The sequence below is a fragment of the Streptomyces malachitofuscus genome (assembly GCF_055571035.1).
In genome coordinates, this window is the sequence record NZ_JBVIGA010000010.1 from 1 (window position 1) to 56680 (window position 56680).

The following is a 56680-nucleotide window of genomic DNA, read 5'->3' on the forward strand; positions in this document are numbered from 1 at the left end:
GTGGGGGGTGCGGGGACAGGGGGGGGGGGGGGGGGTGCTTCGCTTGTCTTCCCCCTCCCTCTTCCCGTGTTTGGGTGGGGTCAGTGGCGCCCCACCCCCCCCCTCCCCCCCCCCCCCCACCCCCTCCCCCCCCCCCCCCCCCCCCCCCCCCCCCCCGCGGCCTGGAACAACGCTTGAAGTGCTGAGAGAGCCTTGCGTGCTACTCCGGCTTCACGGCCTCGGAGTGCTTGTCCTTCCACGTGCCGCCCTCGACCTGGTAGGCGGTCATCATGGTGTTCGTGGTGTCGCCGAACTCGTCGAAGGAGACGGGGCCGGTCACGCCGTCGAACTTGACGTCGGCCATGGCCTCGAGGACCTGCTCGCGGCTGGGCAGCTTGTTGTCGTTCTTCTCGTAGGCGATCTTGACGGCCTGGATGATGGACCAGGTGGCGTCGTAGGTGCCGCCGCCGTAGGCCTCGTAGTCCTCCTCGTAACCCGCCTTCTCGTAGTCCGCGATGAACTTCTTGGCGGAGTCGAGCTTCTCCGTCGGCGCACCGACGGAGGTGGCGAGGTCACCCTGGGCCTTCTTGTTCAGCTTGATGAAGTCGGCGCTGAAGATGCCGTCGCCGCCCATGAGGGGGATCTTGGCGCCGGCGTCCTTGATCTGCTGGCTCAGCGGACCTGCGGCCGGGTATTCACCGCCGTAGTAGACGGCCTTGGCGTTGGACTTCTTGACCTTGGTGGCCACGGCGTTGAAGTCGCGCTCCTCGGGGTTCACGTGGTCGGTGCCCACGATCTTGCCACCGAGCTTGGTGAAGGTGTCCTTGAAGGAGGCAGCGAGGCCGGCGCCGTACGTCTTCTGGTCGTCGATCAGGTAGACGTCCTTGATCTTCGCCGTGTTGAAGAGGAAGTTCGCGGCGAAGGCACCCTGGATGGCGTCGGTGGTGGCCGTACGGAAGAAGGTCTTGAACGGACGCTTCTTGTCGCCGCTCTTCCAGTTGTCGCCCTGGGTCAGCTCGGTGCCGGTGTTGGCAGGCGACACCTGCACCAGGTTGGCGTCGTTGAACGGCTTCTGCATCGACTGCGAGACGCTGGAGTTCAGCGGGCCGACGACGCCGAGAACGTCCTTGTCATTGATGAAGGAAACGGCGTTCTGCTGGCCGACCGAAGGCTGGGCCTGGTCGTCCTTGGCGTCGAGCTTGAAGGTGATGCCGTCGACCACCTTCTGAGCGTTCGCGTTCTTGACCGCGAGGTCGGCGGAGTTCCTGATACCCAGGCCAAGGGCCGAGAGGTCGCCGGTGAGCGGAGCGTCGAGACCGATGACGACGGTGGCGTTCTCACCGTCGCCACCGCCCTTGCTGTCGTCGCGCGAACCACAGGCAGTGAGGGTGAGTGCCCCCGCCGTCAGCGCGGCGGTGATGGCGATGAGCGAACGTTGACGCACGATCCAGTCCTTTCACCTGACAGCCGCTTCCCGGTGGAAGCGGCCGAGTCGAGCGCTGGGCCGACGTGACAATCGGGCTCCGCGGTGACTGGCCGTGACTCTAAGCGGGTGACGGGAACGTGGAGGAGAGTCTGGCCAAGGCTGTGACTCTCTTGTTATGACACGACGTATTGCAGAGCGGTACTGAGTGGGGGGAACAGAGGAATTCTCGCCGGTTTGCCCTGTCCGCATGGTGAGAAACCGCAGGACCTGGCGCGATGCGTTCAGGTGTATCAAGGGTTTTGGTGATTACCTGAAAACGTTGCTGCAGGCGACCTGTGGGGCACGAGGTGTGTCAGCGCCCGAAGCCTGAAGCCGTGGGCCTGCATTGCGTGCATATTACGTAGAGTTACGAACGGGAAAGACGGTGCGGCGCGCCCAGGCGCTTCTCGTGTTCCGTCTCCTGAGATCCGAAAGTCCTGCATACGGCCGGAGAATCCGGATTGCCGCGACCGGAGGGCCGGCCCTGTGGTGGGCTCGACTGTGAATCGTGAGTTCCGTTTCGGCTCCGGGGGGCTTTGGCCTGCATATTCAGGCGGGCAAAGGGCTATCGCCACGGCCGTTCGCTCGGTCCGCCGCCGTGATACCGATCGGCGCAGCCCTCCCGTACCTGACGGTCGATCACCTTCTGGGCCGCCGGCGTTCCTTGACGCTGTTGCACGGGCCGTGCTGCGGCCACGGCCTCGAGCAGGATGTTGTACTGGCCGTTGGACATCCCCATCTTCTGATAGTCGCCGTAATCGCGCCCGGCCAGCGCCTCACGGGACCAGTACGTCACGAGCTGTACACAGATCTCCTCGGGGGAGGTGGCGAGGGGGACGGGGGAGCTTGCGGCGGGTCTCGAGGCGGACGGCGATCCGGCGCCGGGCCCCTGGCAGCCGGCCGACGACGCGACGGTGCACAGCAGCGCGGCGGCGAGCAGCGGCGCGGCACCGCCACGGCGTGTGACGGTGCCGCGCGCCGCGCGCGGCCGAGGCGGGCGCTCCGGCCCCGTCCGTCGAGTGGACCCTCCCTGTCTCATGGTGTGAACGGTAAAGTTCCCGTCGGCCGACGGCAACGGTGTACGCGTCGGCCGCGGTGGCGGGCACGACGTGTGACACGCCGTCAGTTCCCTGGCCGCGTACGCCGAGGGCTCAGCCCGCCGCCCGCTCCGCGTCGCCGGGCGTCACGTCCCGCAGCAGACAGGTCAGCCGCGCGGTGCACACCCGCTTGTCCGCCTCGTCGGTGATGACGATCTCGTACGTCGCCGTGGACCGCCCCCGGTGCACCGGCGTCGCGACCCCGGTGACCAGACCGGAGCGGACACCGCGGTGGTGTGTGCAGTTGAGGTCGACGCCGACCGCGATCTTGGTGCTGCCGCCGTGCAGCATCGAGCCCACCGACCCCAGCGTCTCGGCCAGCACGGCAGAGGCGCCGCCGTGCAGCAGCCCGTACGGCTGGGTGTTGCCCTCCACCGGCATCGTCCCCACGACCCGCTCCGCCGAGGCTTCGAGGATCTGCACGCCCATCCGCGTGCCCAGATGGCCCGCCGAGAACAGCGCCGGCAGGTCCACACCGAGCGCGGCGTACTCGTCGATGACCTCCTGCGGGAACTTCACCTGCTGCTGCTCGCCCATGGGCCCGGCTCCATTCGTGCTGCGTCGTACGGCTGTCTGCTGAGCGAACGCTCAGTCGGTCGCCGATTGTTCCAGACGCACCACCACGGACTTGCTGGCCGGGGTGTTACTGGTGTCCGCGGTGGCGTCCAGCGGCACCAGGACGTTCGTCTCCGGGTAGTACGCGGCGGCACAGCCCCGCGCCGTCGGATAGTGCACGACCCGGAAACCGGGCGCCCTGCGCTCCACGCCGTCCTTCCACTCGCCGACGAGATCGACGTAGCTGCCGTCCACCAGGCGAAGCTCCCGCGCGTCCTCCGGGTTGACCAACACCACCCGGCGGCCGTTCCTGATTCCCCGGTAACGGTCGTCGAGGCCGTAGATCGTGGTGTTGTACTGGTCGTGCGAGCGCAGCGTCTGCAACAGCAGCCGGCCCTCGGGCAACTCGGGGAACTCCACCGGCGCCGCGGTGAAGTTGGCCTTGCCGGTGGCGGTGGGGAAACGCCGCTCGTCGCGCGGGGCGTGCGGCAGCGCGAAGCCTCCCGGGCGCGCCACGCGCGCGTTGAAGTCCTCGAAGCCGGGGACCACCCGCGCGATGCGGTCGCGGATCGTCGCGTAGTCCTTCTCGAACCCCTCCCAGGGCACGGTGCTGCTCCCGCCGAGGACCCGGCGGGCCAGCCGGCAGACGATCGCCGGCTCGGACAGCAGATGCGGGCTCGCCGGTTCCAGACGGCCGCGCGAGGCGTGCACCATCCCCATGGAGTCCTCGACGGTCACGAACTGCTCGCCGCCGTCCTGGACATCGCGCTCCGTGCGGCCGAGCGTCGGCAGGATCAGGGCCCGCGCACCGGTGACGGTGTGCGAGCGGTTCAGCTTGGTCGACACATGCACCGTCAGCCGGGCGCGGCGCATCGCCGCCTCGGTGACCTCCGTGTCGGGGGAGGCGGAGACGAAGTTGCCGCCCATGGCGAAGAAGACCTTCGCCCTCCCGTCGCGCAGCGCGCGGATGGCCCGCACCACGTCGTAGCCGTGCTCACGCGGCGGTGCGAAACCGAACTCCTCCTCCAGGGCGTCCAGGAACGCCGGCGCGGGCCGTTCGAAGATGCCCATGGTGCGGTCGCCCTGCACATTGGAGTGACCGCGCACCGGGCACACGCCCGCGCCCGGGCGGCCGATGTTGCCGCGCAGCAGAAGGAAGTTGACGACCTCCCGGATCATCGGCACGGAGTGCTTGTGCTGTGTGAGGCCCATCGCCCAGCAGACGATGACGCGCTTCGACTCGAGGACCATCCGCAGACACTGCTCGATGTCCCCGCGCGTGAGACCGGTCGCGGTGAGCGTCCCGTCCCAGTCGGCGGCGCGCGCCGCCTCGGCGAACTCCTCGAAGCCGTGCGTGTGCTCGCGCACGAACTCCTCGTCGACCGCACCCGGCGTGTCGAGGATCAGCCGGTTGAGGAGCCGGAAGAGGGCCTGGTCGCCGCCGATGCGGATCTGCAGGAACAGATCGGTCAGGGCGGCGCCGGTGGTGAGTCCCTTCGGCGTCTGCGGATTCTTGAAGCGCTCCAGCCCCGCCTCGGGCAGCGGATTGACGCTGACGATCCGCGCGCCGTTCGCCTTCGCCTTCTCCAGGGCGGACAGCATGCGCGGATGGTTGGTGCCCGGGTTCTGGCCGGCGACGATGATCAGGTCGGCCTGGTGGAGGTCCTCCAGCAGCACGCTGCCCTTGCCCACGCCGATGGTCTCGGACAGGGCCGAGCCGGACGACTCGTGGCACATGTTCGAGCAGTCGGGAAGGTTGTTGGTGCCCAGCTGCCGCGCGAACAGCTGGTAGAGGAAGGCGGCCTCGTTGCTGGTGCGTCCCGAGGTGTAGAAGACAGCCTCGTCGGCGGAGGAGAGGGCGGCGATCTCCTCGGCGACGATGTCGAAGGCACGTTCCCAGGTGACTGGCTCGTAGTGCTCACCGCCCTCGGGCAGATACATGGGGTGCGTCAGCCGCCCCTGCTGCCCCAGCCAGTAGCCGCTGCGGCCGGCCAGATCGGCCACCGGGTGCGCGGCGAAGAACTCCGGGGTGACCCGTCGCAGGGTCGCCTCCTCGGCCACCGCCTTCGCACCGTTCTCACAGAACTCCGCGCGGTGCCGGTGGTCGCCCTCCGGCCAGGCACAGCCGGGACAGTCGAAGCCGTCCTTCTGGTTGACACTGAGCAGCGTCAGCGCCGTGCGCTTCACACCCATCTGCTGCTGCGCCACCCGCAGGGTGTGCCCGATCGCCGGCAGCCCGGCGGCCGCCCGCTTCGGCCCGGCGACCTGCGGCGCGTCCTGAACCGGATCACCCTTGGGCGGCTTCGTTGCCATAGCGCACTCCTGTTCACGCACACGTGTGAGGTACGTCTCCGATCCTCCCACGGCCTCCCGAACAGCCCGTCCGGCGCTTGAGAACGCGGCCCGCAGGGCCGACGGGGCCCGGGGCGCAGCCGCAGGGACGGGACGGGAAGGGGCTGAGGGGGCGAATCCATGCGGCGGCACAGCGGACGGAACCGAGTGTCAGTGGCACGTGGCAGGATCGGACACGTGGCAGAGACAGCATCGAAGAAGACCGGCCAGACCCCTGGCGCCCGCCCGCGACTGATGCTCATGGACGGGCACTCGCTCGCGTACCGCGCGTTCTTCGCGCTGCCCGCGGAGAACTTCACCACCGCGACCGGCCAGCCGACGAACGCGATCTACGGCTTCGCGTCGATGCTGGCCAACACGCTGCGTGACGAGGCGCCCACGCACTTCGCGGTCGCCTTCGACGTGTCCCGCAAGACATGGCGGTCGGAGGAGTTCACCGAGTACAAGGCGAACCGCTCCAAGACCCCTGACGAGTTCAAGGGGCAGGTCGAGCTGATCGGCGAGCTGCTCGACGCGATGCACGCCGAGCGCTTCGCCGTCGAGGGCTACGAGGCGGACGACGTCATCGCCACCCTCGCCACCCAGGCCGAGGCCGAGGGCTTCGAGGTGCTGATCGTCACCGGCGACCGGGACTCCTTCCAGCTGGTGTCCGAGCACACCACGGTGCTGTACCCGACGAAGGGCGTCTCCGAGCTGACCCGGTTCACCCCGGAGAAGGTCTTCGAGAAGTACGGCCTGACGCCGGCCCAGTACCCCGACTTCGCGGCGCTGCGCGGCGACCCGTCCGACAACCTCCCCGGCATCCCGGGCGTCGGAGAGAAGACGGCCGCGAAGTGGATCAACCAGTTCGGTTCCTTCGCCGAGCTCGTCGAGCGTGTCGACGAGGTCAAGGGCAAGGCGGGGCAGAATCTGCGCGACCATCTGGAAGCGGTCAAGCTCAACCGCCGGCTCACCGAGCTGGAGCGCCGGGTCGAGCTGCCCAAGGCTGTCTCCCACTTGGAGCGGACCGCCTACGACCGCAAGGCCGTGGCGATGATCCTGGACACCCTGGAGATCAGGAACCCCTCTCTGCGCGAGCGTCTGTTCGCCGTCGACCCGGGCGCGGAGGAGGCCGAAACCACCCCGGTCGTCACGGACGGTGTGGAGCTCGACGGCACCGTGCTGGGCGCGGGCGAGCTGGCCGGCTGGCTCACCGAGCACGGCGCGGGCCCCCTCGGGGTCGCCACCGTCGACACATGGGCGCTCGGCACCGGTTCGGTCGCCGAGGTCGCTCTGGCCGCGGCCGCCGGGCCCGCCGCCTGGTTCGACCCGGCCGAGCTGGACGAGACCGACGAGCGGGCGTTCGCCGCCTGGCTCGCCGACAAGGACAAGCCCAAGGTGTTCCACAACGCCAAGGGCGCGATGCGCGTCTTCGCCGAGCACGGCTGGACCATCGAGGGCGTCACCATGGACACCGCGCTCGCCGCGTACCTGGTGAAGCCGGGCCGCCGCTCCTTCGACCTCGACGCGCTGTCCCTCGAGTACCTGCACCGTGAGCTGGCACCCGCCGCCGCGCCCGACGGCCAGCTCGCCTTCGGCGCGGACGACGGGGCCGAGGCCGAGGCGCTGATGGTGCAGGCCCGCACCGTCGTCGACCTGGGGGAGGCCTTCGAGGGCCGCCTGGCCGAGGTGGGGGCGGCGGACCTGCTCCGCGACATGGAACTCCCCACCTCCGCTCTGCTGGCCCGCATGGAGCGGCACGGCATCGCGGCCGACCGGGCCCACCTGGAAGCCATGGAGCAGATGTTCGCGGGCGCCGTCCAGCAGGCGGTGAAGGAGGCGCACGCGGCGGCGGGGCACGAGTTCAACCTCGGCTCGCCCAAACAGCTCCAGGAGGTCCTCTTCGGTGAGCTGGCCCTGCCCAGGACCAAGAAGACGAAGACCGGCTACACCACCGACGCCGACGCCCTGGCCTGGCTGGCGGGACAGACGGACAACGAACTGCCGGTGATCATGCTCCGCCATCGCGAGCAGGCGAAGCTGCGGGTCACCGTCGAGGGCCTGATCAAGACGATCGCCGCGGACGGCCGGATCCACACCACGTTCAACCAGACGGTCGCAGCGACCGGCCGTCTGTCCTCCACGGACCCCAATCTCCAGAACATCCCGGTGCGCACGGACGAGGGCCGTGCGATCCGCCGCGGGTTCGTCGTCGGCGAGGGCTTCGAGGCGCTCCTCACCGCGGACTACAGCCAGATCGAACTGCGCGTGATGGCCCACCTCTCCGAGGACGCCGGTCTGACCGAGGCGTTCACCTCCGGCGAGGACCTGCACACCACGGCGGCCGCCCAGGTCTTCTCGGTCGAGCAGTCCGCGGTCGACGCGGAGATGCGCCGCAAGATCAAGGCCATGTCGTACGGCCTGGCGTACGGACTGTCGGCCTTCGGCCTCTCCCAGCAGCTGAACATCGAGGCGGCCGAGGCTCGCGCCCTGATGGACGCCTACTTCGAGCGGTTCGGCGGGGTGCGGGACTATCTGCAGCGGGTCGTCGCCGAGGCCCGGGCCACCGGCTACACGGCGACGCTGTTCGGCCGCCGCCGCTATCTGCCCGACCTCAACAGCGACAACCGCCAGCGCCGGGAGGCGGCGGAGCGCATGGCGCTCAACGCGCCGATCCAGGGCACGGCGGCGGACATCGTCAAGATCGCCATGCTGAACGTGGACCGCGCGCTGCGCGAGGCGGACCTGCGCTCCCGCATGCTCCTCCAGGTCCACGACGAAATCGTCCTGGAACTCGCCCCCGGCGAGCGCTCCGCCGTGGAGGAACTGGTCCGCCGCGAGATGGCGTCCGCGGTCCGCCTCCGCGTCCCCCTGGGCGTGTCGGTGGGCGTGGGCCCGGACTGGGAGTCGGCGGCGCACTGAGCGGACCGAGGCCCTCGGACCATGCCGTCAGTCGAGGTCGGACAGGTCGAGGACGAAGCGGTGGCGCACGTCGTTGCGCCCGAGCCGATCGAGGGCCTCGTTCACCCGCGCCGAAGGCAGCAGCTCGATGTCCGCGGTGACACCGTGTTCGGCGCAGAAGTCCAGCATGGCGGCGGTGGCGGGCAGACCACCGCTGCCTGCCGAGCTGAGCTTCTTGCGCCCCACGAGCAGGTCCAGGGTCTCCACGGTGACGGGACCGAGGTGCCCCAGCTGGCTGAGTGTGCCGTCCATGGCGACGAGCCGCAGAAAGGGGCCGAGGTCGTGCGGGGCCGAGACGGTGTCGATGACGATGTCGAAGCGGTCGCGCGCCGCGGCCATCTGCTCCGGGTCGGTGGAGACGATGAATTCACCGGCCCCGAGACGGCGGGCGTCGTCGGCCTTCTCCGGTGAGCGGCTGACGACGGAGGTGTCGGCGCCGCGTGCGACGGCGAGTTTGACCGCGAGGTGGCCCAGTCCGCCCAGCCCCGCGACGGCGACCCGGGTTCCCGGGCCCGCACCGAGGGCCTCCAGCGGTTCCCAGACGGTGATGCCCGCGCAGAGCAGGGGAGCGGCGGCGGCCGGGTCCAGCCCGGCCGGGAGAGGATGGGCGAACCGGTCGCGGACCACGTACTCCCGGGAGAAGCCGCCCAGGGTGGTCGACCCGTCGTGCCGGTCGGTGCCGTCGTAGGTCAGTGTCGGGTGGGCGTGGCAGAAGTTCTCCTGTCCGGCCCGGCACATGGCGCACTCGCCGCACGAGTCGACGATGTTGCCCACCGCGACCGGGTCGCCGACGGCGAAGCGCGTGACGGCCGTACCGGTCTCGGTCACCACGCCCGTGAACTCGTGCCCCGGCACCAGGGCCGTGGCCCTGGCGCCGTCGCGGGCGCCGACGGCGTGCAGGTCGGTGTGGCACACCCCGCAGTAGTCCACCCGGATCGCGAGATCGTCCGGACGCAGCTCGCGCCGCTCCAGGGGAGCCCGGCGCAACGTCCTCGATGGTCCCTGTGCCATCCAGCCAACGGTGGTCCTCATCGAGATCTCCTCAGACAGACTGTTCGGTCTATTGCACCGTAGGCTCATGGGTGACGACAAAGCAAACCGACTGTTCTGTTGTGCTGCTGCTAGGCTGACGGCATGGCCGACCTTCCCCTGACCTCGCGCGGAGCGGCGACGTACCGGCGCATCGTCGACGTGGCGATCAAGGAATTCGCCGAGTACGGGATCGCCGGGGCGCGCGTCGAGCGGATCGTCGCCGGGGCGCGCACCAACAAGGCGCAGCTGTACGCCTATTTCGGCAGCAAGGACGGGCTGTTCGACGCCATCTTCTTCGGCTCGCTCGACCGCATCGTGAACGTCGTCCCGATCGACGCCGCCGACCTCGCGGACTGGGCCGTACGCCTCTACGACGAGTATCTGCGCCGCCCCGACCTGATCCGGCTGGCCACCTGGGCCCGCCTCGAGCGACGTCCCACCGGCCATCTCGTCGACGACGCCGACCGCCGTGACGACCGCAAACTGCGTGCCATCGCCGAGGCGCAGGCCGCGGGCCTGGTCCGTCAAGGGGACCCGTTCGACCTGATGGCCATGGTCATCGCCATGTCCATGGCCTGGTCACCGGTCAGCAACGTCTACGCGGCGACCGCCGAGGAACCTCCCGAAACCCACGCCCGCCGCCGCACCCTGCTGCGCGAGAGCGTCCACCGGGCCATGTCCCCGACGACGCCCTGACCGACGCGGCCGGCCGGGGGCAGGGGACCCGCCCCTTGCGACCGTGCCGGCGTTCTTTGCGGGGCCCGCGACGGGCGTGCTCTGCTCCGGGAGGGCGTCCGCGCGGCCTTGCGCCCGACCGTGGTCCGACCGGTGCGAGGGGGCAGGGCAGCGGGTGCGCCCCCCGGCGCCGCGCCCGCGCGTGCCGGGGCGATTGGTGTCGTGCACTGCTCCGGGAGGGGCGTCTGTCGGGCCGTGTCACCGACCGCGCTCCGACCGTTGCGGGGGCCCGGCGGGACGGGCGCGTCACCCCCGCGGCCCGCCCCGCGGCCTGGGCGCCGGGCGTGACCGTCCGGCTCCCCCCGGGCCCCGCCCGCCTCCCGGCCGGTCCTTCACCCGCGTGGCCCTCGCGGGAGGGCCGGTGTGCGGCTCTCCCGACAGGATGCGACGCATGGGTATACGCATGCTTCACCGCACAGCGGCACCCCCGCGGGCCGACGCCGACGGACCCACCCTCGAGACGTTTCCGCCGGTTCCGGTCTTCGCGGCCGCCGCAAGTACCGCCCGCATCCCGGTCACCCTCGCGACAGCCCTGCGGAACGCCACCGCGGACCTCGGACGTCGCATCACCGACGGCAGATGGCGCACCGGGCGCACCGCCGGCGCCGTACTCCCCGGCGAGCAGCCACCGTGGCGGCTGTGGGCCGAACTGGCCCGCGCCTACCTCACCCTCGTGGTCACCTGGCTGCCCCGTCCCCGCCCCGTCCGCACCGTCACCGTGTTCGTCGCGGCGAGCGAGACCCTCAGCGTGCGGCCGTACGGCTCTCCGGCCGTGTACCGGAGTCTGCAGAGCCCGCCGTGGCCGGGGCCGGACGCCACACCCTGACGGCCACCGCGTACAGCGGCAGCGCCAGAACGAGCCCCGCGCCCGCACCGAAGCACACCGTCGGGATCAGTTCCCAGGGCTTCGCGGTCGACCCCCAGTAGGCCCACCACCGTGAGGCCCGCTGCACCGCCCCCGCCGCCGCACACCCGCCGAGCAGCGCCACCGCCCACCACCGGTCGCCGGCCGGGAGCACGGGCACCCCCGCGGAGCCGGCCGCCGCCGGTGCCGTACGGCGCAGCGCCCGTGCCACGAACAGCCCGATCACGACCGCCGCCACCGCCGAACCGCCGTACTGCAGGTACCAGTACAGCGGCGAGCCCGCGATCTCCTCGCCCAGCACGGGGAACACCCGCATCCCCCACCGGTCGAGATGCGTGAACGCGTCCCACACGACGTGCGTCGACGCGCCCAGCACGGCCGAGACGTACCAGCGCGCCACCAGCGACGCCCCCGTGCGCGCACGGGGCGCTCCGCACCGCAGAAGTGCCGCCGTCCGGCCCTGCCGGCGCCGCGGCAACAGCGCCACCAGCGGTTCGCGCACCAGCAGCCACAGACCCACCAGCGCCCAGGCGATGAGCACATCGACCGTGAACACGCCCCAGAAGGCGTGCGTCACGTCGCCGAACCGCATCGCCCCCGACAGGACACTCGCCGCGTAATAGGTCATGTCGGGAGCGAAGCTCCCCGCGACCAGCACGGCGGGGACCAGGGCGCCCCGGCCGCTCCCGTCGGTGCGTATCGCCGGCAGGACCGCCGCGGCATGGCTGAGCGTGAACGGCAACTGGACTCCTCGCGGCAGGCTTTGGCCGGGCGCTCGGGGCCCGTTGATCGGAAGGCCCCAGTATGCCCGGACACCCGTCCCGGCCCTTGCCGCACCATCAACGTGGCCAATGGGTGAATATCGGGCACGAACGGGTGTCCGGGCAAAGGAAGTTGTCGTAGGGTCGCGAGGGTCGTCACGCCGGAACGTCCGCGAAGGGCAACCGGCGGGGCGGGCGGAACGTCACAACAGGGCGGGCACAACACACGTTGACGGGCGTCACAGCGCCCACGGGAGGGGTTCACTCTATGGCGGCGCATTTCGGCAGGAGGCTGCGCAAGGGAGCGGCAACCACCGCCGTGGCCGCGGCAGCGGTGGCGGCCCTGTCCGCATCCCAGGCCCCGGGCGTGACGGTCGACGGCCAGGGCAGACAGACCACCGCCGACACCACGCCCTCGCCCGAGGAGGCCGCCGCCGACAGCGCGACCGGCAATTCGCCGTACTACACGGACCTGCCGCCCCTCAACAGCCCCAACCCCTCCCCGAGTGCCGGAACGGGCCCGGGTGACCGGACCGCCTCGGAGGCCGGCATACCCGCGACGGTCCTCGACGCCTACAAGAAGGCCGAGGCCGCGCTGCGCGAGAAGAAGCCGGGCTGCCATCTGCCCTGGCAACTCCTCGCCGCCATCGGCAAGGTGGAGTCCGGTCAGGCCCGCGGCGGACGCGTCTCCGCCGACGGCACCACGCTCTCCCCGATCCTCGGCCCGCAGCTGGACGGCAACGGCTTCGCCCTCATCAAGGACACCGACGACGGTGCCTACGACGGCAACAGCACCTACGACCAGGCCGTCGGCCCCATGCAGTTCATCCCCTCCACCTGGGCGTGGGCGGGCCGGGACGGCAACGGCGACGGGCGCGAGGACCCCAACAACATCTACGACGCCGCACTCTCCGCCGGCCACTACCTGTGCCGCAACGGGTGGGACCTGTCCGACCGGGGGGACCTGAGGAAGGCCATCCTCAGCTACAACAACTCGACGGACTATCTGAACACCGTCCTGCGGTGGCTGGAGTACTACCGCAAGGGCACCCACGAGATCCCGGACGGCACCGGCTCGCTGCCCGTGGACCGCAGCGACGACGACACCGTGCGCCCCACCCCGTCGTCCTCGGCCACTCCGCCCGCGCCGAAGCCGGGCACCAAGCCGGGCAACAAGCCCGGCACCAAGCCGGGCGGCTCCCGCCCGAGCCCCGGGCCCGGCACCCCCGGCAGCGGCAGCCCGACCACGCCGCCGCCCACCACGCCCCCTCCGACCACCACCCCTCCGACGCCCACCGACACGGTGGACCACCTGGAGGACGCCGGCACCGGAGCGCTCACGGCGATGGCGGGCGACGCGTTCACCAAGAAGATCAGCACCCGCGCCGAGACGGACGCCGGCAAGGCCGTGGCCAAGGTGCGGATCCGCTTCACCATCCTCGGCGACACCGGCACCACCTTCGCCGGCGGCGAGACCGTGGCCACCGTCGTCACCGGCTCGTCGGGCGTCGCCGTGGCACCCGCGCTCCAGGCCGGTGAGACGCCCGGCTCGTTCACCGTCCGTGCCGTCGTCGTGGGCCGCGTCGTTCCCGGTGTCGGCTACCAGGCCAAGGTCACCGAGCGCGCCGCCGACACGCTCGTCCGCACCGGCGACGCGGCGCTGACCTGCACCCCCGGCGGCACGTTCGCCACAGCGGTCGAGGTGAAGGCCACGTACGGCGGTGCCGCCGCCGACAAGGTCGCCGCCACCGCCACGCTCATCACGTCGGCCGACAACCCGGCCGAGAACGACAAGGGCCCCTACTTCAAGGACGCCGACGGCAAGGCCGTCCGCACGCTGAGCGGCCTGAAGACGGACACGGACGGCCTGCTGAAGCTGCCGCAGCTGTACGCGGACGACACCACCGGCACCTTCCTGCTCCGCATCACCACCGCGGGCGGGGCGGCCCTCACCGTCGAGCTGACCGTGGCGGCGGCCGAGACGCCGTCCCCGAGCCCGTCGACGAGCAGCCCCACCGCCTGACAACACCCACGGGCGAAGGCGCCCCTCCCGTACGACGGAGGGGCGCCTTCGCTCACCGCGTGAGCCGCGCCTTGGTGTGCCGGGTCGGCTCGGCGGTGGCCGGATCCTCCGGCCACGGGTGCTTGGGGTAGCGCCCGCGCAGTTCGGCCCGTACGCCCCTGTAACCCTCCCGCCAGAAGGACGCGAGGTCGGCGGTCACGGCGGCCGGCCGCCCGGCCGGGGACAGCAGATGCACCACAAGCGGCACTCCGGCCGCCCGGGGCGACTCCTGCAGCCCGAACATCTCCTGGAGCTTCACCGCCAGCACCGGCTGCTCCGGGTCGGAGTAGTCGATCCGGATCCGGGACCCGCTGGGCACGGTGATCCGCTCGGGCGCGAGCTCGTCGAGCCGCGCGGCCTGCCCGGAGGCCCAGGGCAGCAGCCGCCCGAGCGCCTCGCCGGCGTCGATCCGCGCGAGGTCGGCCCGCCGCCGGGCCCGGCTCAGCTCCGGCTCCAGCCACTCCTCCACACGCGCGTGCAGCGCCTCGTCGGACACCTCGGGCCACGGCGCGCCGAGCCGCGCGTGCAGGAACGCCAACCGCTGCCGCAGCACGACAGCCCCGGCGGGCCACCGCAACAGCCCGAACCCCTCCCGGCGCAGCCCGTCCAGCAGCGCGGCCCGTACGAGCGAGGGATCGGCACCGGTGTGCGGCCGTACGGCCAGCTCCACCGCCCCGAGCCGCTCCACCCGCCGCGCGACGACGTCCCCGTCCGCCCAGTGCACCTCCTCGCGGCTCTCCAGCAGCGCGCCCGCCGCGTACCGCGCGGTGCCCTCGTCGACGGCCGCGCCGAGCCCCACGCGCGCGTGCCCGCGCCCCACGGGCCGGTCGGCCACGGCGACGGCGAGCCACTGCGCTCCCCGCAGCCCGGACCCCGTCCCCACCTCGGCCCGTGTCCCGGCCACCATCAGATACGACCCGCCGTCGACCCGGGCGACCCGTTCGGGAAACGCCAGCGCGACAACGACCCCGACCCTCCCGTCCTCCCCGGCCCCCGAAGTCACTGCCGCCGGGCGCGGCCCCGGGGCGCCCTGGGAGCTCCCGTCAGCGGTCGTCCGGGCGTCCGGGGTGGTTTGCTCGGGGCGGTGGAGGCCGTCCTCGTGCGTGGACGGAGAGGGGAGTCCGGGGGCCCCGGGGGACGCTGCGGTGGAGGTCTGGTCCGGGGGAGTCGGCAGGGTGTACTCCGCGGCCCCCGAGGACGGCTCGGGAGCCAGCCTGCGCAGCCGGCGGGTCTCCGTGCGCCAGCGGGCGGCGTACGCGTCACCGCCGCGCCGGGCGGTCCGCAGCGCGCCGGCGAGGTCGTCCCCGTAGCCGCGCGGCGGTTCCTCGCCGATCAGGGCGACCACCTCGGCGGCGAGCTCCGGCCCCACCACCGGCGCCGCGTCCAGCAGCGCCCGCCCCAGCCGGGGGTGCAGCCCCAGCCCCGCCAGCCGGACGCCCCGTTCCGTGGCGCGCCCGCCGGGACCGACCGCCCCGATCGCCGTCAGGACGGAGCGGGCGGCCGCCATGGCCCCGCCCGGCGGGGGATCCAGCAGGGCCAGCCCGGAGGCGTCGGGATCGCCCCAGCACGCCGCCTGGAGGGCGAACGCCGTCAGGTCGGCCACCTTGATCTCGGGAGAGGGGAACCGCGGCAGCCGCGCGTCCTCAGCCTCCGCCCAGCAGCGATACACCGCACCCGGCGCCTCGCGCCCCGCGCGGCCCGCCCGCTGCCGCCCCGCGGCCCGCGAGGCCCGGACCGTCGTCAGTGCGCTCAGCCCCCGCGCGTGATCGACACGCGGCTCCCGTGCGAGCCCCGAGTCCACGACCACCCGCACCCCGGGAACCGTCAGCGACGACTCCGCCACCGAGGTCGCCAGCACCACCCGGCGGCGCTCCCCGGCGGACAGCACCGCGTCCTGCACGGCGGCCGGCGCCCTGCCGTGCACCTGGAGCACCTCGGCACCGCCGAGGTCGCCCAGCAGCCCGGCCACCCGGGCGATCTCGCCCACGCCGGGCAGGAACGCCAGCACGTCCCCGTCGCGCTCGGCCAGCGCGCGCCGTACCACCGACGCCACATGCGCCAGGAGCGCCGGGTCGACCCGCATGCCGTGCGGCGGGCGCACCTCACGCGCGGGAGGCGCCCACACCACCTCCACCGGGTACGCGGCCCCGCGCGCCTCGACGACCGGCGCGCCGCCCAGCAGCCGCGCCCACCCCTCCGCGTCCGTGGTCGCCGACGCCGCCACCAGCCGCAGCTCGGGACGGAGCGTCTCGCGCACGTCCCACAGGAACGCCGCCGCCGTGTCCGCGTCCAGATGCCGCTCGTGGCACTCGTCGAGCACCACCACGTCCACACCGGTCAGTTCCTGGTCGCGCTGCAGGCGCTGCAGGAGCACACCGGTCGTGACGACCTCCACGCGCGTGTGCCGCCCGACCGCCCGCTCCCCGCGCACCGTGAAACCGACCGACTCGCCGACCCGCTCGCCCAGCAGCCACGCCATCCGCCGTGCCGCCGCGCGGGCCGCGATCCGCCGCGGCTCGGCGACCACCACCCGCCGCGCGGGCCCCGCGCCGAGCAGCCCCGCCAGCGCCAACGGCACCAGGGTCGTCTTGCCCGTCCCGGGCGGCGCCACCAGCACCGCGGTGCCGTGCGCGTCGAGGGCGTCGGTCAGCCCGGGCAGGGCATCGCGTACGGGAAGGGCGTCCAGGGCGTCGTAACGGATCACGCACTCAGTCCCGCACGCACACGAAGACCGCCGTGCCCGGGATCAGGTTCCCGCGCAGCGGGGACCAGCCGCCCCACTCGGAGGTGTTCCAGGCCGGCCACTCCGGCTCCACCAGGTCCACCAGCCGGAACCCCGAGGCGACGACGTCCCGGACCCGGTCCCCGAGCGTCCTGTGGTGCTCGACGTACACCGCGCGGCCCTCCTCGTCCTGCTCGACGTAGGGCGTGCGGTCGAAGTACGACGCCGAGACGCTCAGCCCCTCCGGCCCCGGCTCGTCGGGGAACGCCCAGCGGATCGGATGCGTGACCGAGAAGACCAGCCGGCCGCCCGGGCGCAGTACCCGGCGCACCTCCCGCAGCACCAGCCGCGGGTCGGCCACGAAGGGCAGCGCCCCGTACGCCGAGCAGACCAGGTCGAAGGAGCCGTCGGCGAAGGGCAGCGCGCCCGCGTCGGCGCACACCAGGGGGAACGGCCCGCCGATGCGCAGCGCGTGCTGCAGCTGCCGGTGCGAGATGTCCAGCGCCACCGGACGCGCCCCCTGGGCGGCCAGCCAGCGCGAGCACTGCGCCGCGCCGGCGCCGAGCTCCAGAACGTCCCGCCCCTTCAGCTCCTCCGGCGGTCCGAGCAGCTCCGCCTCCACCTCGTCCAGACCCTCGGGACCCCACACGAAGCGGTCGTCGCCGAGGAACGTGCCGTGCTCGGTCTGGTACTCGTCGGCGTTGCGGTCCCACCAGCCCCGGTTGGCGCGTGAGCTCTCCGTGACACCGGCCGCCCGCCGGGTCGCCTCCGGTTCGGTCGCTTCGGGCTCTTGGATGATCGGCTCCCTCGTCGTACTCTTCCGTCCAGCCGGCCCCGGCGTCGCCGACGGGCGTTCCCGGACCCTGCGCGGTTCCGGGCCGCACCTGACGTGCGCGTTCCGCCATGCGGGGGAATCGTGCCGGTTATGCGGCGATCCGCCCCGGGTGGGCGGCTTCGCGCATTGACCCTGTCCGGCTGCCCCCGTATGCTACAAGTTGCGCTGCGAGCCTGCGTGCCTCAGACATAGCAGGCTGCGCTCGCATCTGTTGTATGTCCCCTCGGTTCTCGAGGCGTCATCACTGGTCAACGGTGGGACGCTTCCTTGGCTGTCCGGCTTCTGCAGAGCGAAACGGGCTCCGGCGTAGCAGTACCTACGACTTCAATGTCCGTACCGGAGCCCTTTCCCACATGACGAGCAGCACCGAGACCACCGCCACCACCCCGCAGGTAGCGGTCAACGACATCGGTAACGAGGAAGCCTTCCTCGCCGCGATCGACGAGACGATCAAGTACTTCAACGACGGCGACATCGTCGACGGCGTCATCGTGAAGGTCGACCGGGACGAGGTCCTGCTCGACATCGGTTACAAGACCGAAGGCGTTATCCCGAGCCGCGAGCTCTCGATCAAGCACGACGTCGACCCCAACGAGGTCGTCGCCGTCGGTGACGAGATCGAGGCCCTCGTCCTCCAGAAGGAGGACAAGGAAGGCCGCCTGATCCTCTCGAAGAAGCGCGCCCAGTACGAGCGTGCCTGGGGCACCATCGAGAAGATCAAGGAAGAGGACGGGATCGTCACCGGTACCGTCATCGAGGTCGTCAAGGGTGGTCTCATCCTCGACATCGGCCTCCGTGGCTTCCTCCCGGCCTCCCTGGTCGAGATGCGCCGCGTCCGCGACCTCCAGCCCTACGTGGGCAAGGAGCTCGAGGCCAAGATCATCGAGCTGGACAAGAACCGCAACAACGTGGTCCTGTCCCGCCGTGCCTGGCTTGAGCAGACCCAGTCCGAGGTCCGCCAGACGTTCCTCACCACCCTCCAGAAGGGTCAGGTCCGTTCCGGCGTCGTCTCCTCGATCGTCAACTTCGGTGCCTTCGTGGACCTGGGTGGCGTCGACGGTCTGGTCCACGTCTCCGAGCTCTCCTGGAAGCACATCGACCACCCGTCCGAGGTTGTCGAGGTCGGCCAGGAAGTCACCGTCGAGGTTCTCGACGTCGACATGGACCGCGAGCGTGTCTCCCTGTCGCTGAAGGCGACCCAGGAAGACCCGTGGCAGCAGTTCGCCCGCACCCACCAGATCGGCCAGGTCGTGCCCGGCAAGGTCACGAAGCTGGTTCCGTTCGGTGCGTTCGTCCGCGTGGACGAGGGCATCGAGGGTCTGGTCCACATCTCCGAGCTGGCCGAGCGCCACGTGGAGATCCCGGAGCAGGTCGTCCAGGTCAACGACGAGATCTTCGTCAAGGTCATCGACATCGACCTCGAGCGCCGTCGCATCAGCCTCTCGCTGAAGCAGGCCAACGAGTCCTTCGGTGCCGACCCGTCGGCGGTCGAGTTCGACCCGACCCTGTACGGCATGGCCGCGTCCTACGACGACCAGGGCAACTACATCTACCCCGAGGGCTTCGACCCCGAGACCAACGACTGGCTCGAGGGCTACGAGAAGCAGCGCGAGGAGTGGGAGCGCCAGTACGCCGAGGCGCAGCAGCGCTTCGAGCAGCACCAGGCGCAGGTCATCAAGTCCCGCGAGGCGGACGAGAAGGCCGCCGCCGAGGGTGGCGAGGCCGCCGCTCCGGCCGCGTCCGGTGGCGGTTCGTACTCCTCCGAGGGTGGCGACCAGTCCGGCGCGCTGGCCTCGGACGAGGCGCTCGCCGCTCTGCGCGAGAAGCTGGCGGGCGGGCAGAGCTGACGCTCGCTCCCTGACCGTCGACCGAGGGGCCGTACCCGTGAGGGTGCGGCCCCTCGGCGCTGCCCCGGTCCAGGGCGGGCGGGCCGGCCGGTGGCGCAATTTCCCGCGATCCGGCGGGAGTCGCCCCCGCCGGGGAATGTCAGTGCCGCATGCCACGTTGTGTTGTACGAACACGAGGAGGAGCGGTCACTGTGCTTGATCCGCAGGGTTTGTACGCATGGGAGCCGAAGGGGCTCGGCGTCGTCGACATGGCGCTGGCCCAGGAGTCGGCCGGACTTGTCATGCTCTACCACTTCGACGGATACATCGACGCGGGCGAGACCGGGGACCAGATCGTCGACCGGCTGCTCGGTTCGCTGCCCCACCAAGTCGTCGCCCGGTTCGACCACGACCGGCTGGTCGACTACCGCGCCCGGCGTCCGCTGCTGACCTTCACCCGTGACCGCTGGAGCGACTACGAGGTGCCCGCCATCGAGGTGCGCCTCGTCCAGGACGCCACCGGGGCGCCCTTCCTGCTGCTGTCCGGGCCCGAACCGGACATCGAGTGGGAGCGCTTCGCCGCCGCCGTCCAGCAGATCGTGGAGCGGCTCGGCGTACGCCTGTCGGTGAACTTCCACGGCATCCCCATGGGCGTCCCGCACACCCGCCCGGTCGGCATCACCCCGCACGGCAACCGCGCCGACCTCGTCCCGGCGGGCAACAGCCCCTTCGACGAGGCCCAGGTTCCCGGCAGCGCGGAGGCCCTCGTCGAGTACCGGCTGATGCAGGCCGGACACGACGTCCTGGGCGTCGCCGCGCATGTGCCGCACTACATCGCCCGGTCCCCGTACCCCGACGCGGCACTGACCGCCCTGGAGGCCATCACGGCCGCCACCGGCCTGGTCCTGCCCGGAGTCGCGCACGCGCTGCGCACCGACGCCCACCGCACCCAGACCGAGATCGACCGCCAGATCCAGGAGGGCGACGACGAGCTCACCGCCCTCGTGCAGGGTCTCGAGCACCAGTACGACGCGGCGGCGGGCGCGGAGACCCGGGGCAACATGCTCGCCGAGCCGGTGGAGATCCCATCCGCCGACGAGATCGGCCGCGAGTTCGAGCGCTTCCTCGCGGAGCGGGAGGGCGAGAACTGACGCCCCGCGGCCCCGGTGCCGCGGGCAGGCCCTAGGCTGCTGTGCATGCTGACAGTGGGGCTGACCGGCGGCATCGGTGCCGGCAAGAGCGAGGTGTCGCGGCTGCTCGTCGAGTGCGGTGCCGTGCTGATCGACGCGGACCGCATCGCGCGTGAGGTCGTCGCGCCGGGGACACCGGGGCTCGCCGCCGTCGTCGACGCGTTCGGCGAGGACGTCCTCACCGCGGACGGCAGCCTCGACCGGCCGAAACTGGGCTCCGTCGTCTTCGCCGACCCGGAGCAGCTGGCCCTCCTCAACTCGATCGTCCACCCCTTGGTGGGCGCCCGCTCCCGCGAGCTGGAGGAGGCCGCCGCCGAGGACGCCGTGGTCGTCCACGACGTCCCCCTCCTCACGGAGAACGGCCTCGCGTCCCTCTACGACCTGGTGATCGTCGTCGACGCGAGCCCCGCCACCCAGCTCGAGCGGCTCGTGGGCCGGCGCGGCATGACCGAGGAGGACGCCCGGGCACGGATGGCCGCCCAGGCGACCCGCGAGCAGCGCCGGGCGATCGCCGACATCGTCATCGACAATGACGGTCCCCTCGACGAGCTGGAACAACGCGTCAAGGACGTGTGGTCCGACCTCGTCCACCGGGCCCGCGCGTCCCGGAAGCCGTCCCAGGAATAGTCGACCGCGGGCGGGGCGTTGAAGCCGTTCAGCGAGGGAAGGATTCCGCCGTGCCCGAGACCAGCGGTTCGACCGGACGTACGCCGGAGACGCATGTCATCGACTTCCGTGCCGCCGAGCACCTGCTCGCCTCCCGGGACCCGCGGGGTGCGGTCAAACTGCTCGACGGCGTGATCGACGTCCACCCCGAGAACACCGCCGCCCGGCTGCTGCGTGCCCGTGCCTTCTTCGCCGCCGCCCAGCTGCGGCCCGCCGAGCTGGAGTTCTCCCTCGTCCTGGAGCGCGAGCCGGACAACGCCTTCGCCCACTTCGCGCTCGCCCGCACCTACCAGCGGCAGGGCCGTTCCCACCCGGCCAAGCGTCACTTCCGGCTGGCGGCGGCACTGGACCCCAACCCGGAGTACCTGAAGGCCGCCCGCTTCGAGGAGTGACGGACGACCACTAAGGCCGCTTCGGCGGCTCGTACGGAGGGACATCGCGCCCCGGCTGATAGTGCGGTCCCTGGCGGATGTGCCGGACGACGAAGGCCATGTCGACCGTGACGAGCAGCCACAGCACCCCGCACGCGAGCGCCCAGCCCGGATGGCCCGCGAGGGCGAAGGCGACCGTCCCGGCCACCGTCCAGACCTCGCCCCACACGCTCAGCCAGAACCGCATCCGCAGTGCACTGCGCGCGGTCGCCGGCTCACTGCCCGTACGCATCGTCCTCACCACCGCTCGTGCCCGGCCTCCGGGGCCCGGGTGCCCCGGAACCCCCGCCTCACCGCCCGGCCGACCACCGGGACTCACTCGGTCGGGTGAATCCACGAGGCGGGGGAACGGGCGTGCGGACGCGGTCCGTTGGACGGGCATGGAGCTGAAAATGCGTGAGGGGTACGAGGGGACGGGGCCAGGGGCGATCACTCCGGACGGCTGTGCGGTGGAGCTCTATGCGCGGCTGCCCGTCGGGGACGAGCCGGACATCATCGCCGCCGCCGTGCCGGCCGGAGCACGGGTGCTGGAGCTGGGCAGCGGTGTGGGGCGTATGACGCACGCGCTGCTGGAGCGCGGCTTCGACGTCACGGCGGTGGACGAGTCCGCCGGGATGCTGGAGCGGGTGCGGGGCGCCCGGACGATATGCGACGCGATCGAGAAGCTCGACCTCGGCGAGACGTTCGACGTGGTGCTTCTCGCCTCCTTCCTGGTGCATGCGGGGGACGTCGAGGTACGGCGGGGCATGCTGCGCACCTGCGTACGGCATCTGGTGAAGGGCGGATGCGTACTGATCCAGCGGGAGGGCGAGGACTTCCACAGCAATGTGCCGCGCGAGCGGGTCGACCCGGCCGGCTTCACCGTGCGGATCGTGTCGGCGGAGCCGGTCGGCGACGGGGTCGACTCGGTGCGCGCGGAGTACGTGTTCCCGGACGCGGTCTGGACCCAGACCTTCCGCGCCCGCCCGCTGACGAGGCAGCAGTTCGAGGAGGCGCTGGGGGAGGCGGGACTGAGGGTGGACCGGTATCTGACGGAGGACCGGGTGTGGGTGAGAGCCGTCCCGGCGGACGACGACCGAGCGAGGAAATAGCGGCGAGGAGCGATGAGTTCTCGGGCGAAGGGCGGTCTACCTCTCCGACACCGAAACGGACCGCATCCCCAGGAGCCCCACATGTCCGAGACCACCGCCCGCACCGCGACCACCGCCTCCGACGCCGTGTCCCAGGGGGCCGTTGTCGCCGAGTCCGCGACTCCTCGCGGGCGGCGTGCCCGTATCGCGCTGCGCGCCGTGCAGGTGCTGCTCGCACTGTTCTTCGCTACCGCCAGCGCGCTGCCCAAGCTGATCGCGCACTCGACCGCCCTCGAGCCCTTCGAGGAGATGGGCTGGGGCAGCCCGGGCATGTACGCCATCGGCCTGCTCGAACTGGCAGGGGCCGTCGGCCTGTTGGTGCCCGTGCTCCAGTCGGCGGCGGCGATGGGCCTGGCCGCGCTGATGGTGGGTGCGTTCGTGACGCAGATCATGGTCTTCGAGGGCGAACACGCGGCGACCCCGCTCATCCTGCTGGTGCCGCTCGTCCTCATCGCCTGGGCCCGCCGGTCCCACAACGCGGACCTGGTCACCCTGCTGCGCCGCCGGCCCTGACAGCCACCCCGAACCAAGGCCGCCACCCGCCCGTTCCCCGGGCGGTGAGGGCGGCCCCGGCCGGGAGAACGGGCCGGGGCCGTGGGGTGCGGGCGCGAGTTCTGCCGCCGCGTCGGAGCCTGTTCGCGGTGGCGGGCGGTGGTTCGTGCAGGGCGGGCCCGGGCTTTTGTCCGTGCCCGGCCGGTCAGGGGCGTGGGGTGCCCGCGGCAGCGTCTGCCGCCGGGGCGGGCCACCGTGCGGCGGCGATGCCGTCGGCGTTCTCCGCAGGCCGGTCCGAGGCGCTCTGCCGCGTCCGGCCGGTCAAGGCCGGTTCGTGCCGCCGGTGTCCCGGCCGCGGGACCGGCGGCCGCCCTGCGTGCCCCGGGTGCCCGAGCCGCCGCGGCCACCGGTCCCGCCCGGCAGCGTGCCGCGGCCGGCCGCGCGGCGCCCTCCGGGCCCGGCGCCCGGGTCACCGGCGCCGCTCTCCCCGGGCCCGCCGAATCCGACCGGGCCGCCGAGCCCGCGCAGTCGTTCCATCTCGCGGCGGTCGCGCTTGGTCGGGCGGCCCGCGCCGCGGTCGCGGACACCGGCCGGGGCGACGGCCTCGCGGGGCGGAGGGGGCGGCGAGTTGTCGATGTAGCACTGGACGGCCACCGGAGCGCCCACCCGCTTGCGGATCAGCCGCTTGACGACCACGATCCGCTCCCGGGTCTCGGCCCGCAGCCGCACCTCGTCACCGACGCGCACGGAGTGCGAGGGCTTCACCCGCTCGCCGTTCACCCGGACGTGCCCGCCCCGGCAGGCGGCGGCGCCGAGGGACCGCGTCTTGACCAGACGCACCGACCAGATCCAGCTGTCGATCCGCACGGACTCACCGGCCCCCGGCCCTGCCGCCTCGGCGGCGGCCACCGCAGCGGCGGTTCTGGGGTCCTCGGCACTCTCAGAAGCCATGGTCCCGACCCTAACCCCGGGGCCACCGCCGGTGCCGAAATTTTCCGGCCGCCGGCAGCACCTACCGTGGAGCCATGGACCCCAGCGGCCTCTCCCGTCTCGACCAGCGCATCGCCGGCTGCCGTGCCTGCCCCCGGCTGGTCGACTGGCGTGAGGAGGTCGCCCGTACCAAGCGCGCCGCGTTCGCGGACTGGACGTACTGGGGCAGGCCCGTACCCGGATTCGGACCGCCGGACGCCCGGCTGCTGATCGTCGGGCTGGCACCGGCGGCGCACGGCGGCAACCGCACGGGCCGGATGTTCACCGGGGACCGTTCCGGGGACGTGCTGTACCAGGCCCTGTACGACGTCGGGCTCGCCTCGCAGCCGGCCTCCGTGCACGCGGCGGACGGCCTGCGGCTGTACGGCGTACGCGTCACCTCGCCCGTGCACTGCGCCCCGCCCGCCAACAAGCCCACCCCCGAGGAGCGGGACGCCTGCCGGCCCTGGCTGGTGCAGGAGCTGCACCTGCTGCGCCCCACGGTCCGGGCCGCCCTCGTCCTCGGTGCCTTCGGCTGGCAGGCCGCCCTGCCGGCGTTCGCCGAGGCCGGCTGGACCGTACCTCGCCCCCGGCCCGCCTTCGCACACGGCGCCCGCGTCACGCTGGATGCCCCCGACGGCCCGGGCCTCGACCTGTTCGGCTGCTTCCACGTCAGCCAGCGCAACACCTTCACCGGCCGGCTCACCCCCGAGATGCTCCGAGAAGTACTGCGCACCGCGGCCGGCGCGGCGGGACTGGGCACACCGGAAAGCAGGTGAGCGGTACGCCCGCCGCGTCCGACGCCGAGGCCCGGGTGTCCTACGGCCGCCACACGTACCGCACGTCCGGCTCCCGCTCCTCGTTCCCGGAGCCGTCGGTCCGCTCGACGGCCGTGAATCCGTGCCGCTCGTAGAAGCGACGGGCCGGCGCGTTGACCTGGAAGGTCCACAGGGCAAGCCCCGCGGGACTGCGCTGCTTGGCCAGCGCGACGAACCGGTCACCGAGCCCGCGCCCGCGCCACCCGGGGTCGAGGTACAGCTGCTCCAGCTCCTCACCCTCCAGCACCAGCACGCCGACGACGCCCTCGTCGGCCGTCTCCGCCACCCACGTCTCACGCAGGGGCACCAGAACGTGCCGGAAGTACTCCCGGACCTCGTCGTCGGTACGGGGCCGGACCACGCCCGGCAGCGCGGCGGTGAAGGACCGCAGCCACACGACGGCCGCGGCCCCGGCATCGGAGGGGAGGGCCCGGCGCAGCGTGACGGCCCCCTCGGGGACCGTCACGACCCGGCGCCGTCGGGGACGACCGCCGTCGCCGTGATCTCCACGAGCTGCCCGGTGTAGCCGAGGCAGGCCACACCGATCAGGGTCGACGAGTGGGGCCCGGTGCTCAGCCCGGACGCCTCGACGACATCCCACACGGCGGAGAGCACGGCGGGCTCACCGCTCACCACGTACACATCGGTCGTGACGACCTGGTCCAGGGAGCTGCCCACCGCCCTCAGCTGTTCCTCGAGGTTGGCGATCACCTGCCGGGCCTGGAGTACCGCATCCCCCTCGCCGACCAGCTTCCCGTCCGCGGTCAGCGGGACGGAACCGGCGAGGAACGCCAGCCTGGTGCCCGCCTCGACGACGGAGGCGTGGGAGTAGGAGGGCGGCGGGAACAGGGTGGGAACGGTGACACGCTGGATCACGGCGGCTCCTGGAGCGGTGGACGGTCGACGCCGTGGTCGATCGTCCACCGGTCCGCCCGCCGCCGCATCCGAATTACGGCCGAGGCCTCGGAACGGCTCCCGCGCGCCTCGCGGCTACGGGCGCAGCACCACCTTGGTGTAGCCCTCGATCCGCTTGTCGAACTTGTCGTAGGCGGACGGCGCCTGGCCCAGGGGCAGTTCGTGGGAGACGACGAAGCTCGGCTTCGCCCTGCCCTCGATGATCATGTCGCGCAGGAACCGGTTGTAGCGCTTCACGTTGCACTGTCCGGTGCCCATCCGCAGGCCCTTCTCGAAGAGCTTGCCGACCGCGACGAGGAGCATGCCCTGCTTGGACTGCTCGTCCGGGGCGCCGGGGTCGGAGGGGACGTAGAGCCCGGGCACCCCGAGCATTCCGGTGGCCCGTACCGTACGGATGAGGGAGTTCAGCACGGTCGCCGGTTCCTCGCGGTCCGTGCCGCCGCCGGCCGACGCCTGGTAGCCGACGGCGTCGATGCCCTTGTCAGTGCCCATGCCCTCGGTCTGCGCGTGGATCTGCTCGACCGGGTCGCCCTTGGAGAAGTCGATCGGGATCGCCCCGATCTCCTCGGCCTTCTGCAGCCGCTCGGGGACCCGGTCCACGACGAACACCTTCCGTGCGCCGCGCAGCAGCGCCGAGTAGGCCGCCATGAGACCGACCGGGCCCGCGCCGTACACCGTGACGCTCTCGCCGGGGCGGACCTGGGCGAGTTCACAGCCGTGGTAGCCCGTGGGGAAGATGTCGGCGAGCAGGATGAAGTCGTTCTCGTGTTCCTGCCCCGGCGGCAGTTTCAGGCAGTTGAAGTCGGCGTAGGGCACACGCAGGTATTCGGCCTGCCCGCCCTTCCACGGCCCCATCGCGACGTAGCCGTAGGCGCCGCCCGGGAAACCGGGATTGACGGTCAGACAGTATCCGGTGAACCCCTCGACACAGTTGGTGCAGAATCCGCAGGCGACGTTGAAGGGCATGACCACACGGTCGCCCTCCTTGAGCCCGGTGACGCCCGGGCCGACCTCGGCGACGGTCCCCATGTTCTCGTGGCCGAAGGTGATGCCGGGTTCGGCGGCGGTGCGGCCCTCGTACATATGCAGGTCGGAGCCGCAGATGGCGGTCGAGGTGATCCGTACGATCACGTCGTTCGGATGCTGGATGGTGGGGTTGTCGACTTCTTCGACCGCGACTTCGAACGGTCCTTTGTACACGACGGCCTTCATGACCACGACCTCCACTCGGTGGCGTATGTGTCCGGTTGCCGCACCTCTCCCGATGGTCCGCGTGACCGATATCTCATGATTCTCCGGTCCGCTGAACGGGGCAAGCCGGTAATAATTCCTGAATATCGTTTTCGGTGTCGTCCGGTACGAACCGGCGCCGTACCCCGAGTCGTATCGCGAGAGGAAAGGGCGGAGATGGCAGCGCAGAGGCTGGGAACACTGCTGGTCGCCGTGCCCGGGCTGTCCGGCACCACCTATCCGCCGGGCACGACGGTGACCGTCCGCGGTCGCGGTGCCACGGTCGACGCCTATGTGAACGGCGACTGGCTCCCGCTGTCGTGGTGGGAGTTCTCCGACGGTCTTCGCGAGGACATCGCCGACCGCTGACCCGCGGCCCCGCCGGTCAGGTCCTCAGGTGACCTTGACCCAGTCCATGGTGCGTTCCACGGCCCGCTTCCAGTCCTGGTAGCCCTCCTGGCGGCGTTCCTCGCTCCACTGCGGCTCCCAGCGCTTCGACTCCTGCCAGTGAGTGCGCAGCTCGTCGGTGTCGCGCCAGAAGCCCACGGCGAGCCCGGCGGCGTAGGCGGCGCCCAGCGCGGTGGTCTCGGCGACCACGGGACGGCTCACCGGCACGCCCAGCACATCGGCCTGGATCTGCATGCACAGGTCGTTCGCGGTGACGCCGCCGTCGACCTTGAGCACGTCCAGATGCACACCCGAGTCCTGCTCCATGGCCTCGACGACGTCGCGGCTCTGGTAGCAGATGGCCTCCAGTGTGGCCCGCGCGATGTGCCCGCCGGTGTTGTACCGGGAGAGCCCCACCATGGCGCCGCGGGCGTCGGAACGCCAGTAGGGGGCGAACAGGCCGGAGAAGGCGGGAACGAAGTACATCCCGCCGTTGTCCTCCACCGTGCGCGCCAGCTGCTCGCTGTCCGGGGCGCTTCCGATGATCTTCAGCTGGTCGCGCAGCCACTGCACGGCGGCGCCGGTGACGGCGATGGAGCCCTCCAGCGCGTAGACCACGGGAGCGCCGGCGAACTGGTACGCGACCGTCGTCAGCAGCCCGCTGCGCGAACGCACCAGCTCGGTACCGGTGTTGAGCACGAGGAAGTTGCCCGTGCCGTAGGTGTTCTTGGCCTCGCCGGGGGAGAAGCAGACCTGCCCGACGGTGGCCGCGTGCTGGTCGCCCAGCACGCCGGTGATCGGGACGGCGGCGCCCAGCGGCCGGGAGGTGCGGGCCTGGCCGAACGCGTCGGGGTGGGACGAGGGGTGGATGGCCGGCAGCATGGAGCGCGGGATGCCGAAGATCCCCAGCAGCTCGTCGTCCCAGTCCAGGGTCTCCAGGTTCATCAGCATGGTGCGGCTGGCGTTGGTCACGTCCGTGGCGTGCACACCGCCGTTGGGTCCGCCGGTGAGGTTCCACAGCACCCAGGCGTCCGTGTTGCCGAACAGGGCGTGGCCCGCCTCGGCGGCTTCGCGCAGCCCGTCCACGTTCTCCAGCAGCCATTTGATCTTGCCGCCGGAGAAGTACGTGGCCGGCGGCAGTCCGGCCTTGTGGCGGATGACGTCGCCGTGACCGTCGCGTTCGAGGGTGGCGGCGATGCGGTCGGTGCGGGTGTCCTGCCAGACGATGGCGTTGTAGTACGGGCGGCCGGTGCGCGGGTCCCAGACCACTGTCGTCTCGCGCTGGTTGGTGATACCGATGGCGCGCAGGTCGTCGGCCGTGAGACCACCGTCCCGCAGGGCGTTCTGGATCACCGTGTTGGTGCGCTCCCAGATCTCCACCGGGTCGTGCTCGACCCACCCGGACCTCGGCAGGATCTGCTGGTGCTCGAGCTGGTGCTTCGCCACCTCGTTCCCCGAGTGGTCGAAGATCATGAAGCGGGTGCTGGTGGTCCCCTGGTCCACCGCGCCGACGAATTCGGGCATCGCTGCCACCTCTCCTGGTGTGACGACAGGGCCTGGGGACTACGGTTCCTCGGTGGCGGGGCCTTCCTCCTGCGCTCCCGCCCTGGCGTTGATCACCGGCTTGATGAGCAGGTCGTAGACGCCGACACCGACGACGCCGCCGATCAGCGGGCCCACGATGGGAATCCACCAGTAGCTGCTGAACCACCCGAATGTCCCGGGTAGTGCGATCGAGCCCCAGCCCTCGAAGTAGGTGAACAGCCGTGGCCCGAAATCTCGCGCGGGATTGATGGCGTATCCGGCATTGGTGCCGAACGTCAGTCCGATCACGGTGACCACCAGGCCGATGAGGAACGGATGCAGATTCGACAGGGGGGCCACATTGCGCAGGTCGATGAGCGCGCAGACGAGCAGAAGAAGGATTCCTGTTCCCACGATCTGGTCGAGCAGCGGACCCCACCACGAATCCCCGAAATACTCGGCTGGGAATGTCGCGAAGATGGAGTAGGTGGCCAGTGATTCGTCCCGTGGGACTCCTGCGGTGGTTTCGGCCGCGTCGATCGCCCACCGGTAGCAGGCGTAGACGAGCGCGGCTCCGGCGAAGGCGCCCACCACCTGGGCCAGCCAGTACGGCAGGACCTTCCGCCACGGGAAGTCCCCGCGTACGGCGAAGGCCAGCGTCACCGCGGGGTTGATGTGGGCGCCGCTGATGCCACCGGCCACATAGACACCGAACACCACGGCGAGGCCCCAGCCCCATGCGATGATCAGCCAGTTGGCCGGCCCGAATTCCACCGCCTGTCGTCCCGACCCGGGTAGGCCGACCACGGCGACGGCCACGGAACCGGCGCCCAGCAGAAGCAGGACGAACGTCCCCAGGAATTCGGCGAGCATTTCACCGCCGACACCTTCTTTATAACCGCGTCTACGTGCAGTGCGTTCAGCCATCGGCTCTCCTCGGCAGGAATGGCGCGGGCCTTTCCTCCCCCTACCGGAAGCGTATGCGCATGGCGGTGATCGGGCGCGCGGGGCGTCATATTTACCTCCAATAGAGCAATCCATGCCGTCACCACGGCGGTGGCCCGAGGCGGCCCTCATGCGGGTCCACGGACACCACGGCCCCCTCCGGATCGTCACCTCCCGGAAACACGGCCGTTCACCTTCCTGCCACCGCACCGGTTACCGTGGGAGCCACGTTTCCCCGGCCCGGTCAGTGTCGTCCGTGAGCTCGATTCCGATTCCGACGCGACGACCGGAGCCCCGTGAGCCGTTCCACCCGTGCCGTTCCCCCCTGGCTCGCCCATGCCCTGCGGGCCCAGCGGGGGCCGGTCGCCTGGGGCGCGGTCGCGCGGGGCGCGCTGGGCGGCGGGCCCCTGCTGCTCGCGGCCGTCCTCGCGGGACGGCCCACCCTCGGGGTCGTCGCCGCCATCGGCGCCATGTTCGCCGGCATCAACGACCGTCCCGGCAGCCGGCGGTCCTCGGTCGGGCGGATCGGGGGACCCGCGCTCGCGGGCGCGGCCGGGCTGGCCGTCGGGACGTACGCGGGCGAACACCTCGCGGCCGTACCGCTCACGCTGCTGCTCACCGGGCTCGCACTGATCGCCGGTGCGGTCAGCGCGCCGGGGCCCGTGGGCTCCGCCGTGGGCACCCAGTTGCTGGTCGGCGCGGCCGTCGGGGCCGGGATGCCGTTGCCCGAACCGGGCTGGCTGCGGGCGCTCGCCCTGCTCGCCGGCGCCGGATGGCTCCTGCTGCTGCGGCTGGCGCTGCCGGAGTCGCTGGCCGCCACCTTCCGGCTGGACTTCCGCTTCGACGGTGAACGGGGCGCCGTCGCCGGGGTGTACGACGCCATCGCCGCGCTGCTCGACGCCACCGGGACCCCGCACGCCACCGCACGCCGGGCCGCGCTCACGGCCGCCCTCGACCAGGCACAGGACGCGCTCACCGGCCCCCGGCTGCGGCGGTACGCCTCCTCCGCGGCCGAACGCCGGCTGCACGCGCAGTACGCCGCCGCCCTGCCGCTCGCCGAAGCCGCGACCGCACTGGCCTGGGCGGGTGAGGCCGTACCGGCCCGTGCGTCCGAAGGCCCCCGGCGCCTGGCCGCCGCCGTACGCGGCGGCACCCCGACCGGGCCGTTGCCCGCCCCCTCCCGGTCCGCGCCCGCCCTGCGCGCCCTGGACGACGCCCTGCTGCGCGCCGCGGAAGCCTTCGACTCGGGCGCGGGCGGCGACCTGCACAGCCGCAAGCGGTCCCGGGCCGCCCGGCTGCGGACCGTCACCGGCGCCCGGGGCCGGGAGTACGGAATGCGGGTCGCCCTCTGCTTCGGTGCCGGCGTCGCCATCGCCCAGGCCCTGCACCACGCCCGCTGGTACGGGCAGCACGCGCACTGGTACTGGCTGCCCGCCACCGTCGTGTTCCTGGTCAAGCCCGACCTCGGGCCGCTCGCGTCCCGGGTGCTGTCCCGGGCCGCCGGGACCGTGTTCGGCGCCCTCCTGTTCGCCGCCTTCGCCGCGGTGCTGCCCCGGCCGGGAGGGCTGGTCGCCCTGGTCGTGGTGAGCGGGGCGCTGATCCCGTTCGCCGCGCGGCACTTCGCCGCGCAGACCGCCGTCGTCACCGTGCTGGTGCTCGCCCTGGTGATGGCCGCCGGCGAACCCCAGGCCTCCGCCGGCCGGATCGGCGAAACCCTGCTGGCCTGCGCCGTCGTGCTGGTCGTCGGTCATCTCCCGATGCCGGGCCGGCGTGGTGACGCCATCCGGGCCCGGCTCACGGAAGCGGGTGGCGCCGCACAGGCCTACCTCGACCACGTCCTCGGCGGCTCCGGCGACCGCGAGGCCCGCTGGGCCCTGCGCCGCGAGGCGTACCGCACCCTCGCGGAAGCCCGCACGGCCATCGCCCTCGCCTCCGCCGAACTGCCCACGCTCGCCCGGCACGCGGACGGCACCGACGAGATCGCCGCCAGCCTCGAACTGCTCGTCGACACCACCACCGCCTGTGCCGTCCACCTCGACGACACCGGCGGGCTCGGCCCCCGGCACCTGGCACGGCTCACCGAACTGCGGGACGAACTCACCCGGCGCCACGAACGCGCCGGGCTCCCCTCGACCGCACTGCGCGTCGCCGGGTGACGACCCCGCTCAGGCCACCCGCACCCACACCGGTGCGTGGTCCGACCCCGGCGTGCCGCGACGCTCCCCGGGGTCCGCGCCGACCGACGGCAGCCGCGGCGGGCCCTCGTCCGGCAGGCCCGTGCCCGCCGTCGTCACCCGGCGCACCAGACGGTGACTGAGCAGCACATGGTCGATCAGCTCCCGGCGCCCGGAGTTCACCCGCGAATAGCGCTGCGCCGCCGGGATGAGCGGGGCGACGTCCCACAGCCGCGCGGCGTCGCCGTTGTCCGGACGGTCGTGGCCGGGCGTGCCGATCTCCGAACCGGGCGGGCCGAGCAGGATCTGCGTGGTCGCCGCCTGCACCTCGTCGTTGAGGTCGCCGAGGACCGCCACGTCCCGGTCCCGCCCGTCACCGTCGAGCAACTCGTCCGCCAGGGCGCGCAGCGCCGCCGCCTCCGCCGCCCGCCGGTACAGGGCGTAGGCGCCGTAGCGGGCCCGTTCGCCCTCGTCACGCGGATGGAACCGGTTGTCCGGATACGACAGCAGCTTCGACTTCAGATGAGCGACCGCCACCCGCAGTGGCGACCCGTCCTCACCCGTCACCTCCACCGCGAGGAAGCCCCGGCCCGCCGCACCGGCCGTCAGCCCCGAGTCGTCCGCCTGGACCGGGTGCAGCTTCGGCGGGAACGCCGCGGTGTCGGCGATCACCGTCAGCTCCGTACGGCTCAGGAAGCCGACCCGTATGCCCCGGCCGTCCGCGTGCTCGGACAGGGCGATCCGCCAGTCGTCGTCCAGCATCCCGGCCAGATCTTCCAGCGCGCCGGGATCGCCGACCTCCTGCACGCCGAGCAGCGCCGGATCCAGTTCCGTGATCACGGCCGCGAGCGCGGCCAGTTTCGACTCGTACGTGGCCTCGTCCGCGGGCCCGAAAGGGCCGCCGGGCCGGTAGAGGTTCTCCAGGTTCCAGGTGCCGAGGAGCATTCAGGGCCCCTTTCAGCCGTGGGCGGGCTCGTGGTGAGGCCAGGGTGCGCGCCCGGCCCGCCCCGCGACAGAGCCGCGACGGGGATGTCGCGGTTCGGCTCACTCCGGGTCAGGAAGGCGTCGTACGTTGTCGGGATGACGCCTTCTGCCGTGGAGAGTCCCGCCGGACTCATCATCACCGGATGCACCGTCCTCACGCACGACGATCAAGAACGGACCGGTTTCGCGGAGGACGCGGCCGTCGTCGTACGCGACGGGGTCGTGGCGGAGGTGACCCGCGCCGAGGCGGTCGTGGGACGGGCGGCCGACGAGTGGATCGACGGCCGGGGACAGGTCGCCCTGCCCGGCCTGATCAACTGTCACACGCACGCCCCGATGGTGGCCCTTCGCGGGCTCGCCGAGGACCTGCCGACGGAGCAGTGGTTCAACGACGTGGTCTGGCCCGTGGAGTCCAACCTCACCGAGCGGGACGTGGAACTGGGGGCGCGGCTCGCCTGCGCGGAGATGATCCGGGGCGGCGTCACCTGCTTCGCCGACCACTACTTCGCCATGGACGCGGTCGCCGCCGTGGTCGCCGAGTGCGGGATGCGGGCACTGCTGGGGGAGGCGTACTTCTCCTCCCAGGGCGCCCAGGGGCGCGAGCACTCTGTGGAGTTCGCGCTGCGGCACCGCGGCTCGGCGGACGGCCGCATCACCACCGCGCTCGCCCCGCACGCCCCCTACACCGTGAACGACGCGGACCTCGCCGCCACCGCCGAACTGGCCCGCACCCACGGGCTGCCCGTCCATCTGCACGCCGCTGAGAACCGCGACCAGACCGAGGCCTCCCTCGCCCGGCACGGCGTCACCCCCGTCGAGGTCCTGTCCCGCACCGGGATCCTCGACACGGACGTGCTCATCGCCCACGGCACCGGCATCGTCGAGAGCGATCTGCCGCTTCTGGAGCGTGCGGAGGGACGTACCGCCGTGGCCACCGCGCCCCGCGGCTACCTCAAGTTCGCCTGGCCCACCACCACACCGGTGCGGGCGCTGCGGGACATCGGCATCCCGGTGGGGCTCGCAACGGACGGCGCCGCCTCCAACAACTCCCTCGACGTGTGGGAGTCGATGGCCCTCACCTCCCTGATCCAGAAGTCGACGGAGGACGACCCCCGCTGGCTGACCTCTCGTCAGGCCCTGCACCACGCCACGCTGCAGAGCGCACGCGCGGTCGGCCTCGCGGGCAGCGTCGGCTCGATCGCGCCCGGCCACCGCGCCGACATCGTCCTCGTCGACCTCACCGGACCACACACCCAGCCGGTCCACGACCTCGCCGCGACCCTGGTGCACAGCGCCCGCGCCGCCGACGTCCGTACGACGATCGTCGACGGCCGCGTCCTCATGCGGGACCGTGAGCTGCTCACCATCGACGTGCCCGAGGTGCTGCGGGAGCTGGGGGAGCGGCTGCCGGCGCTGGTCGACCGGAGCCACGGACGGCGTGTCCAGGACTACGACACCTGAAAACATCCAGGCCGGGCGATGAGTTCGGAGCGCGCCCGCAGTCACCCCTTGCAACGGGACCGTTGCACAGGAGGAACCATGTCGCTTCCGGAGATCGTCTCGCGTGCCGAGTGGCGCGCGGCGCGCGAGGAACTGCTGGCCAAGGAGAAGGCCGTCACCCGCGCGCGGGACGCGCTCAACGCCGAGCGGCGCCGGCTGCCGATGGTCCTGATCGACCGGGAGTACGCCTTCGAGGGCGGCGACGGCAGGGCCACGCTGCTGGATCTGTTCCAGGGGCGGCAGCAGCTCGTCGTCCACCACTTCATGTTCGCCCCCGAATGGGAGGCCGGGTGCCGCGGCTGCTCCGCGTTCCTGGACCAGATCGGACATCTCGCCCACCTCGGGGCCCGGGGCACCTCCTTCGCCGCGGTCTCCCGGGCGCCGTACACGAGGATCCTGCCGTTCAAGGCGCGGATGGGGTGGACGGTGCCCTGGTACTCCTCGTACCCCGGCGTCTTCAACGAGGATTTCGACGTGACCCTCGAGTTCGAGGGGGAGCTGGTCGAGCGGTCGGGGCTGAGCTGCTTCCTGCGGGACGGCGACCAGGTCTTCCACACGTACTCGGCCTACGGGCGAGGCATCGAAGGGCTCGGCTCGACCACCAGCCTGCTGGACCTCACCGCGCTCGGCAGGCAGGAGGCGTGGGAGGAACCCGAGGGGCGCGCGTGGGCTCTCGGGGCGGCTGCGGGAGGGGAGCGTGTCCGGTATCACGACGAGTACGACGACTGACACGGAAGGTGACGGATTACTCCGAAAAGCTGAGAGCCCGCTCACACGTGGCGGTGAACGGGTGTCAACTACGTCTCAGTACCGTCACTGAGCGAGGCGTTCGCCCCATGGTTGGCGTTTAACTCTACGAGTACAGCGCTACATGGAGGTGGCAGGGTGAACGGGCGAACGGTGCTCGAACGCTTTCCCGCAGGTGGACCGCGCGGCTCATGGCCGGCGGAGGAGTTCGCGCATGCGCGGCGCCTGGAAGGACTGCCCGCCGAGGTTGTCATGGACCTCGCTACCGACATGTTCCTGGTGATCGTCCGCGGCGACGGCGGCGGTGATGTGACGGCGTGAGCGGACGCATGACGCCGAGGTCCTGAGCGGCGTCGAGGGCACCCGGGGGGGCGAGGGTCCCGGAAGGCCGCCTACGCGCTGACCGGACGGGACCAGGCGGGGGTGGTGTCCGTCAGGCGGCACAGAGCCAGGTAGAGGGGTATCGGCGGCGTGTAGGGGAGCGTGCCGTCGGGACGATGGATCAGACCGGGCAGCTCGGGGGCCCCGGCGTCGGGGAGGACCGCGCCGGCCGCGTAGTGCGCGGGGGCGGGCCACTCCAGCGCGTAGTCGGAGTCGGACGGGACCAGCCACCACCAGTGCGCCTCATCGGCGTAGACGCATCCCACCCGGGGCAGTCGGGGCAGCACCAGCGGGCCGAAGCGGGCAGGTACCGCCACCGCGTCGCAGCCCATGGGTGCCGTCATGCCGTCGGGTACCGGCAGCCGGCGGGGGGTGGCCGGGGTGTTCCGTCCGCGCTGGAGGTTAACCAGCGAGTTCAGGCTCAGCACCCGGGTGCCACTGGCGCCTGTCACGCCCGGCCCCCGTCCCGGTGGACGCGTTGGTGCGGAGTGAAGTCCGACGTCGCCGCCGGGTGTGCGTCCGGGGCGGCCGCCGGTGTCCGCGCCGGCCGGTGCGACTGGGTGGTCCCGCCGCCGTCCGGCTCGTTGTCGCCGCCGTCCGGGCCGCCGTCCGGGCCGCCGTCCGGGCCGGGCTTGGGCCGGGCGCCCCAGCCCAGGTCGTTGCGCGGTTCCGCGGGGTCGAGCGGAGTGTCCGCCCCGCGGGGAAGGTCGGCCCAGACCAGCAGCCCTGGACCGTGCTCGTGGGCGCCCCAGGCATGACACAGGGCGTCGACGAGGAGCAACCCCCTCCCGTGTTCCTCCTCCGGCCGCTGCCGGGTGTTCGCCCGCGGCAGGTCCGGTGCGCAGCCCTCGTCCCGCACGGCGATGCGCACCAGATCGTCGCCGTCGTGCAGCTCGCAGACCACGTGGCTGCTCGCGGTGTGCACGATGGCGTTGGTGACCAGTTCGGAGACGACCAGTTCCGCCGTGTCGCAGATGTCCTCGCACACCGACCAGCCGGTCAGCCGTGCCCTCGTCAGGCGTCTGGCCTGAGCCGGGGAACCCGGATGAGCGGCCAGTTCGAAACGGAACCGGCGCTCGGCAGCGGCCTCCGAGGGGGCTGGTGCCGAGGCGGCGCCGAGGCCGACGGAACCTGCGGCGGCGTCTGTTCCTAAGGGCGCGGACGGAATCACGCTTGCCACTATCGCCCCGCCGTGAACACTTGGCAAGTGTCACTCTGAAAAATGCAGAGTGCTGTGTGACGGTCTGGAAGGCCGTGGCACACTGCTCGCAACAGCACCTCGCGCGGCGCCAGTTGGGATCGCCGGAGATTTGTTCGAACGGACGTTCGATCGAATGGGTCTTCGGAAGGATCTTCGAATGGCGCCGCCGGGCTGTCAGGATTTGTTCGAGGGAGGTGGAGTGTGAGCGAACCCCGGTCCGCGCCGACGGTGGGACAGGTGGTTCTCGGCCGGCGCCTGCTGGACCTGCGGGAACGCGCGGGGCTCAAGCGCGAGGAGGCCGCCCGCATCCTCCGGGTCGCCCCCGCCACCGTGCGCCGCATGGAGATGGCCGAGGTCGCGCTCAAGATCCCCTACCTCCAGCTCCTGCTGAAGGCGTACGGCGTCTGCGACGACGAGGCCGACGCCTTCGTGCAGCTGGCGGAGGACGCCAACCGCCCCGGCTGGTGGCAGCGCTTCCACGACATCCTGCCCGGCTGGTTCTCGATGTACGTCAGCCTGGAGGGTGCCGCCTCCCTCATCCGCAGCTACGAACCCCACTTCGTCCCCGGAGTGCTCCAGACCGAGGACTACGCCCGCGGCGTACTGCGATCCGGCGCCATAGGGCAGACCCGGCCCGAGGACATCGACCGCCACGTCGACCTGCGCATGCAACGGCAGGAACTGCTCACCCGTAAGGACGCGCCCCGGCTGTGGGTCGTGATGGACGAGACCGCGCTCCGCCGCCAGGTCGGCGGCCCGGAGGTGATGCGTGCGCAGATCGACAAGCTGCTCGAGGCCACGAAGCTGCCCAATGTGACGCTGCAGGTCGCGACCTTCGACGGCGGGCCGCACCCCGGCACGTACGGGCCGTTCGTGCTGTTCCGATTTGCCATGCCCGAACTGCCGGACATGGTCTACAGCGAGTACCTGACCGGCGCCGTCTACCTGGACGCGCGCACCGAGGTGGCGACCCACCTCGAAGTCATGGACCGCATGGCGGCGCAGGCCGCTACGGCACATCGCACGAAGGAGATCCTCCGGGATCTCCGCAAGGAGCTGTGAATGGAACTCATGAAGCCCCCGAAGCCCCTGCCCCGCCCGCAGGCGCACACCGGAAGGATCTACAACGGCATGCCCGCGCGGGAACTGGGCAGCGAGGGCTGGCACAAGCCGTGGAGCGGCGGCAACGGAGGGAACTGCCTGGAGGCGATGAAGCTCGACGACGGCCGGATCGCCGTACGCCAGTCCACCGATCCGGACGGCCCCGCGCTCATCTACACCTCCGCGGAGATGACGGCCTTCATCGAGGGAGCGAAGGCGGGAGAGGCGGATTTCCTGCTGTCCTGAGAACTGTTGTCCGCTCTACCTTTGCGTTCCCCCTTCTGATTTGGCACTGACTTGACCACTAACAGTTGCAGGAAGTTACGGAGTCCGTCATGACCGGGCAGCCCCCCGTGGAGATCGACACCAGCAGACCGCACCCCGCCCGCATGTACGACTGGTATCTCGGAGGCAAGGACAACTATCCGGTCGACGAGGAAATGGGCCGGCAGATGCTGTCCCTCGAGCCGCGGACACCGGTGATGGCACGCGTGAACCGCGCGTTCATGCACCGGGCGACGCGCTGGCTGGCCGGCCAGGGCATACGCCAGTTCCTCGACATCGGCACCGGCATCCCCACCGAGCCCAATCTGCACCAGGTGGCCCAGGAGATCGTGCCGGACGCCCGTGTCGTGTACTGCGACAACGATCCCATCGTGCTGGCCCACGCGGGGGCGCTGCTGCGGGGCACAAACGAGGGGGTGACCGAGTACCTCCAGGCCGATGTACGGGATCCGGACGTCATCCTGGAGGGCGCGCGGAGGATCCTCGACTTCGACGAGCCGATCGCCCTGTCGCTCATCGCCCTGCTGCACTTCATCCCCGACGAGGACGGGGCGCACGAGCTGGTCGGGCGGCTGCTGGCGGACCTTCCCTCAGGCAGCCACCTGGTCGTCACCCACGCGACGGCCGACTTCACCCCCGAGTTGTCGAAGGCGGCCATCGAGAAGTTCAGGGCCGCCGGCGTCACCCTGGCGCTGCGTTCCCGGGAGGAGTTCACCCGCCTCTTCGACGGCCTGGACCTCGTCGACCCGGGTGTGCGGGTCCCTCACGAGTGGCACCCCGAACTGGGGGAGCCCGTCCCGGGCCAGGACGACGGCGTCATCCCCGGCTACGGAGCGGTGGCCCGCAAGCCGTGACCACGAGGCAGCCCGCGGGCGACGAACGCCGTCGAGCCCGCGGGCCGTCCTCGCGGCTCCCGCAGACCTCCCCCGAACTGCACCGAGGAAGGGAGAGCGCTCACACGGTCATGGGGCGGTCGTAGGGACCGATCGGCGCCGGCAGCCGACTCGGCGAGTCGGTCAGGTACCGGTCGACGGCCGCCGCCACCGCCCGCCCCTCGGCGATCGCCCACACGATCAACGACTGCCCACGCGCGGCGTCCCCCGCCGCGAACACCCCCGGCACGTTCGTGGCGAAATCGGCGTCCCGCGCGATCGTGCCCCGAGGATCCAGCGCCAGCCCCAGCCGGTCAACGAGCCCGTCACGCCGATCGGGTCCGGAGAAACCCAGCGCCAGCAGCACCAGATCGGCGGGCAGCGTCCGCTCCGTATCCGGCACGGCCCGGCGCCCGGAGTCCACCTCCACCAGCCGCAACGCACACACGCGCCCCTCCGCGTCCCCCTCGAACCGCAGCGTCGACGCCGCGAACACCCGCGCGTCCGCATCCGCCGCCGGTGCCGTCCGCAACGCCCCCGCCTCCTCGTGCGCCGGGGACAGCCGGTACAGCTTCGGATACGTCGGCCACGGCTCGGCGTCCTCGTCCCGCTCACTCGCCGGCCGGCCGTAGATGTCGAGCTGGGTGACCGAGGCGGCACCCTCACGCACGGCCGTCCCCAGACAGTCCGCCCCCGTGTCACCGCCGCCGACGATGACGACATGCCGCCCCGCGGCGGACAACGGCGACGACTCCAGGTCCCCCGCGCACACCCGGTTGGCCAGCGGCAGGTACTCCATCGCCTGGTGGATCCCGCCGAGTTCACGCCCCGGCACCGGCAGCTCCCGCCAGGCGGTGGCACCCGTGGCGATCACCACGGCGTCGTAACGCGCCCGTAGCTCCGCCGCGTCCACGTCCCGCCCGACCGTTGTGGAGGTACGGAACTTCGTGCCCTCGGCGCGCATCTGCTCCACACGCCGGTCCAGATGCCGCTTCTCCATCTTGAACTCGGGGATGCCGTACCGCATCAGCCCGCCGACCCGGTCGTCCCGCTCGTACACGGCGACGGTGTGACCGGCCCGGGTCAACTGCTGGGCCGCGGCCAGCCCGGTGGGCCCGGAGCCGATGACCGCGACCGTCCGGCCGGAGAGGCGCTCGGGCGGCGCCGGCGGCGCGAAGCCCTCCGCCCAGGCCCGGTCGGCGATGGCGCACTCGACGTTCTTGATGGTGACCGCCGGCTGATTGATGGCCAGCACACAGCCCGCCTCGCAGGGCGCCGGGCACAACCGCCCGGTGAACTCGGGGAAGTTGTTGGTGGCGTGCAGACGCTCGGCCGCCGCTCGCCAGTCCTCCCGCGAGACCAGGTCGTTCCACTCGGGGATGAGGTTGCCCAGCGGACAGGCCTGGTGGCAGAAGGGCACACCGCAGTCCATGCAGCGGTCGGCCTGTCCGCCGATGATGGGCAGCAGTGCCCCGGGGACATGGACCTCGTCCCAGTCGCGGACCCGTTCCGCCACCGGCCTGCGCGGCCATTCCTCGCGGGGCGTGGTCAGGAATCCCTTGGGATCGGCCATGGCCGTCTTCCTTGCGTGCGCGGGTGACAGGCCGTGCGTGGTCGGGCGGCACTCTTCCGGCCACGATACGTCCGCCCGTCCACGTCCGCAGAGTGCCCGGAGAGCGCTTGCCCGGACGCCGGCTGGTTGCCAGGGCCGGCGGGCCCGTCAGCCGGTGAGGGCCAGGACGTACGCCAGCGCGGCCCCGGCCGACGCGAACGTGCGGACGTGGTTCCACATCGTCCACTCGCGCACGTAGACCGGCCAGTACGCGGCCGCCTCCGGGCTCCCCGGCTCCAGCCGGGCCAGCGCGTCGTTGCGCGGTATGCTCGCGACCACGGTCAGTCCGAACGACCCCAGCAGGTACAGGGCTCCACCCACCAGCAGCTCCGCCGCCCCCTCGCCGGGCCACAGCACGAACGTCACCACCGTGAGCACCGCACACAGCACCGCCGATCCCAGGAACACCAGCATGAAGGCCGGCCGCACCGCCGCCACGTTCACCGCCTGCATCGCGGCCACGCCCTGCGCGGGCGGCAGCGCCGCGAGCCCTCTCATCACGAAGGCCGAGAAGGCGCAGAAGACCCCGGCGGCCAGCCCCGTCCCGACCACACCCAGCACGGTCAGCACGTAGTACGGCCCGTCGATCATGTCGTCACCCCCGTCCGGTGGCCGGAATCCGTCCGGCCACCACCGTCACCCCAAGTGAATGCGAACCGGACCGCGCCCGGCCATGGCCGAGGGACGCGGGCGCATGCGCGAGCGTCCAGGGCAGGAAGGCACCCTCCGTCGGGCGAATCCGGGAGCGGGGGAGGCGGGCCCGCGGGCCGTCACCCGGTGGAACCGAGCCCTTCCTCCGACCACCCCGTCAGTACCGTCTCCACCGCTGCCGCGATCCTCCGCCGCGCCTCGTGCCGCGGCACCCCGCTCATCAGCAGGCGGTCGTACGAGGTGTCCAGATGCCGTACGGACGCCACGACCGCCGCCGTCACCGCCCTCTCGGACAGTGCCCGGCCCGCCGCGCTCCTCCCCACCCGTCCGCTGCCCCGCACCGAGGCGTGCGCGGCGACGGCACGGGCGCGCACCTCCGGGCAGCCGGGGAACAGCCGTCGTATCTCCGCCGCGAACGCCTCGGTGAACCGCACGTCCTCGGCGGCCCGCCGCCGGGCGTCCCGCATCCGGCGTCTCCGGCGTGCCTCCGCGTCCGCGAGGCAGCGCTGCTCCGCCCGGGCCAGCGCCTCCTCCTCGACCAGCACGCCCTGCCGCTCGTACCGCCCCCTGCGCCGGTCGAACCGCACGACCACCGCCGACAGCGAGCTCTCCTCCCGCGACCGGCGGGTGAGCGCCGTGTCGCCCCGTGGAAGGAAGACGAGGTGGCCGAGGTCGGCACAGTCGAGACAACGCGGTACCCCGTTCTCCATGACGAGCAGGGGGAGCGGGCCACGACGGCAGCCGGCGCAGTGCCGTTCCCGCAGCGGCTGGTGGACGACAAGCCCGGCGAACCGAGGGGGAGTTGCACGGGATGCCATGACAGGATCCTTCCCCCCGACCGGCCGCGAGCCACGTTCCGGACGCCGGGCTGACGCATTATGGCGGTGTGCGACTCGAAGCGATCACCTGGGACCGGCTCGGCGACCTCCTCGCCGAGCGTCTGCTGGAGCTGAAGACCGCCGACGGCGGTCCCTGGCCCCGGGTCGCCCTCGACGGCGCCCCTGCCGCCCGGCCCGGAGACCTCGCGGAGCGGGTCGCCCTGGCACTGCGGATACGCGGCCGGCCGTCCCTCGTCGTCGGCACCGACGGCTTTCTGCGCCCCGCCTCGGTCCGGCTCGAGTACGGCCACCAGGACGTGGAGTCCTACTACGACGGCTGGTACGACACCGGCGCCCTGTGGCGCGAGGTGTTCGGCCCCCTGGAACCCGGCGGGGACGGCCGGGTGCTGCCCGACCTGTGGGACCCCGTCACCGACCGCGCCACCCGCAGCCCCTACGCCGTGCTCCCGCCCGGCGGCGTGCTGTTGCTGCACGGTCCTCTCCTTCTGCGCCACTGGTTCCCCTTCGACCTGAGCGTGCACCTCCTCCTCTCCCCTGGCGCGCTGCGCCGGCGTACCGCCGAGGCCGAGCACTGGACCCTCCCCGCGTTCGAACGCTACGAGCGGGAGAGCGACCCGGCCGGCACGGCCGACGTCCTGGTGCGGGCCGACGATCCCCGCCATCCGGCCTGGCGCGGCTGACCGGCGCGGCAGGCGGCCGCGGGCCCGGCGCGAGCCGCCCCTCCGGGTGCCGTCCGCGGGCGGCACGACGAGAATGAGGGCGTCGGGACTCGCGGTGCGCCCGCGCCGCGCCGGCCGTCGGCACCGGGAGGTACCCATGACCACCGCCGGAGACATCATGCACCGCGGCGCCCAGTGGATCCCCGCCCACGAAACCCTGGACCGCGCAGCCCAGTTGATGCGCGAGCTCAACGTCGGCGCCCTGCCCATCAGCGACGAGAACGAGCGGCTCTGCGGCATCCTCACCGACCGTGACATCGTCGTCGGCTGTGTCGCCATGGGTCACGACCCCGCCCAGGTCACCGCCGGCGACATGGCCAAGGGCACCCCGCGCTGGATCGAGGCCGACGCAGACGTGGACGAGGTCCTGTACGAGATGCAGACCCACCGGATCCGCAGGCTGCCCGTCATCGACAACAAGCGTCTGGTCGGCATGATCAGCGAGGCGGATCTCGCCCGCCATCTGACGGAGGGGCAGATCGCCACATGGGCCGAGAACGTCTACGCGAGGTCCACCACCGGCTGAGGCCGGGGTCACAGCCAGCGGCTGCGCCGGAACGCCCGGTACAGCAGCAGACACGCCACGGATATCACCCCGATGACCATGCCGTAGCCGTATCTCCAGTGCAGCTCCGGCATGTGGTCGAAGTTCATGCCGTACATCCCGCAGACCATCGTCGGCACCGCCACGATGGCCGCCCACGCGGTGATCTTGCGCATGTCCTCGTTCTGCGCCACCGTGACCTGCGCCAGATGCGCCTGAAGAATCGAGTTGATCAACTCGTCGAACGCCGCTATCTGCTCCTTCGCCCGCAGCAGGTGGTCGGCGACATCGCGGAAGTACGCCTGTATCTCCGGGGCGACGACCCGGATCGGCCGTGTGGCGAGCTCCTCCAACGGCCGGCCGAGCGGGAACACCGCCCGCTTCAGTTCGAGCAGTTCCCGTTTGAGCTGGTAGATGCGGCCCGGATCGACCCGCGCTCCGTGCTCCGCGAACACATCCGTCTCGACCTGGTCGATGTCCTCCTGGACCGAGTCGATGACGGTGAGATAGTCGTCGACCACATGGTCCGCGATCGCATGCAGCACCGTGGACGGACCCTGGGCGAGCTGCCCGGGATCGGACTCCAGCCCCTCGCGCAGCGGACCCAGCGAGCCGTGCCGTCCATGCCGCACGGTGACCACGAAGTCCTCACCGAGAAACACCATGATCTCTCCGGTGTCCACCACTTCACTGTTCGCGGTGAGTTCCTCGTGCTCGACGTAGCAGACCGTCTTGAACACGGCGAACAGCGTCTCCCCGTACCGCTCCAGCTTCGGCCGCTGATGGGCCTCGACGGCGTCCTCCACCGCCAGCGGGTGCAGATCGAACAGCTCGGCGATGCCGGCGAACTCCTGGTCGGTCGGCTCGTGCAGCCCCAGCCAGACGAAGCCCTCCCCCTCCCTGCGGACCCGCTTCACCGCGTCCACCGGAGCACCGCGGGCGGAGACGCGGTGACCGTCCCGGTAGGTGACGCAGTTGACCACCGAGGAGCCCAGCGGGGACCGGGCCGGATGGCTCAGATCCACTCGAGGACGCCGCCGTGCCAGCCCGGCCACCCGGCGCAGCCCGCCGGCCCTGCCGAGACTCCTGACCTTCCGCAGATTCCCTGCCATGGACATGTGGCCCCCCTCGTGTGGTTCCTCCGCGCCGATCCTGCTTTCCGCGTCTGGCTCGCCAGTCTGCCAGTCCCCGGGGAACCACGTGCGAACCTGTGGACAGGGGCCGTTCCGCTGTGTTCCTGCCTGTGGATAAGGGGGGTTCGCCCGGTGAGGCGTCCCCCGTCAGGCGAGCGCCGGCGGGCGGCCCCCCGTCCGTTCCACCGCCTGTGCGCCCGCCAAGCAGCCCTCCGCCGCCGCCTTTCGCGGTTCGGCGCCCGCGAGCAGGGCCGCGAGGAACGCGCCGGTGAAGGCGTCACCGGCACCGGTGGTGTCACGGGGTGTGGACGGCACGGCCGGAACCCGGGCACACACCTCGCCGGACCGCGCGATCAACGCACCGTCCGCGCCCTGTGTGGCCACCACCAGCGGGACATGGCGGCTCAGCCGCGCCACCGCGTCCGCGGCATCGGAAACGCCCGTCAGCAGGCACGCCTCGTCGCGGCTGGGCAGCAGCACGTCCACACCCTCGACGAGTGCCAGGAAGCGGTCGATGCCCAGCGCGCCGAGGAACCCGGCAGACGCCGGATCCAGACTCACCGGCACCCCCCGCGCACGCGCCGCCTTCAACGCCACCGCGACGAATGCCCGGCTCTCCTCGGCGAAGAGCAGGTAACCCGACAGATGCAGCCGCCCCACCCCGTCCAGCAAGGTGTCCGACCAGTCACCGGGACCGAGCCGCAGCGACGCCCCGCTGTCGGTGAGGAAGGTCCGCTCGGCCGCCGCGTCCTCGTCGACCAGGCAGATCACCGTCCCCGTCGGCGCCTGGTCGTCCACGACGAGCAGCGGACGGACCCCGCAAGAGGTCAGCTCCCTTTCGTGCCAGGCCGCCGCGTCCGCACCCACCCGCCCGACGAGCCGGACCTCGGCGCCGCCCCGGCGCGCCGCCCAACAGGCCACATTGGCACCCGCGCCACCCGGCACCGTCCGGACCGCCGCCGCCGTGTCCGTCCCCGAGGCGAGCGGTCCCCGGTACCGGGCGACCACATCGGTGATCACATCACCGGCGACCAGCAACGCGCCCGCCCGTACGGCCCCCGGCACTCCCGTCACTCCCCGGCGGCCCAGGCGGCCGCGACCCGGGCCGCGAGGCGCACATTGCCCCGGACCGCGGCGAGGTTCGCGGCGAGGGAGGCGCCGTCGGTGTGGCGGACCAGATGAGCGAGGAGGAACGGGGTGACCCCCTGACCGGTGACGCCCTCCGCCTCACACGCGCGCAGCGCCTCGTCCAGCACCCGCGCGTGCACCCCGGGATCCAACTGCTCGGCCTCGGGCACGGGATTGGCCACGATCAGCGCCGACTCGGTCCCGCCGAGCGCGTCCTGCGCCCGCATGGTGGCCGCCACCTGCCCCGGCGTGTCCAGCCGCCAGTCCACGGGATGCCCCGAGTCCGACAGATAGAAGCCCGGAAAACGATCCGTGCCGTACCCGGCGACCGCCACCCCCAGCGTCTCCAGCCGCTGCAGGGTCGCGGGCACGTCCAGGATCGACTTCACCCCCGCGCACACCACGGTGATCCGGGTACGCGCCAGCAGACCCAGGTCGGCCGACTCGTCCTGGGTCACCGTCCACTCCCGGTGCACCCCGCCGAGCCCTCCGGTGGCGAACACCCGTATGCCCGCGCGCGCCGCGAGCAGAGCGGTGGCGGACACCGTGGTCGCCCCGCTCCCGCCGGCCGCCACCACGAGCGGCAGATCCCGATGCCCCAGCTTGCGGATCCCCTCCCCGCCCGCGATCCGCTCCAACTGCTCCTTGTCCAGGCCGATCCGGGGCCGCCCGTCCAGCACGGCGATCGTCGCCGGTACCGCTCCCTCCTGCCGTACGGCCGCCTCCAGCTCCAGCGCCACCTGCAGATTGCGCGGCCGGGGCAGTCCGTGCGCGATGATCGTGGACTCCAGGGCCACCACCGGCCGGCCCGCGGCGATCGCCTCCCGCACCTCTTCGGACACCATGAGCACCACGAGCCTGCCTCCTGTCTGCCGCCTCTCCCTCATCTCTGGCGGTCCGTGCCCCGGGCCAAACCCCTTGCGTGCCGTCACCCGGGTCACGGAGGCTGGCGACCATGACGGACAACACGACTCGCCTCGACCACATCGTCCTGTGGGTGCGTGATCCCATCGCCAGTGCCGGCTTCTACGAGAAGAGCGTGGGCCTGGAGCCCGTGAGGCTCACCGACTTCTCCGTGGGTGAGGCGCCCTTCCCCTCGGTCCGCGTCAACGAGGAGACCATCCTCGACCTCATGCCGTCGGCCATGGCGGAGCGCATGACGATGCTTCCCGGCGCCGTCGAGAGCTCCGGCCACCCCGTGAACCACGTCTGCCTGTCCCTGCCGGCCGACCGGTTCGACGCACTCCGCAGCCGCCTCGAAGAGCAGTCCGTGCCGGTGACGGACCTCTCGCACGACTCCTTCGGCGCGCGCGGCCTGGCCAAACGCAGCTTCTACTTCCGTGACCCGGACGGCAACGTGTTCGAGGCGCGGCACTACGACTGACCCGGTGTCCCGCGGCTGCCCGGGCCGTCAGAACAGCGGCTCGGGCAGCACACCCTCCAGGGCGAGCAGCCGCCTCTTCGTCTCCAGTCCGCCCCCGAAACCGCCGATGCCGCCGTCGCTCTCCACGACCCGGTGGCAGGGCACGACGACGGGCAGGGGATTGGCGCCCATGGCCATGCCCACGGCCTGCGCGGCACCCGGCTGGCCCACCCGCCCGGCCAGATCGCCGTACCCGACGACCGCGCCGAACGGCACCCCGGCGGCCAGCTCCCGCAGCACCTCCCGGTTGAAGCCCGATATCAGCGACCAGTCCAGTGGCAGCTCGAAGGACTGCCGCTCGCCCGCGAAGTACGCCTCCAGCTGGCCTATCGCCTCGGCCAGCAGCGGGGAGTCCGGCTCCTCGACCGGTGTGGCGCCGAGCCGGGACGCCAGCCGCTCCAGAGCGCGCTCGCGCACCTCCGCGCCGGCGTGGAACACGACGTTGACCAGGCCCTCGCGGGTCGCGGCCAGCAGCAGCGGGCCGATGCCGGTCTCCATCACGGCCCACACGACCCGCTGCTCGTTCTGCCCATGGCTGTCCATGCGCCCCACCGTACGACTCGCCACCGACAACGCCGGGCGAGCGCCGGTCACACGGGCGGACCGTCAGCCACCGACCGCGTCCCGCACCACGTCGGGCGTGTTGGTGATGATCCCGTCCACCTGGAACCCGGCGACCCGCCGAGCCGCGGCCGCGTCGTTCACGGTCCAGGTGAACACCTCCATCCGCTTGCCGTGCGGACCCCGGAAGCCGTGCACGGCGGCGACGTAGGCGGCGGAGAGCGAGCCGTGCGAGGGATTGATCTGGTCGGTGAACGCAGCGTACGAGGGCAGGTCCGCGACCGGCGGCGTCCCGAGGAATCCGGTCTTCACGGCGGGCTTCAGCTCATGGACCGTCCGTACGCTGTCCGCGCTGAAGCTCTGCACGATCAGCCGGCGCCTCACATGCGGGCGGTCGAGCCACCCCTCGTTGCTCAGGGTCTTGAGGGTCTCCCGTTCGATCCCCGGGTAGAGCTGGGGGTTCTTGAGCTCCAGGAGCAGCTTCTGGTCGTACCGCTCCATGCGGTGCAGGAACTGCTCGAGCGTCGGAACGCGCGCGCCCGCGTACGCCGGGTCGAACCAGCTGCCCGCGTCCAGCCGGGCGATCTCCGCGGCGGTGAAGTCCTTCACCTTCCACGGAGCACGGTCGGGGAACACCTCCTCGACGTCCGTGGTGCGCTGCAGGCTGTCGTCGTGGAGGACGACGAGTTCACCGTCCTTCGTGCGCTGGACGTCGTTCTCCACCCACTCGACACCGAGGGCGGCCGCCTTGTCGACGGCCGCAAGCGTGTTCTCGGGCGCGTACGCGGAGGCGCCGCGATGAGCGACGATCACGGTTCGGGAGCTGCCGTTTCCGGCGGCCTGCGCGGGGGAGAAGGGGAGCAGGAGGGCGACGGTACCCAGGAGCGCGGTGGTCGAGGCGGCGACAGCGCGTGCGTGCATGCGTACTCCTCGCGTTGAACGGTCACGGTCAGATCAACTGTGACAGCAGAGGGTCAACACGAGACGGGTGCAGGATGGCCACAGATTGAACGGAGTTGCCCGAACTCCGCACACTGGTGCCACACACCTGGGGCAAGGGCGTGTTTCTTTGCCGGATAGTCGTTCGACCATTCCGGTGGGGGACATACTCTCTGCGTCAACCCTGGCCGCCGTCGCGGTCCTGGGAGGGGGACCACATAGGGTCGTTGCGGGACGAACAGGGCGGGAAGGGCAGCCGCGCATGCAAGGCACGGTCGACGGATTCAGTTACGGCCTGGTCACGCCGCTGGTGGCCTTTCTCATGGCCTGTCTCGGCGGTGCCCTGGGCCTGCGCTGCACCACCAGATCCAGAACGGCTCGGCGGTCCTGGCGCGCCGGCTGGCTCGCCCTGGGCTCCGTGGCCATCGGCTCCGGCATATGGACGATGCACTTCATCGGCATGATGGGCTTCACGATCGAGGGCACCCCGATCCGCTACGACCGGGCCATGACGTTCGCCAGCCTCGCCGTGGGCATCGTCATGGTGGGCATAGGGATCTTCATCGTGGGCTACCGGGGTGCCTCCGGAACGGCCCTTTTCACCGGTGGCACCGTCACCGGCCTCGGCATCGCCTCGATGCACTACCTCGGCATGGCCGGCATGAGCCTTGACGGCCGGCTCGAGTACGACACCTTCGTCGTCGCCGCCTCCGTGGCCATAGCCATGGCCGCCGCCACCGCCGCCCTGTGGGCGGCCGGACAGGTGAGGGGCGTCCTGTGGAGCGTGGGCGCGAGTCTCGTCATGGGGGTCGCGGTCACCGGCATGCACTACACCGGCATGGCCTCACTCGACGTCCACGTCCACGGCACCGCCACTCCCGTCGCGGGGGAGTCCGCGGGCAACCTGCTCGGTCCCCTGATGGTCGGTCCGCTCGCGTTCCTCGTGCTGGCGGGCATCGTGGTGATCTTCGACCCGCTGATCGTCGCGGGCGGACCGGGCACACCGCCCGCCGAGCACAAGCCCGGCATCCCCGCCCACCCTCCGGCCCACCACCGTCCGGCGCGCTCGCGACTGCGCCTGCGCGGTCCCGTGGAACACCGTTCCCGCACCCCGCAACGACGCTGATCCGGACTCGTTGTCAGTGGGGGGTCGTACGGTGGATGGCATGCGGCCCGTTTCCCAGATCGAACGCACGGTGGCGCCCTTCGAGGTCGTCAGCCCCTACCAGCCGAGCGGCGACCAGCCGACGGCCATCGCCGACCTCGCCCGGCGCATCGAAGCAGGTGAGAAGGACGTCGTCCTGCTCGGCGCGACCGGCACCGGCAAGTCCGCCACCACGGCGTGGATGATCGAGAAGCTCCAGCGCCCCACCCTGGTGATGGCGCCGAACAAGACCCTGGCCGCACAGCTGGCCAACGAGTTCCGCGAGCTGCTGCCGAACAACGCCGTCGAGTACTTCGTCTCGTACTACGACTACTACCAGCCCGAGGCGTACGTCCCGCAGTCGGACACCTACATCGAGAAGGACTCCTCGATCAACGAGGAGGTCGAACGGCTGCGCCACTCGGCGACCAACTCGCTGCTCACCCGCCGCGACGTCGTCGTGGTCGCCTCCGTCTCCTGCATCTACGGCCTGGGCACGCCGCAGGAGTACGTGGACCGCATGGTCCCCCTCCGCGTCGGCGACGAGGTCGACCGCGACGAACTGCTGCGCCGCTTCGTGGACATCCAGTACACGCGCAACGACATGGCCTTCAGCCGCGGCACCTTCCGCGTCCGGGGCGACACCATCGAGATCTTCCCGGTGTACGAGGAGCTCGCCGTCCGCATCGAGATGTTCGGCGACGAGATCGAGGCGCTGTCCACACTGCATCCCCTCACCGGCGAGATCATCAGCGACGACCAGCAGCTGTACGTCTTCCCCGCCTCCCACTACGTCGCGGGCCCCGAGCGGCTGGAGCGCGCGGTCAACGACATCGAGAAGGAGCTCGGCGAGCGCCTGACCGAGCTGGAGAAGCAGGGCAAGCTGCTGGAGGCCCAGCGGCTGCGCATGCGGACCACCTACGACATCGAGATGCTCCGCCAGATCGGTTCCTGCTCCGGGGTGGAGAACTACTCGATGCACTTCGACGGCCGTTCGCCCGGCTCGCCGCCGAACACCCTGCTGGACTACTTCCCGGACGACTTCCTCCTCGTCATCGACGAGTCGCACGTCACCGTCCCGCAGATCGGCGCCATGTACGAGGGCGACGCCTCCCGCAAGCGCACCCTGGTCGACCACGGCTTCCGGCTCCCCTCCGCCCTGGACAACCGCCCGCTGAAGTGGGAGGAGTTCCAGGAGCGCATCGGCCAGGCCGTCTATCTGTCGGCCACTCCCGGACAGTACGAGCTCTCCCGCGCGGACGGCTTCGTCGAGCAGATCATCCGCCCCACCGGCCTCGTCGACCCCGAGGTCGTGGTCAAGCCCACCGAGGGCCAGATCGACGACCTGGTCCACGAGATCCGCGCGCGCGTGGAGAAGGACGAACGCGTCCTGGTCACCACGCTCACCAAGAAGATGGCCGAGGACCTCACCGACTACTTCCTGGAACTCGGCATCCAGGTGCGCTACCTGCACAGCGATGTCGACACCCTGCGCCGGGTGGAGCTGCTGCGGGAGCTGCGCAGCGGTGAGTACGACGTCCTCGTCGGCATCAACCTGCTGCGTGAGGGCCTCGACCTGCCCGAGGTGTCCCTGGTGGCGATCCTCGACGCCGACAAGGAGGGCTTCCTGCGTTCGGGCACCTCCCTGATCCAGACCATCGGCCGCGCGGCGCGCAACGTCTCCGGCCAGGTCCATATGTACGCCGACAAGATCACCCCGGCGATGGAGAAGGCCATCGACGAGACCAACCGCCGCCGGGAGAAGCAGATCGCGTACAACCAGGCCAAGGGCATCGATCCGCAGCCCCTGCGCAAGAAGATCAACGACATCGTCGCGCAGATCGCCCGAGAGGACATCGACACCGAGCAGCTGCTGGGATCGGGCTACCGCCAGGCCAAGAAGGACGGCGGCGGCACCAAGGCGCCCGTGCCCTCCCTCGGCAGCAAGGCCGCCAAGGGTGCGAAGAACGTCAAGGGGGCCAAGGGCAAGGCCGCCGAGACCGTGCCGACCGACCGTCCCGCCGCCGACCTCGCCGAGCAGATCGAGGAGCTCACCATGCGGATGCGGGCCGCCGCCGCGGACCTCCAGTTCGAGATCGCCGCCCGGCTGCGCGACGAGGTGTCGGAGATGAAGAAGGAACTGCGGCAGATGCAGGAGGCCGGCCTGTCCTGACGTCCGCACACGCGATGTGTTGCAAGAACGACACAAAGTGCGGACCTGAGTACGTCACTGTCAGCGCCCCTGCGTAGGGTTCTGGTCAACCGCGGCTCCGCGGCAACAGGGGAAGTTCGAGAGGGGAATCAGCGCGTGACCGTCAACATGACCAAGGGTCAGGCCATCAGTCTGCAGAAGAACGACGGCGGCAGCCTGACCGCGGTGCGCATGGGTCTCGGCTGGCAGGCGGCTCCCCGTCGCGGCCTGTTCGGCTCGCGCACCCGGGAGATCGACCTGGACGCCTCGGCCGTCCTGTTCGCCGACAAGCAGCCCGTCGACGTCGTCTTCTTCCGCCACCTCGTGAGCGACGACGGCTCCGTGCGCCACACCGGTGACAACCTCGTCGGCGGTGTCGGCCAGGGCGGCGACGACGAGGCCATCCTCGTCGACCTGTCGCGGGTCCCGGTCCACATCGACCAGATCGTCTTCACCGTGAACTCCTTCACGGGTCAGACGTTCCAGGAGGTGCAGAACGCGTTCTGCCGCCTCGTCGACGAGACCAACGGCCAGGAGCTCGCCCGCTACACGCTGGCCGGCGGCGGCGCCTACACGGCCCAGATCATGGCCAAGGTGCACCGCACCGGCACCGGCTGGACGATGACGGCGCTCGGCAATCCGGCCAACGGCCGCACCTTCCAGGACCTGATGCCGGCGATCCTGCCGGTCCTCTAGGCATCCGAAGGCTCACCGGCCCCGGCGGGCCGGTGAGCGGCACACGATCCATCACACGCGACGCAGGGGGACGAAGGCGATGACGGCCGAGCTGGTGCGGGGACAGAACCACCCGCTCTCCCAGTCCCGTCTGGAGATCAGGATCTCGGCCGGCACGCCGATCGTGGCCGCGGCCGCGCTCGGCGACGAGAACGGCAGGATCCGCGGGACCGCATGGGTGGCCCACCCGGGTGCCCCCACCCAGCCCGGTCTCGAGGTGTCCCGTCAGGCGGCCGCGGACCACCGTTTGGCGGTGGACCTGGACGCCATGACGGACGCGGTCCACCGCGTCAGCGTGCTGCTCGCCCTGCCCGCCCCGGCCGGCGCTCCCGGGCCCTCCCGGTTCGGCGCCGTGGCGGCCCCCTTCGTCGCCGTCACCGGTCTGGACGGCGACGAGGTCGCCAGCTACACCATCACGGGCCTGGAGGCGGAGTCGGCCGTCGTCGCGCTGGAGCTGTACCGGCGGCAGGGCGCGTGGAAGGTGCGTGCCGTCGGCCAGGGCTACGCGGGGGGCCTGCCCGAACTTCTCACCGACCAGGGCCTGCCCGAGGCCGTGCAGCTCGCGGGCAGCATCAACGAGGCGGTCGCGCAGGGTCTCGCCCGCTCCGTGCAGGCGCCCCCGCCCCGCACCTCCGACGGCGACCGCTCCCGGCAGGCGGCCGCCCCCGCGGTCGGCCCGGACCAGGGCGGCACCGCGCCCCAGGGTGCCACCGGCCCCGTTCCGCCGTCGTACGGCGGGCAGCCGGCCGGCGGGCCCGGACAGGACGGACCGCAGCCGGCGTACGGCGGAGCCGGCACCGCGGACCCGTCCGGGGTCACCGGCGGCGGCCCGGTCAACTACAGCCATCCCCGCAGGCAGACCTCCGCCCCGCCGCCGCCCCCGCCCGCCGCGCCGCAGCCCCGGCCCGGTCAGCCGGCGCAGCCCGTGGCAGGAGACGCGACCGGCTGGTCCATGGAGGAGCGGCTCTACAACCAGGTCTGGGGCATGTTCGAGGACCTGGCCCGCACCACCGCCGCCTACCGGAGCGCCGTCGATTTCGCCGAGTCCCGCATGGACAAGGAGCTCGAGCAGGCCCTGTCCGACCCGCGCAGCCGGATCGGCGGCCAGGGCGATGCCGCCCGCGAGAGCGCCCGGGCCCGGCACGCCGAGCTCGTCGGGCAGGCCCGGGAGTCCCTCGACCGGGACCTCGCCCAGCTCGTCGCCGAGGCCGATGTCGTCGAGCCCGCACTGCCCCCGGCGTTCGCCCGCTGGGACAACCCCGCCTGGCACGCCTACCGGGTGCCGATGGAGATACCCATGGCGCTCCGCCTGGGCGACCTCCGCCTCCCCGAGGCCGAGGGGATCCGCATTCCCATGCTGCTCCGGCTGCCGCTGGAGCGCGGCCTGTGGATCGACAGCGGACGGACCGACGGCATCGACGGGTCGTTCACCGACTCGCACGACATGCGGCGCCTCGCCATGGAGACGGCGGTGGCGCACGCGGCCCGGCTGCTCGCCGTCTACCCGGCGGGCGAGTTCACGGTGCACGTCGTCGACCCGGCCGGCTCCGGCGCGCAGGCACTGGCACCGCTGACGCAGACCGGTGTGCTGGCGGCCCCGCCGGCCCAGGGCGCCGCGGGCGTGACGGACGTGCTGAGCCGGCTCACCCAGCGGGTCGACCTGGTGCAGATGGCGCTGCGCGGAGGTGCCCCGGACGCGCTGCCGCCCGGCTTCGACACCTCCCAGCAGTTGCTCGTCGTCAACGACTTCCCGCACGGCTTCGACGACCGGGCCGTGAACCAGCTGCGCTACCTCGCCGACGAGGGCCCGTCCGTCGGGGTCCATCTGATGATGGTCGCCGACCGCGAGGAGTCGGCGGGCTACGGCCCGCTGCTCGACCCCCTGTGGCGTTCGCTGCTGCGTCTGACGCCGGTGCCCGACGACCATCTGGCCGACCCGTGGGTGGGGCACGCCTGGACGTACGAGCCGCCCCTCGTGCCGCCGGGCAGTCAGGTTCTCCACCAGGTGCTCACCCAGGTCGCCGCGGCTCGCCGTTCATGGAACCGATGACCCGCCGCGCCCTCTTCCGCACCCTTTGATCAAGCACACGCAAAGCCCCATGACCTGCGGCTTTGTATGTTTCTTTACTTGAGTCTTTACCAATCCTTGGTGGTTGGGTACTGTTGACCGCACGGAGGGGAGTACTCCCTGTCTGTGCGGCGACCCCGTCAATACGGATCAGGCCAGATCCCGGGGCGTCGGCCCGAAGGACCGTCGGAGCGCACCAGGCGCTCGAGGCCCGGGTGGAAGAGACCTCCGGCAGCGACGACGCTGACATTTGCCGTGTGACGTATCTGCCGGAGGCGCAGTGGATGTTTCCATGACCCTGTGGGTCTTGACGATCGTGGGCCTGATCGCCCTGATCGCGGTCGACTTCTTCATCGGCCGCAAACCGCATGACGTGTCCATCAAGGAAGCAGGCATCTGGACCATCGTCTGGATCGTCCTGGCCGCACTCTTCGGCCTGGGCCTGCTGATCTGGGGCGGGGGACAGCCCGCGGGCGAGTTCTTCGCCGGTTACATCACCGAGAAGTCGCTGAGCGTCGACAACCTCTTCGTCTTCGTCCTGATCATGGCGAAGTTCGCCGTGCCTTCGCAGTACCAGCAGCGAGTGCTGCTCGTCGGCGTGCTCATCGCCCTGGTGCTGCGCGCGATCTTCATCGCCGCCGGCGCCGCGATCATCGCCAGCTTCTCGTGGGTGTTCTACATCTTCGGAGCCTTCCTGATCTGGACCGCCTGGAAGCTCATCCAGGAGGCCCGGGCCGACGCGGAAGACGAGGAGTACGAGGAGAACAAGCTGCTCAAGGCCGCCGAGCGCCGCTTCGGTGTGGCCGACCGGTACCACGGCACCAAGCTGTGGATCGAGCAGAACGGCAAGCGGGTCATGACCCCCATGCTTGTCGTCATGCTCGCCATCGGCACCACGGACATCCTGTTCGCGCTCGACTCGATCCCCGCGATCTTCGGTCTGACGCAGGACCCGTACATCGTGTTCACGGCGAACGCGTTCGCACTGATGGGCCTCAGGCAGCTGTACTTCCTCATCGGCGGACTGCTGCGGAAGCTGGTCCACCTCTCCTACGGGCTGTCGATCATCCTCGGATTCATCGGCGTGAAGCTCGTGCTCCACGCACTGCACGAGTCCGGGGTGCACGTCCCCGAGATCAGCATCCCCGTCTCGCTGGGCGTGATCTGCTCGGTCCTGATCGTCACGACGATCACCAGCCTCCGGGCCTCCCGCAAGCAGGCCGAAGCGGCCGGAGACCGAGGCGATACCCGGGTGAAGAACGACATCGACGTCTGACCCGGTCGGACCAGGAAACACGGGCACCGGGAGCGGAGGGCAGCACAACGCCGGCCATCGCTCCCGGTGCCCTCATGTCTTCCCCCGGCGCCGCCCGTCGGCGCCGACCTGACACCACTCGCACGAGGAGGCCATGCGTGACCTTGACGACCCCGAGACGATCAGAGCGGCGCAGCGGAGGGACACGCCGGACGGCGGTGACACCTCCGTCGCCCCCCATGGTCGGCCGTCGGGCGCAGGACTCCGGCAGGGTGCGACACCCCGCCCCGTCTGGGACGATCGCACCATGATCGGTCGGCTCAGGCCACTCGCGACGCAGTGGACGACCGTCGTGCCCGTGCTCGCCGTGGTGCTGCTGGTGCTGACCTGGGGCCGGGACCTGCCCGGCTGGATCGTCGGGGTGGTGACCCTGGTCCTCGCGGCGTCCGTCCTGGCAGCCGTGCACCATGCCGAAGTGGTGGCCCACAGAGTGGGGGAGCCCTTCGGCTCCCTGGTTCTGGCGGTCGCCGTCACCGTCATCGAGGTGGCGCTGATCGTCACGCTGATGAT

General features: G+C 71.6%; 54 protein-coding genes (1 of these 54 cut by a window edge). 28 read left to right on the plus strand and 26 right to left on the minus strand.

The window, feature by feature from the left end:
* Positions 1-199 precede the first annotated feature (199 nt).
* The 4 genes from ACZ44S_RS16105 to ACZ44S_RS16120 all read right to left on the minus strand — a co-directional run bounded on the left by ACZ44S_RS16105 (position 200) and on the right by ACZ44S_RS16120 (position 5409).
* Complete coding sequence (locus ACZ44S_RS16105) at positions 200-1423, minus strand: branched-chain amino acid ABC transporter substrate-binding protein (protein WP_466929191.1); 1224 nt, start codon at positions 1421-1423, stop codon at positions 200-202.
* Between the two features lie 586 nt (positions 1424-2009).
* The gene (locus ACZ44S_RS16110) at positions 2010-2483 is read right to left on the minus strand and encodes a hypothetical protein (protein WP_466929194.1); all 474 of its coding nucleotides are present in this window, start codon (positions 2481-2483) and stop codon (positions 2010-2012) included.
* A 112-nt stretch (positions 2484-2595) separates the two neighbouring features.
* The gene (locus ACZ44S_RS16115; RefSeq protein WP_466929197.1) at positions 2596-3078 is read right to left on the minus strand and encodes a PaaI family thioesterase; all 483 of its coding nucleotides are present in this window, start codon (positions 3076-3078) and stop codon (positions 2596-2598) included.
* A gap of 51 nt (positions 3079-3129) precedes the next feature.
* Positions 3130-5409, minus strand: a complete 2280-nt coding sequence (locus ACZ44S_RS16120) for an FdhF/YdeP family oxidoreductase (RefSeq protein WP_466929200.1) — start codon at positions 5407-5409, stop codon at positions 3130-3132.
* Between the two features lie 216 nt (positions 5410-5625).
* On the opposite strand from ACZ44S_RS16120, the gene polA reads away from it, so the two are divergent.
* Positions 5626-8349 carry a DNA polymerase I gene (gene polA, locus ACZ44S_RS16125; RefSeq protein WP_466929203.1) on the plus strand — a complete coding sequence of 908 codons (2724 nt, stop codon included), beginning with the start codon at positions 5626-5628 and terminating at the stop codon, positions 8347-8349.
* 27 nt (positions 8350-8376) lie between these two features.
* On the opposite strand, the gene ACZ44S_RS16130 is transcribed toward polA, so the two are convergent.
* Positions 8377-9420, minus strand: a complete 1044-nt coding sequence (locus ACZ44S_RS16130; protein WP_466929206.1) for an NAD(P)-dependent alcohol dehydrogenase — start codon at positions 9418-9420, stop codon at positions 8377-8379.
* A gap of 102 nt (positions 9421-9522) precedes the next feature.
* On the opposite strand from ACZ44S_RS16130, the gene ACZ44S_RS16135 reads away from it, so the two are divergent.
* Both ACZ44S_RS16135 and ACZ44S_RS16140 read left to right on the plus strand, forming a co-directional pair.
* Positions 9523-10116 (plus strand): TetR/AcrR family transcriptional regulator, encoded by a 594-nt coding sequence (locus tag ACZ44S_RS16135; protein ID WP_466929209.1) that lies wholly within the window; start codon positions 9523-9525, stop codon positions 10114-10116.
* A gap of 430 nt (positions 10117-10546) precedes the next feature.
* Entirely contained in the window at positions 10547-10981 is a 435-nt protein-coding gene (locus ACZ44S_RS16140; RefSeq protein ID WP_466929213.1) for a hypothetical protein, read from the plus strand.
* On the opposite strand, the gene ACZ44S_RS16145 is transcribed toward ACZ44S_RS16140, so the two are convergent.
* The gene (locus ACZ44S_RS16145; RefSeq protein ID WP_466929216.1) at positions 10899-11762 is read right to left on the minus strand and encodes a DUF4184 family protein; all 864 of its coding nucleotides are present in this window, start codon (positions 11760-11762) and stop codon (positions 10899-10901) included. The genes ACZ44S_RS16140 and ACZ44S_RS16145 overlap by 83 nt on opposite strands.
* Positions 11763-12049: 287 nt before the next feature.
* Between ACZ44S_RS16145 and ACZ44S_RS16150 the strand changes: the two genes are divergently transcribed.
* Positions 12050-13804 carry a lytic transglycosylase domain-containing protein gene (locus ACZ44S_RS16150; RefSeq protein ID WP_466929218.1) on the plus strand — a complete coding sequence of 585 codons (1755 nt, stop codon included), beginning with the start codon at positions 12050-12052 and terminating at the stop codon, positions 13802-13804.
* 52 nt (positions 13805-13856) lie between these two features.
* Here the strand turns inward: ACZ44S_RS16150 and ACZ44S_RS16155 are convergent, their stop codons facing one another.
* Positions 13857-16547 (minus strand): ATP-dependent RNA helicase, encoded by a 2691-nt coding sequence (locus tag ACZ44S_RS16155; RefSeq protein WP_466929221.1) that lies wholly within the window; start codon positions 16545-16547, stop codon positions 13857-13859.
* 4 nt (positions 16548-16551) lie between these two features.
* Positions 16552-17364, minus strand: a complete 813-nt coding sequence (locus ACZ44S_RS16160; protein ID WP_466929718.1) for a class I SAM-dependent methyltransferase — start codon at positions 17362-17364, stop codon at positions 16552-16554.
* Positions 17365-17753: 389 nt separating this feature from the next.
* On the opposite strand from ACZ44S_RS16160, the gene rpsA reads away from it, so the two are divergent.
* The 4 genes from rpsA (at position 17754) to ACZ44S_RS16180 (ending at position 21474) form a co-directional block, all read left to right on the plus strand.
* On the plus strand, positions 17754-19247 hold the full coding sequence (rpsA, locus tag ACZ44S_RS16165; RefSeq protein WP_466929224.1) for a 30S ribosomal protein S1: 1494 nt from the start codon (positions 17754-17756) through the stop codon (positions 19245-19247).
* Between the two features lie 191 nt (positions 19248-19438).
* Entirely contained in the window at positions 19439-20377 is a 939-nt protein-coding gene (locus ACZ44S_RS16170; RefSeq protein ID WP_466929227.1) for a PAC2 family protein, read from the plus strand.
* Positions 20378-20422: 45 nt separating this feature from the next.
* Positions 20423-21043: a dephospho-CoA kinase gene (gene coaE / locus ACZ44S_RS16175; RefSeq protein ID WP_466929230.1), complete on the plus strand. Its 621-nt coding sequence runs from the start codon at positions 20423-20425 to the stop codon at positions 21041-21043.
* A 50-nt stretch (positions 21044-21093) separates the two neighbouring features.
* Positions 21094-21474 (plus strand): tetratricopeptide repeat protein, encoded by a 381-nt coding sequence (locus tag ACZ44S_RS16180; RefSeq protein WP_190161959.1) that lies wholly within the window; start codon positions 21094-21096, stop codon positions 21472-21474.
* A 10-nt stretch (positions 21475-21484) separates the two neighbouring features.
* Here ACZ44S_RS16180 and ACZ44S_RS16185 read toward each other — a convergent pair whose 3' ends face one another.
* A complete protein-coding gene (locus ACZ44S_RS16185; protein ID WP_466929233.1) occupies positions 21485-21745 on the minus strand; it encodes a DUF6343 family protein in 261 nt (86 codons plus the stop codon).
* Positions 21746-21905: 160 nt separating this feature from the next.
* Between ACZ44S_RS16185 and ACZ44S_RS16190 the strand changes: the two genes are divergently transcribed.
* Together ACZ44S_RS16190 and ACZ44S_RS16195 are read left to right on the plus strand one after the other, a co-directional pair.
* Entirely contained in the window at positions 21906-22604 is a 699-nt protein-coding gene (locus ACZ44S_RS16190; RefSeq protein ID WP_466929235.1) for a class I SAM-dependent methyltransferase, read from the plus strand.
* A gap of 81 nt (positions 22605-22685) precedes the next feature.
* Complete coding sequence (locus tag ACZ44S_RS16195) at positions 22686-23156, plus strand: DoxX family protein (RefSeq protein ID WP_466929238.1); 471 nt, start codon at positions 22686-22688, stop codon at positions 23154-23156.
* Between the two features lie 300 nt (positions 23157-23456).
* Here ACZ44S_RS16195 and ACZ44S_RS16200 read toward each other — a convergent pair whose 3' ends face one another.
* Positions 23457-24086 (minus strand): RNA-binding S4 domain-containing protein, encoded by a 630-nt coding sequence (locus tag ACZ44S_RS16200; RefSeq protein WP_466929241.1) that lies wholly within the window; start codon positions 24084-24086, stop codon positions 23457-23459.
* Between the two features lie 74 nt (positions 24087-24160).
* Here ACZ44S_RS16200 and ACZ44S_RS16205 point away from each other — a divergent pair, with 74 nt between their 5' ends.
* On the plus strand, positions 24161-24883 hold the full coding sequence (locus ACZ44S_RS16205) for a uracil-DNA glycosylase (RefSeq protein WP_466929243.1): 723 nt from the start codon (positions 24161-24163) through the stop codon (positions 24881-24883).
* 40 nt (positions 24884-24923) lie between these two features.
* Here the strand turns inward: ACZ44S_RS16205 and ACZ44S_RS16210 are convergent, their stop codons facing one another.
* The 3 genes from ACZ44S_RS16210 to ACZ44S_RS16220 form a co-directional block, all read right to left on the minus strand.
* The gene (locus ACZ44S_RS16210; RefSeq protein WP_466929246.1) at positions 24924-25388 is read right to left on the minus strand and encodes a GNAT family N-acetyltransferase; all 465 of its coding nucleotides are present in this window, start codon (positions 25386-25388) and stop codon (positions 24924-24926) included.
* Positions 25385-25798 carry a RidA family protein gene (locus tag ACZ44S_RS16215; RefSeq protein ID WP_466929249.1) on the minus strand — a complete coding sequence of 138 codons (414 nt, stop codon included), beginning with the start codon at positions 25796-25798 and terminating at the stop codon, positions 25385-25387. Before ACZ44S_RS16215 ends, ACZ44S_RS16210 begins: the two co-directional genes overlap by 4 nt.
* Positions 25799-25912: 114 nt before the next feature.
* A complete protein-coding gene (locus ACZ44S_RS16220) occupies positions 25913-27049 on the minus strand; it encodes a glutathione-independent formaldehyde dehydrogenase (protein ID WP_466929252.1) in 1137 nt (378 codons plus the stop codon).
* A gap of 195 nt (positions 27050-27244) precedes the next feature.
* Here ACZ44S_RS16220 and ACZ44S_RS16225 point away from each other — a divergent pair, with 195 nt between their 5' ends.
* Entirely contained in the window at positions 27245-27436 is a 192-nt protein-coding gene (locus ACZ44S_RS16225) for a hypothetical protein (protein WP_361030153.1), read from the plus strand.
* 24 nt (positions 27437-27460) lie between these two features.
* Here ACZ44S_RS16225 and glpK read toward each other — a convergent pair whose 3' ends face one another.
* Positions 27461-28978 carry a glycerol kinase GlpK gene (glpK, locus tag ACZ44S_RS16230; RefSeq protein WP_466929254.1) on the minus strand — a complete coding sequence of 506 codons (1518 nt, stop codon included), beginning with the start codon at positions 28976-28978 and terminating at the stop codon, positions 27461-27463.
* Between the two features lie 39 nt (positions 28979-29017).
* Positions 29018-29905, minus strand: coding sequence for an MIP/aquaporin family protein (locus ACZ44S_RS16235; protein ID WP_466929256.1), 888 nt, complete (start codon positions 29903-29905; stop codon positions 29018-29020).
* A 314-nt stretch (positions 29906-30219) separates the two neighbouring features.
* On the opposite strand from ACZ44S_RS16235, the gene ACZ44S_RS16240 reads away from it, so the two are divergent.
* Positions 30220-32079: an FUSC family protein gene (locus ACZ44S_RS16240; protein WP_466929259.1), complete on the plus strand. Its 1860-nt coding sequence runs from the start codon at positions 30220-30222 to the stop codon at positions 32077-32079.
* 9 nt (positions 32080-32088) lie between these two features.
* Here ACZ44S_RS16240 and ACZ44S_RS16245 read toward each other — a convergent pair whose 3' ends face one another.
* The gene (locus ACZ44S_RS16245) at positions 32089-33042 is read right to left on the minus strand and encodes an endonuclease/exonuclease/phosphatase family protein (RefSeq protein ID WP_466929261.1); all 954 of its coding nucleotides are present in this window, start codon (positions 33040-33042) and stop codon (positions 32089-32091) included.
* A gap of 135 nt (positions 33043-33177) precedes the next feature.
* Between ACZ44S_RS16245 and ACZ44S_RS16250 the strand changes: the two genes are divergently transcribed.
* From ACZ44S_RS16250 to ACZ44S_RS16260, 3 genes are all read left to right on the plus strand, one after another.
* On the plus strand, positions 33178-34542 hold the full coding sequence (locus ACZ44S_RS16250) for an amidohydrolase (protein ID WP_466929264.1): 1365 nt from the start codon (positions 33178-33180) through the stop codon (positions 34540-34542).
* A gap of 78 nt (positions 34543-34620) precedes the next feature.
* Positions 34621-35310 (plus strand): DUF899 domain-containing protein, encoded by a 690-nt coding sequence (locus tag ACZ44S_RS16255; RefSeq protein ID WP_466929266.1) that lies wholly within the window; start codon positions 34621-34623, stop codon positions 35308-35310.
* 156 nt (positions 35311-35466) lie between these two features.
* Positions 35467-35649, plus strand: a complete 183-nt coding sequence (locus tag ACZ44S_RS16260) for a hypothetical protein (RefSeq protein WP_149552605.1) — start codon at positions 35467-35469, stop codon at positions 35647-35649.
* 71 nt (positions 35650-35720) lie between these two features.
* Here ACZ44S_RS16260 and ACZ44S_RS16265 read toward each other — a convergent pair whose 3' ends face one another.
* Entirely contained in the window at positions 35721-36161 is a 441-nt protein-coding gene (locus ACZ44S_RS16265) for a hypothetical protein (protein ID WP_466929269.1), read from the minus strand.
* On the minus strand, positions 36158-36889 hold the full coding sequence (locus tag ACZ44S_RS16270; RefSeq protein WP_466929272.1) for an ATP-binding protein: 732 nt from the start codon (positions 36887-36889) through the stop codon (positions 36158-36160). Before ACZ44S_RS16270 ends, ACZ44S_RS16265 begins: the two co-directional genes overlap by 4 nt.
* Positions 36890-37111: 222 nt before the next feature.
* Here ACZ44S_RS16270 and ACZ44S_RS16275 point away from each other — a divergent pair, with 222 nt between their 5' ends.
* The 3 genes from ACZ44S_RS16275 (at position 37112) to ACZ44S_RS16285 (ending at position 39150) form a co-directional block, all read left to right on the plus strand.
* Positions 37112-37972 carry a helix-turn-helix domain-containing protein gene (locus tag ACZ44S_RS16275; protein ID WP_466929274.1) on the plus strand — a complete coding sequence of 287 codons (861 nt, stop codon included), beginning with the start codon at positions 37112-37114 and terminating at the stop codon, positions 37970-37972.
* A complete protein-coding gene (locus ACZ44S_RS16280) occupies positions 37973-38257 on the plus strand; it encodes a DUF397 domain-containing protein (RefSeq protein ID WP_190161942.1) in 285 nt (94 codons plus the stop codon). It abuts the gene before it with no gap.
* 89 nt (positions 38258-38346) lie between these two features.
* The gene (locus tag ACZ44S_RS16285) at positions 38347-39150 is read left to right on the plus strand and encodes an SAM-dependent methyltransferase (protein WP_466929276.1); all 804 of its coding nucleotides are present in this window, start codon (positions 38347-38349) and stop codon (positions 39148-39150) included.
* Positions 39151-39250: 100 nt separating this feature from the next.
* On the opposite strand, the gene ACZ44S_RS16290 is transcribed toward ACZ44S_RS16285, so the two are convergent.
* The 3 genes from ACZ44S_RS16290 to ACZ44S_RS16300 form a co-directional block, all read right to left on the minus strand.
* A complete protein-coding gene (locus ACZ44S_RS16290; protein ID WP_466929279.1) occupies positions 39251-40741 on the minus strand; it encodes a glutamate synthase subunit beta in 1491 nt (496 codons plus the stop codon).
* Positions 40742-40888: 147 nt separating this feature from the next.
* Positions 40889-41371: an anthrone oxygenase family protein gene (locus ACZ44S_RS16295; RefSeq protein WP_466929281.1), complete on the minus strand. Its 483-nt coding sequence runs from the start codon at positions 41369-41371 to the stop codon at positions 40889-40891.
* Between the two features lie 179 nt (positions 41372-41550).
* A complete protein-coding gene (locus ACZ44S_RS16300) occupies positions 41551-42249 on the minus strand; it encodes a DUF2293 domain-containing protein (protein WP_466929283.1) in 699 nt (232 codons plus the stop codon).
* A gap of 68 nt (positions 42250-42317) precedes the next feature.
* On the opposite strand from ACZ44S_RS16300, the gene ACZ44S_RS16305 reads away from it, so the two are divergent.
* Both ACZ44S_RS16305 and ACZ44S_RS16310 read left to right on the plus strand, forming a co-directional pair.
* Positions 42318-42950 (plus strand): nucleoside/nucleotide kinase family protein, encoded by a 633-nt coding sequence (locus ACZ44S_RS16305; RefSeq protein WP_466929285.1) that lies wholly within the window; start codon positions 42318-42320, stop codon positions 42948-42950.
* 136 nt (positions 42951-43086) lie between these two features.
* Positions 43087-43515 (plus strand): CBS domain-containing protein, encoded by a 429-nt coding sequence (locus ACZ44S_RS16310; RefSeq protein ID WP_466929287.1) that lies wholly within the window; start codon positions 43087-43089, stop codon positions 43513-43515.
* Positions 43516-43523: 8 nt separating this feature from the next.
* Here ACZ44S_RS16310 and ACZ44S_RS16315 read toward each other — a convergent pair whose 3' ends face one another.
* The 3 genes from ACZ44S_RS16315 to ACZ44S_RS16325 form a co-directional block, all read right to left on the minus strand.
* The gene (locus tag ACZ44S_RS16315; protein WP_466929289.1) at positions 43524-44651 is read right to left on the minus strand and encodes a magnesium and cobalt transport protein CorA; all 1128 of its coding nucleotides are present in this window, start codon (positions 44649-44651) and stop codon (positions 43524-43526) included.
* A gap of 162 nt (positions 44652-44813) precedes the next feature.
* Positions 44814-45740 (minus strand): carbohydrate kinase family protein, encoded by a 927-nt coding sequence (locus ACZ44S_RS16320; RefSeq protein ID WP_466929291.1) that lies wholly within the window; start codon positions 45738-45740, stop codon positions 44814-44816.
* Complete coding sequence (locus ACZ44S_RS16325; protein ID WP_466929293.1) at positions 45737-46648, minus strand: pseudouridine-5'-phosphate glycosidase; 912 nt, start codon at positions 46646-46648, stop codon at positions 45737-45739. The genes ACZ44S_RS16320 and ACZ44S_RS16325 overlap by 4 nt, the downstream gene beginning before the upstream one ends.
* Positions 46649-46749: 101 nt before the next feature.
* Here ACZ44S_RS16325 and ACZ44S_RS16330 point away from each other — a divergent pair, with 101 nt between their 5' ends.
* A complete protein-coding gene (locus tag ACZ44S_RS16330; RefSeq protein WP_190161933.1) occupies positions 46750-47178 on the plus strand; it encodes a VOC family protein in 429 nt (142 codons plus the stop codon).
* Positions 47179-47205: 27 nt separating this feature from the next.
* On the opposite strand, the gene ACZ44S_RS16335 is transcribed toward ACZ44S_RS16330, so the two are convergent.
* Together ACZ44S_RS16335 and ACZ44S_RS16340 are read right to left on the minus strand one after the other, a co-directional pair.
* A complete protein-coding gene (locus ACZ44S_RS16335; RefSeq protein WP_466929296.1) occupies positions 47206-47760 on the minus strand; it encodes a methylated-DNA--[protein]-cysteine S-methyltransferase in 555 nt (184 codons plus the stop codon).
* A 63-nt stretch (positions 47761-47823) separates the two neighbouring features.
* A complete protein-coding gene (locus tag ACZ44S_RS16340; protein ID WP_466929298.1) occupies positions 47824-48699 on the minus strand; it encodes a glycerophosphodiester phosphodiesterase in 876 nt (291 codons plus the stop codon).
* A 280-nt stretch (positions 48700-48979) separates the two neighbouring features.
* Between ACZ44S_RS16340 and ACZ44S_RS16345 the strand changes: the two genes are divergently transcribed.
* The 6 genes from ACZ44S_RS16345 to ACZ44S_RS16370 all read left to right on the plus strand — a co-directional run.
* Positions 48980-49843, plus strand: coding sequence for an MHYT domain-containing protein (locus ACZ44S_RS16345; RefSeq protein ID WP_466929300.1), 864 nt, complete (start codon positions 48980-48982; stop codon positions 49841-49843).
* 40 nt (positions 49844-49883) lie between these two features.
* Positions 49884-52034 carry an excinuclease ABC subunit UvrB gene (uvrB, locus tag ACZ44S_RS16350; RefSeq protein WP_466929303.1) on the plus strand — a complete coding sequence of 717 codons (2151 nt, stop codon included), beginning with the start codon at positions 49884-49886 and terminating at the stop codon, positions 52032-52034.
* Between the two features lie 135 nt (positions 52035-52169).
* Positions 52170-52748 carry a TerD family protein gene (locus ACZ44S_RS16355; protein ID WP_190095791.1) on the plus strand — a complete coding sequence of 193 codons (579 nt, stop codon included), beginning with the start codon at positions 52170-52172 and terminating at the stop codon, positions 52746-52748.
* A 79-nt stretch (positions 52749-52827) separates the two neighbouring features.
* A complete protein-coding gene (locus ACZ44S_RS16360; protein WP_466929306.1) occupies positions 52828-54837 on the plus strand; it encodes a TerD family protein in 2010 nt (669 codons plus the stop codon).
* A gap of 298 nt (positions 54838-55135) precedes the next feature.
* Entirely contained in the window at positions 55136-56131 is a 996-nt protein-coding gene (locus tag ACZ44S_RS16365; protein WP_466929309.1) for a TerC/Alx family metal homeostasis membrane protein, read from the plus strand.
* Positions 56132-56417: 286 nt separating this feature from the next.
* Positions 56418-56680, plus strand: partial view of a calcium:cation antiporter gene (locus ACZ44S_RS16370; RefSeq protein WP_466929313.1) — the start only. The gene runs 838 nt beyond the window's last position; the window shows 263 of its 1101 coding nt (coding positions 1-263); its start codon is at positions 56418-56420; its stop codon lies beyond the right edge, outside the window.

Excerpts from the sequence above, each read along its gene's own strand:
- ACZ44S_RS16280 (WP_190161942.1), top strand. The coding sequence starts at position 37,973 with ATGGAACTCATGAAGCCCCCGAAGCCCCTGCCCCGCCCGCAGGCGCAC.
- ACZ44S_RS16330 (WP_190161933.1), top strand. The coding sequence starts at position 46,750 with ATGACGGACAACACGACTCGCCTCGACCACATCGTCCTGTGGGTGCGT.
- ACZ44S_RS16290 (WP_466929279.1), bottom strand. The coding sequence starts at position 40,741 with ATGGCCGATCCCAAGGGATTCCTGACCACGCCCCGCGAGGAATGGCCG.
- ACZ44S_RS16120 (WP_466929200.1), bottom strand. The coding sequence starts at position 5,409 with ATGGCAACGAAGCCGCCCAAGGGTGATCCGGTTCAGGACGCGCCGCAG.
- ACZ44S_RS16110 (WP_466929194.1), bottom strand. The coding sequence starts at position 2,483 with ATGAGACAGGGAGGGTCCACTCGACGGACGGGGCCGGAGCGCCCGCCT.
- ACZ44S_RS16335 (WP_466929296.1), bottom strand. The coding sequence starts at position 47,760 with ATGGACAGCCATGGGCAGAACGAGCAGCGGGTCGTGTGGGCCGTGATG.
- ACZ44S_RS16340 (WP_466929298.1), bottom strand. The coding sequence starts at position 48,699 with ATGCACGCACGCGCTGTCGCCGCCTCGACCACCGCGCTCCTGGGTACC.
- ACZ44S_RS16345 (WP_466929300.1), top strand. The coding sequence starts at position 48,980 with ATGCAAGGCACGGTCGACGGATTCAGTTACGGCCTGGTCACGCCGCTG.
- ACZ44S_RS16245 (WP_466929261.1), bottom strand. The coding sequence starts at position 33,042 with ATGCTCCTCGGCACCTGGAACCTGGAGAACCTCTACCGGCCCGGCGGC.
- coaE (WP_466929230.1), top strand. The coding sequence starts at position 20,423 with ATGCTGACAGTGGGGCTGACCGGCGGCATCGGTGCCGGCAAGAGCGAG.
- ACZ44S_RS16135 (WP_466929209.1), top strand. The coding sequence starts at position 9,523 with ATGGCCGACCTTCCCCTGACCTCGCGCGGAGCGGCGACGTACCGGCGC.
- ACZ44S_RS16190 (WP_466929235.1), top strand. The coding sequence starts at position 21,906 with ATGCGTGAGGGGTACGAGGGGACGGGGCCAGGGGCGATCACTCCGGAC.
- ACZ44S_RS16300 (WP_466929283.1), bottom strand. The coding sequence starts at position 42,249 with ATGGCATCCCGTGCAACTCCCCCTCGGTTCGCCGGGCTTGTCGTCCAC.
- ACZ44S_RS16310 (WP_466929287.1), top strand. The coding sequence starts at position 43,087 with ATGACCACCGCCGGAGACATCATGCACCGCGGCGCCCAGTGGATCCCC.
- ACZ44S_RS16295 (WP_466929281.1), bottom strand. The coding sequence starts at position 41,371 with ATGATCGACGGGCCGTACTACGTGCTGACCGTGCTGGGTGTGGTCGGG.
- ACZ44S_RS16185 (WP_466929233.1), bottom strand. The coding sequence starts at position 21,745 with ATGCGTACGGGCAGTGAGCCGGCGACCGCGCGCAGTGCACTGCGGATG.
- ACZ44S_RS16130 (WP_466929206.1), bottom strand. The coding sequence starts at position 9,420 with ATGAGGACCACCGTTGGCTGGATGGCACAGGGACCATCGAGGACGTTG.
- glpK (WP_466929254.1), bottom strand. The coding sequence starts at position 28,978 with ATGCCCGAATTCGTCGGCGCGGTGGACCAGGGGACCACCAGCACCCGC.
- ACZ44S_RS16220 (WP_466929252.1), bottom strand. The coding sequence starts at position 27,049 with ATGAAGGCCGTCGTGTACAAAGGACCGTTCGAAGTCGCGGTCGAAGAA.
- ACZ44S_RS16315 (WP_466929289.1), bottom strand. The coding sequence starts at position 44,651 with ATGTCCATGGCAGGGAATCTGCGGAAGGTCAGGAGTCTCGGCAGGGCC.
- ACZ44S_RS16140 (WP_466929213.1), top strand. The coding sequence starts at position 10,547 with ATGGGTATACGCATGCTTCACCGCACAGCGGCACCCCCGCGGGCCGAC.
- ACZ44S_RS16225 (WP_361030153.1), top strand. The coding sequence starts at position 27,245 with ATGGCAGCGCAGAGGCTGGGAACACTGCTGGTCGCCGTGCCCGGGCTG.
- ACZ44S_RS16205 (WP_466929243.1), top strand. The coding sequence starts at position 24,161 with ATGGACCCCAGCGGCCTCTCCCGTCTCGACCAGCGCATCGCCGGCTGC.
- ACZ44S_RS16250 (WP_466929264.1), top strand. The coding sequence starts at position 33,178 with ATGACGCCTTCTGCCGTGGAGAGTCCCGCCGGACTCATCATCACCGGA.
- ACZ44S_RS16235 (WP_466929256.1), bottom strand. The coding sequence starts at position 29,905 with ATGGCTGAACGCACTGCACGTAGACGCGGTTATAAAGAAGGTGTCGGC.
- uvrB (WP_466929303.1), top strand. The coding sequence starts at position 49,884 with ATGCGGCCCGTTTCCCAGATCGAACGCACGGTGGCGCCCTTCGAGGTC.
- ACZ44S_RS16200 (WP_466929241.1), bottom strand. The coding sequence starts at position 24,086 with ATGGCTTCTGAGAGTGCCGAGGACCCCAGAACCGCCGCTGCGGTGGCC.
- ACZ44S_RS16115 (WP_466929197.1), bottom strand. The coding sequence starts at position 3,078 with ATGGGCGAGCAGCAGCAGGTGAAGTTCCCGCAGGAGGTCATCGACGAG.
- rpsA (WP_466929224.1), top strand. The coding sequence starts at position 17,754 with ATGACGAGCAGCACCGAGACCACCGCCACCACCCCGCAGGTAGCGGTC.
- ACZ44S_RS16285 (WP_466929276.1), top strand. The coding sequence starts at position 38,347 with ATGACCGGGCAGCCCCCCGTGGAGATCGACACCAGCAGACCGCACCCC.
- ACZ44S_RS16255 (WP_466929266.1), top strand. The coding sequence starts at position 34,621 with ATGTCGCTTCCGGAGATCGTCTCGCGTGCCGAGTGGCGCGCGGCGCGC.
- ACZ44S_RS16150 (WP_466929218.1), top strand. The coding sequence starts at position 12,050 with ATGGCGGCGCATTTCGGCAGGAGGCTGCGCAAGGGAGCGGCAACCACC.
- ACZ44S_RS16360 (WP_466929306.1), top strand. The coding sequence starts at position 52,828 with ATGACGGCCGAGCTGGTGCGGGGACAGAACCACCCGCTCTCCCAGTCC.
- ACZ44S_RS16195 (WP_466929238.1), top strand. The coding sequence starts at position 22,686 with ATGTCCGAGACCACCGCCCGCACCGCGACCACCGCCTCCGACGCCGTG.